The sequence below is a fragment of the Brevundimonas sp. genome (genome assembly GCF_036400995.1).
Taxonomy (GTDB): Bacteria; Pseudomonadota; Alphaproteobacteria; order Caulobacterales; family Caulobacteraceae; genus Brevundimonas.
Genome location: NZ_DASWWG010000109.1, coordinates 1 through 51,241, shown reverse-complemented (window position 1 = coordinate 51,241; position 51,241 = coordinate 1). Strand labels below are relative to the sequence as shown.

Below are 51,241 nucleotides of genomic sequence, written 5' to 3'. Positions count from 1 at the left end.
CCAGGCCGATGGCCTCGCAGGTGCCCAGCATGGTGATGCCGAGGATCATGTTGTTGCAGATCTTGGCCGCCTGCCCCGCCCCGTGGTCGCCGGCGCGGAAGGTGGCGCGGCTCATCGGCTCCAGCGCCGCCTCGATGCGGGCGAACTCCGGCTCATCGCAGCCGACCATGAAGGCCAGGGTCCCGGCGTCCGCCGCCATGGTGCCGCCCGAGACCGGCGCGTCGGCGAAGGCGTAGCCCGCCTCCTTCGCCAGACCGGCGACCTTGCGCGCGGTGTCCACGTCGATGGTCGAGCAGTCCAGCAGCAGGGCCGAGGACGGCGCGGCGCCGATGATCTGCTCCGAATAGACCTTCAGCACATGCGGCCCGGCGGGCAGCATGGTGATGATGATGTCGGCCCCCTTCACCGCTTCGGTGACGCTGGCGACCGGGGTGCAGCCCGCGGCGGCGGCGCGATCCAGCGCGGCCTGCGACAGGTCGAAGGCCAGGACGGTGTGGCCCGCCTTGGCCTGATTGGCGGCCATGCCCCCGCCCATGTTGCCCAGACCGATGAAGGCGATGGTGTTGGTCATGGCGCGTCTCCCTTTGATTTTGAGGGAGGGTTAGCGGGGGTCGGCGTCGAAGGCCAGCGCTGCTTCAGGCGGGCTTGCGGAACCGCAGCATGAACTGGCTGGTGTGGCCCCGGATCGAGGCGTCGAACACATTGGCGGTGCGCGGATCGGCCGGGTTGGCGAGGATGTCGCTCTGGCCGTCCAGCACGAAGCCCGCGGCCTCGACCTCGGCGATCAGGGTCGCCCGGTCGATCCGGTGCAGGGTGTGGGCGACCGACAGGTCCGAACCCGCGACCGCGTCGTGGTCGATGATGACGTAGTAGCCGCCCGGCGTCAGCGCCGCGAACACCGCGGCATTGACCTTGGCCGCCGTGTCCGCCGCGAAGGGGCGCAGGTGCAGATCGTGGTAGTTCTGGGCGGTGAAGACCAGATCCAGCCCGGACGGGAAGGCCGGGGCGCCGATGGCGGTGTGGACGCCGTCCACATTGGGCAGGGCGTCGGCGGCGGTCAGCGCCTCGCCGTAGGAGGCCTGGAAGCCGATGAACTCGTCCGGTTGCCAGGCCGTGACATGGCCGTCCGGACCGACCGCGGCCGCGAAGGCGCGGGTGAAATAGCCGCCGCCGATGATCATGTCGGCGACCTTCCAGCCCGGCTGCACGCCGGCGAAGGCCAGGGTCTCGGCGGTATGACGGGCGGCGTCGCGCCCGCGATCCTCATCGGTCCGCACCGGCGAGGCCAGGGCCGCCGCGTAGTCAGGGGCGGACTGGGCACAGACCGGCGCGGCGCCGGCGATCAGGGCCGCCGAAACGGCGGACAGCAGCAGACGACGCATGACAGGTCTCCTCCGGTGTTCGCCCCGTCTCAGCGGGGCTTTCTGAAGCGGTAGACGAAGCGGTCGGTGCGCCCGCGGATCGACGGGTCGAACACCGACAGGGTGTGATCGTCGCCAGGAACGCGCACGGCGGTGCTTTCGCCCTCGTAGATGAAGCCCGCGGCCTCGACCTGGCGGCGCAGATCGGCGGCCTCGATGCGATGCAGGCTGCCCGCCACCGAGATGCCAGCGCCGTCAGCGGCCTGATGGTCCAGAATCACGTACAGCCCGCCGGGCTTCAGCACCTCGAAGACGCGGCGGTTCATCGCGGCCACATCCACGCCGAACCGGGGGATGGTGAAGTCGTGGTATTCCTCGCCCATGAAGACCACGTCCAGCGGCTGGTCGAAGGTCATGGTCTCGAGTTGGCCGGTGACCCGGCTGGTGTTCGGATAGGTCGAGGCCAGGGTGTCGGCGAAGGCGTTCTCGCGGCCCGCGGTCTGGTTCGGCACGAAGGCGTAGACGTGGCCGCCCGCGCCGACCACCGGCGCGAACAGGCGGGTGAAATAGCCTTCCTCGGGGCGGATGTCGGCGATGACGTGCCCCGGCCCCAGATCCATCAGGGCCAGCATATCGGCGGGCTTGCGCAGCGGGTCGCGGGCGACCTCCTCGGGCAGGCGGCGGCTGTCGGACAGGGCGTCGGCGTAGCGGACCTCGGGCGCAACCGACGCCGCGGCGGCCGGACCGGCGTGAACCACCGTGCGTTCACTGGTGTCGCTGGCGATGATCACGCAGCCCGACAGGGCGACGGCGCAGGCGACGACGGCGGTGGTTCTCAGCATGGATGACCCCTGATTTGCGGAGGCGAAGCTACGCCTCGCCCGCCGCGATGCAAGGGCTTCCCGCGCTCAGGCCAGCGGCGTCCAGGCTTCATCGTCCGGCAGCGGCGCGAACAGGGCGTCCAGCGTCTGGTCCGTGACACCCGAGAGGTCGGCGGGCGACCATTTCGGCGCGTTGTCCTTGTCGACGATGACGGCGCGGACGCCTTCCTGGAAATCGTGGGTGCGGACCACGCGGCCGCCCAGGGCGTACTCCATCGCCATGTTGTCGGCGAAGGTCTCCAGCGTCGCGCCGGTGCGCATCTGGCGGAGCGACACCTTCAGCGACTGGGGCGACTTGGTCTTCAGCACGGCCAGCTGGGCCAGCGCCCATTCGGACCCGTCGGCCTCCAGGGCGGCGAAGATCTCCTCGACCGTATCGAAGGCGAACAGGCGGTCGATCGCTTCCAGATGTTGTTCAATCGGGGCCTCGCCGGGATCGTCCTCCAGCCCGTCGGCGACGTCGATCGGATAGGCCGGGTCGGCCGACAGGATGGCGCGGAAGGCCTCCAGCGCATCGGTCGGCAGATAGTGGGTGTGGATGCCCAGGAAGACGGTGTCCGCCGCCTTCAGCCGCGCCCCGGTCAGGGCCAGCCAGACGCCGGTCTGGCCCGGCAGGCGCGGCAGGAACCAGCCGCCGCCGACATCGGGGAACAGGCCGATGCCGGTCTCGGGCATGGCGTAGGTGGTGCGCTCGGTGGCGATGCGGACCGTGGCGGGCTCGGAGATGCCGACGCCGCCGCCCATGACGATGCCGTCTACCAGCGCCGTCACCGGCTTGGGATAGTCGAACAGCAGGTGGTTCAGCTGATACTCGGTGCGGAAGAAGGCCTTCGCTTCCGACGCGTCCCCTGCCCCGCTCTCGGCGATCATGCGGATGTCGCCGCCCGCGCAGAAGCCGCGCTCGCCCGAATGGTCGATCAGGACGGACTTCACCGCCTCATCCTCGCGCCACGCCAGCAGCGCCTCGATCATGGCGTCGCACATGGCGCGGTTCAGCGCGTGCAGGGCCTTGGGCCGGTTCAGGGTGATGATCCCGACGCCGGACGAGACGCGGGTGAGGATTTCGGCTTCGCTGGTCATGCCGGGCTGATACGGCGGCCCGGCGGGCGGGTCCAGCCTCAGGGCGCCGGAACCACCGTCATCTTGTAGGGAATGAACAGGCCCAGATCGAGCGGACCGGACTGGCGCCAGGTGACCCGGTTCTCCATGCCGGTGACCTCGACCCGATACCCGCCGCCGAAGGCGCCCGCCGCCCGCTCAGCGTCGGCCGCCATGAGAGCGAGAATGGCCGCGCGGTACTGCGGCGGATCGATGATCGACAGTTGCCAGTCGTCATCGATATCGACCTCCGAGCGCCCGGTCGTCGGCACCGCCTCGACAAAGGCCTCAAGCCGTCCCGAGGCGGAATCGAGGGAATCGGTGGCGCTGATCGGCGTCTTGACGATCAGGGTGGCGACGCTGGTGTCGCTGCGCATGCCGTCCACGCCAAGGGTCAGGGTCGAGACCATGTCCTCGGTCAGCGGGACGAGCACGCCGTCCGTTTCGATCGACAGGTCGATGTCGGCCCGGCCGGCGGCCTGACGCGCCATCGCACGCAGGGTCTGGGTCAGTTCGCTGCGGCGGCCGGCCGCCTCGCGGGTGTCGTTCACGACCCGGACCGAGGCGATCAGGTTGTCGGCGCGGCGGAACAGCTGGACGGCCGGAATGTCATCCGGGTCCCATTCGATCATGCGGGAGCCGGTGACGACCACCTCCTCCAGCGCCGTCTCCTGGGCGACGGCGGGGGTCGTGATGAGGGCGGCGGCGCAGGCGACGGCGGCGAGCATTTTCATGTGACAGTCCTCCCGTGCGGGAGGTTGGCACGGCTTCAGAACGCCGTCACCTCGGCTATTGCCGCAGCATCTCGCGCGCCGTGATCACGCGCATGATCTCGTTGGTGCCTTCGAGGATGCGGTGGACGCGCAGGTCGCGGACGATGCGCTCCAGCGGATAGTCCTTCAGATAGCCGTAGCCGCCGTGCAGCTGCAGGGCCTCATCGGCGATCTGGAAGCAGGCGTCGGTGGTGAAGCGCTTGGCCATGGCGCACCACTTGGTCTTCTCGGGGTGGCCGGTGTCGATGGCCCAGGCGCCGCGCAGGACCATCAGGCGGCAGGCGTCCAGCTGGGTGGCCATGTCGGCCAGCTTGAACTGGGTGTTCTGGAACTCGGCGAGGGCCTTGCCGAACTGCTTGCGGGTCGAGACGTAGTCCTGCGCCGTCTCCAGCGCCAGGCGGGCGCCGCCCAGCGAGCAGGCGGCGATGTTCAGGCGACCGCCGTCGAGGCCCATCATGGCGTAGCGGAAGCCGTCGCCTTCCTTACCCAGCAGGTTCTCCGCCGGGATGCGGCAGTCGTCGAAGCTGACGATGGCGGTGGGCTGGGAGTTCCAGCCCATCTTCTTCTCCTGCGCGCCGAACGACAGGCCGGGCGTGCCCAGATCGACGACGAAGGCCGAGATGCCCTTGGCGCCCGGCTCGCCGGTGCGGGCCATGACGACATAGACGTCAGAGGTCCCGGCGCCCGAGATGAAGGCCTTGGAGCCATTGAGCACATAGTGGTCGCCGTCCCGAACCGCCGTGGTGCGCATGGCGGCGGCGTCGGAGCCCGAGCCCGGCTCGGTCAGGCAGTAGCTGGCGATCTTCTCCATCGTCACCAGCGACGGCACATAGCGGGCGCGCAGATCGGCCGAGCCGAAGCTGTCGATCATCCAGGTCGCCATGTTGTGGATCGAGATGAAGGCGGCGGTGGAGACGTCGCCGCGCGACAGCTCCTCGAAGATCAGCGCCGCCTCGACGCGGCCCAGGGCCATGCCGCCGTGCTCCTCGCCGGTATAGATGCCGCAGAAGCCCATCTCGGCGGCGTGACGCATGACGTCGACCGGGAAGGTCTTGGTCTCGTCCCACTCGGCGCTGTGCGGGGCCAGCTCGGCCTCGGCGAAGGCGCGGGCGGCCTCCTGAATGGCGCGTTGGTCGTCGGTGAGGGCGAAGTCCATGGGTCACTCCCGTCAGTCTGTCAGCCTCTGGCGGGCCGGTTCGCGCCGCTTCTAGCCAAGCCCTTCCCCGTCGTCACCCTCGGGATTGGCATCGGGCGCGAGCGCGGAAAAATTGTCCATGGCCTGTTTTTTCCGGTCCGGCGCGCTAAGTCCGGCGGATGACCCAGCCCTTCCCGCCCGCCGCCTTCCCCTACGCCCGTCCGCGCCGCCTGCGTTCCAGCCCCTGGGTGCGCCGTCTGGTGGCCGAGACCACGCTGACGCCGGCTGACCTCGTCTGGCCGCTGATCGTGCACGACGGCAAGGAAGACCGGGCGCCGGTGGCCTCGATGCCGGGCGTGTCGCGCCTGAGCCCGAAGGCGGCGGCCGAGGCCGCGAAGGAGGCCCGCGATCTGGGCATCCCGCTGGTGGCCCTGTTCCCCAACGTCGACGGCGCGATCAAGGACGGCGTCGGCACGGGCGCGACCGATCCGGACGGCCTGATCCCCGACTGCATCAAGGCGATCAAGGACGCGGCGCCCGAGATCGGCGTCATGACCGACGTGGCGCTGGACTGCTACACCGACCACGGCCACGACGGCGTCGTGGAAGGGGACCGGATCGTCAATGACGCCACCCTAGAACGCCTGGCCGAGCAGGCCTTCATCCACGCCCATGCCGGGGCCGACATTGTCGCGCCGTCGGACATGATGGACGGCCGGGTCTATGCGATCCGGGAGGCGCTGGAAGCCAACGGCTTCCACGACACCCTGATCCTGTCCTACGCGGCCAAATACGCCTCGGCCTTTTACGGCCCCTATCGCGACGCCGTGGGCTCGGCGAAGCAGCTGCGCGGGGACAAGAAGACCTACCAGATGGACTACGCCAACACCGAGGAGGCCCTGCGCGAGGTGGCGATGGACATCTCGGAGGGGGCCGACGCGGTGATGGTCAAGCCGGGGATGCTGTACCTCGACGTCGTCCGGCGGGTGTCCGAGACCTTCCACCTGCCGACCTTCGCCTATCAGGTGTCCGGCGAGTACGCGATGATGCGCGCCTCCATGGCCAACGGCTGGCTGGACGAAGACCGCGCCATCCTCGAAAGCCTGCACGCGTTCAAGCGCGCGGGCGCGGCGGGCGTCCTGACCTATTTCGCCCCGCAGGCCGCGCGACTTCTGGGCGCCTGAACCTAGCGGCGCGGCCCCTCGCCGGTTCCCGCGTCGTCCAGCAGGACGGTGACGCCGCTTTCCACGCGCGTCAGGTGCAGCCGCCGCGACCACAGCGGCAGGCTGCGCGTGGCCCGCGCCCGCATCGGGATCTGCTGCCGCCACAGGACGACCTGTTCGTCGCCGTGACGCACCACGCCCTCAAGGATCACGTTGGATGCGGTCAGCGAACTGACCCGGATGTCGAACGCCAGGCTCATCGCATCGGTCTCGCGTTCGCGCAGGACCAGCGGCTCACGCACGCCGACAAAGACGGGCCCGTGATTATAGACGCCGGCCTGCCAGGCATGGCCGGTGGCCCGGAACAGGGTGTAGCCGTCCGGCTGCGGCGTGAAGCACCACACCTCGGTCGCCTGCGCGCCGACGCGGTTGGTTTCGGTCAGCGGACCGCACCAGGTCGCCGCCGGATCCCGCAACAGGGGCTCGGCCTGGGGCCGGAAATCGACCTGATGGAACACGACGCCGGCCGGAGCGGTCAGGACGCCGGAGCTGATCCGCGCTTCGAAGGGCTCCACGATTTCCGCGGTCCGCCAGCGCGCGGCGGCGCCCGACGCCGCCACGCCGCCCCGCTGGACGACGCCCGGGGTCGCGGTCAGGGACCGCACATCGATGCGGATCCCGCCGAGCGTCTCCGGCTCTGCGCGATAGCTCGGCAGGTCGCGCGCGGGTGAGGCGCGCAGGGCGGCGATCCGGGCGGCCGTGTCCGGCGAGGCCAGGAACTGTTCCTCCCAGCTCCGCTTGCGTCCCCCGTGCAGCCGGCGGAAGGCGTCGGCCTCCTCCGGCGTCAGCAACACCGGCGCATAGCCGAGGTTCGACAGACAGAACTCCGCCGCCAGATCGCGCGCCCGCTCAAGCTCGACCGCGCCCGGTACGACATTCATCAGGCCGCCGATCGTGGTCCCCTGGACCTGCGGGACCGGCGGTCGTCCGTAGGCGTGCCCGCCCCGCCCCATGGCGCTGGCCAGGTCGCCTCCTTGCGGCAGATCCGTCTGCGGGGCCCGCTGGGCGAGCGCCTCGCACCGCAGTTGATCCGCCTCGCGCTCTGCCAGAGACCCTCCGGCCCTGGCGAGGATGCTGACCGGCCGGTCGGACGCCAGCGCCGACGCCGCGGAAAGGCAGAGCAACAAACCGGCGCCGACAGCGCGCGACACGGCGGATTTCATCGGCGTCCCCCCAGACAGGCTTCAGCCGTACGAAACCGCCGCCCCCGGATCAAGGCGTCCGCAAGGCTCGACGAGGCCGGAACCGGAAACTTCATCGAAGCGTCACCGCATCCCCCTTGACGGCGAATACCCAGGTTCTTCAGAAAGGTTAACGAAGCACCGCATTCGGGGGGATGGCATGGGTTTCCTTTGGTTTGGCCGCCGCAAGAAGCCGGACGTGTCGACGGGCGGGCCTCAGCCCGAGCCTGAAGTCATCGCCGCGCAGGAAGCGGCCGCCGAGGCCGCCCATGCGCATGAGGCGGCGCATCACCCCGAGACGGTCGCCGTCGATGTGCCGCCCGAACCGGCGCACACGCCCGAGCCCGCGCCGACGCCCGCCGAGGCCCTGGCCCTGCTGAAAGCCGGTAATGCGGCCTTCCTGAGCGGCGACACCCGGCTGGGCCACGTCACGGCGCAGGACCTGGAGCCCCTTCAGGGCGGCCAGCATCCGATCGCCACCATCGTGGGCTGCGCCGACAGCCGGACGCCGCCGACCATCCTGTTCAACCAAGGCCTGGGCCGCCTGTTCATCATCCGGGTCGCGGGTAACACCGTCGACCGTCGCGGACTGGCCTCGATCGTCTATGCAGTGAAGCACCTGCAGTGTCCGCTGGTGGTCGTGATGGGCCACACCGGCTGCGGCGCCGTGGCGGCGGCGGAAGCCGTGGTCGACGGCCGGGCCGAACTGGACCCCTCGCTGGAAGAAATGATCGTGCCGATCCTGCCCGCCGTTCTGTCCGCCCGGCACATGGGCGGCCCGGATCAGGCCCGGCTGGCCGTCGAGGAGAACGCCCGCCGGGTGGTCGCCCGCCTGCTGACCGCCGACACCGCCCTGGCCGAGGCCGAGGCGACCGGCAAGATCAAGGTCGTGGCCGCCGTGAAGGACATGTCCAGCGGCCGCGTCTACTTCCTGGACGAGGATGCGCCGGAAGCGACCGCCGCGGCCGCGACGGCGGACTCGCACGGCCACGACCACGCCGACCATGGACATGATCATCACGATCACGCCCCGGCTCACGCGGCCGAGCACGCCTGAGGGCTCGCCCTATTCGGACCGGGCCAGCAGGGCGATCAGATCGTCCTTCCAGAACCGCGCCCAGGTGTGCGTCCCGTGCCCCTTGCCCTCCGGGCTGTTGGGGATCAGGCGATAGACGCCGTTGCGCAGCCGGGGCGCGAACCGCTCGGACAGGCCCAGTTCGGGCGGATTGATGAAGTCGTCGGCCGAGTTGATCCAGGTCACCGGCGCGGTGATCGCCTCAAGGTTGGCCGACGGGTCGTAATCCCAGGACGCGTTGACCTGATACCAGAGATCGTTGGCGTCCAGCGCCGGCAGGCGGCGGCTGATCTGGCCCTGCAGCCATTCGTCGGCGGCGGCGCGGGTCGGCAGTTGATCCTGCAACGGCATGGGCGCGCCGCCCGCCAGCACCAGCAGGTCCACCGCCGTGCGCAGCCCCTGCACGGGCTGGCTGGCGTAGTCCCCGCCCTGCCAGGCCGGATCGGCGCGGATCGCGTCCTGCAGCATGGCGCGCCACAGGCGGTTGCGGCCGACGATCGCGGTGGGCTGGCAGGCCAGCGGCATCAGGGCCTCGGCGAAGTCGGGATGGGCCTCGCCCCAGACGAAGGCGTGCATGCAGCCCATGGAGGTCCCGAGGATCAGGCGGAGATGATCCACCCCCAGCCCCTCGACCAGCAGACGGCGCTGGGCCTCGACCATGTCCGTGTAGCCGTACTCCGGGAAGCGGGCGCGCAGGCCGTCCGAGGGCTTCGACGAGGCGCCGTGGCCCAGGTTGTCCGGCATGATGACGTAGTAGCGGGTCACATCCAGCGGCTGGCCCGGCCCGAACAGTTCGCCGGCGAACTGGGGCGACAGGAACTGGGCGCCCGTGCCGCCGGTGCCGTGGAGCAGGAGCACGGCGTTCTCGACCCGGCCGTCGGCGCCGCGGCGCGGCGTGCCGAGGGTGCGGTAGTGGATACGCAGCTCCGGCAGCGCCTGCCCGGCGACCACGGCGTCCCGGGCGACGAAGTCCCCCTCCGCGGGCGTGAAGGTCTGCGCGGCCGCCGGAAGAGCCGCCAGCAGGACCGCGGCGGCGCATAATGCGGGAACAAGCCGTTTCATCATCGCGAACTCCGCGTCAGAGCCCCAGCCGCGCGCTCCAGCCGTCGAATGCGACTTCGACATGGTCCGGAAGAACCGCCGACAGGGCGTTGTAATCAAGGTCAATATGCAAATTTGTCAGAACGGCGCGCCTGACCTGCGCCCGCGCGATCCAGTCCAGGGTCTTGTCGACGTGGGCGTGGGTCGGATGCGCCGTCCAGCGCAGGGCGTCGACGATCCAGAGATCACAGCCGCGCACCGCCTCGATCGCCCGGTCGTCCAGATCGGACACATCGCTGGAATAGGCGACCGGACCACACCGGTAACCCACGGACCGGATCGGACCGTGCGCCTGGTCGAAGGTCACGACCGGAACCGCGCCGCCCGCGCCCGACACCGACCAGGGCGCGCCGTGCGGCGGGATGTCCAGCGGCTCGAGGATCGGCGGATATCCCTCGACCATCTCGAAAATGTAGCGGAACCGGTCAGTCAGGGCCTCGCGGGTCGCGTTGTCCATGTAGGCCGGGATGCGGCGGCGCGACCGCATGGCGAACACCCGCAGGTCGTCGATGCCGTGGGTCTGATCGGCGTGATCGTGGGTGTAGAGGACGGCGTCCACATGCCGGACCTCCGCCGCCAGCATCTGGGCGCGCAGATCGGGCGAGGTGTCGATCAGAACGCTGGTCGCGCCGTCCGCCCCATGCCGCCGGATCAGGGCCGAGCACCGGGTTCGACGGTTCCTCGGCTCGGCCGGATCGCAGGCGCCCCAGTCGCCGTCCCCCCGCGGCACGCCGCCGGACGAGCCGCTGCCGAGGATCACGACTTCCAGCTCGCCCGACAATTCAGACGCCCTCCGGCCGGGGGATGCGATCAAACAGATCGAAGAAGGCGCGGGTCGTGCGGTCCTCGGCCTCCTCGCGCGACCAGCCCCGGATCTCGGCCAGCTTGTCCAACACATGGCCGACATAGGCCGGCTCATTGCGGCGGCCCCGGTGCGGGATCGGCGCCAGATAGGGGCAGTCGGTCTCGACGATGATCCGGTCGGCGGGCATGACGGCGACGATGTCGCGCACCTCCTGCGCCGCCTTGAAGGTGGCGATGCCGGAGACCGAGAACCACGCCCCCAGTTTCGCAGCGCGTTCAGCCAGTTCCGGACCACTGGTGTAGCAGTGCATGAGAAATTTGAACGGCGCCCTCGCCTGCTCTTCCTCGAGGACGGCCGCCATGACGTCGTCGGCCTCGCGGGTGTGGACCACCAGCGGCAGGCCGGTCAGGCGCGCCGCCCCGATATGCTGGCGGAAGACCGCCGCCTGTTCCTCGCGCGGGCTGAGGTCGTAGTGGAAGTCCAGCCCGCACTCGCCGATGCCGACCACGCGCGGGCGCCCGGCCAGCTCGACCAGCCGGGCCGCGGTCAGGTCCGTGTAGTCCTTGGCCTCGTGCGGATGGACCCCGACGGTGCACCAGATGTCGTCATGGGCCATGGCCAGGCCGTGCGTCGCCTCGAAGGTCGACAGCTTGTCGGAGATCTCGACCATCAGCTGGACGCCGGCCTCGCGGGCGCGGGCGATGACCGCATCGCGGTCCTCGTCGAACTGGGGCGCGTGGAGGTTGACGTGGCTGTCGATGATCATCCGCGCGCGGCCTTCGTGCGTTGCAGGTCCGCCAGCGCCCCGGCGAGGACGTCCGCGCGATCCAGGTTGATGGCGGCCGTCCGGTCCGGCAGTTCGGACAGGCGGGTCCACAGATCGGCCCAGCGCGCGCCCGAAACCCCCTCCTCCAGCGCCCGCACCTTCACGGCGGCGATCAGCCGGTCCATCAGGGTCTCGAACCGTTCCTGCCCCTCGGCGCCGCGGAACTTGTCGGCGATGGCGAGCGCCTCGGCCCGGTCGACATGCTCGGCGTTTACCCAGTCCTGGGCGATCTGGTCGGCTTCCAGGGTCGCGCCCGAGGCCAGCGCCAGCGCCTGCCCCGGCGAGCCGCCCGCCATGCCCGCGATGCGCGCCGCCTCGGCCGACGAGACGCCGGTCCGGTTGCGGACCATCTCCTCCAGCGCGTGCTGCGGCCAGACCGGGAAGGCCAGGCGCCGACAGCGCGAGCGGATGGTGGCCAGCAGACGGCCCGGCGCGTGGGTGACGAGGAACAGCACGCCGCGCTCCGGCGGCTCCTCAAGAACCTTCAGCAAGGCATTGGCGGCGTTCAGGTTCAAGTCGTCGGCAGCGTCGATAATCGCGACGCGATACTGGGCCTGGGACGGGCTCTTGGAGAAGAACTCCGGCAGGTCGCGGGCCTGATCGACCGAGATCGACTTCTTGGTCTTGCCGCCCTCGACCAGCCGTTCCAGCACCAGCAGGTCCGGATGCGACTGGGCCGAAATCTGCCGCGAGACCGGGTCCCACGGATCGGACCCCAGCGGCCCCCGCGACGGATCGGGCGCCGCACCCAGCAGGCGGCGCGCGGCGCGATAGGCGAAGGTCGACTTGCCCGAGCCCTCGACCCCGCACAGCAGCCAGGCGTGGTGCAGGCGGCCGCGCGCCTGGGCATCGACGAAGGCGGCTTCGGCGGCGGCGTCCGGGATCAGATCGAAACGGTCCCGCGGATGCTCGCTCACAGCAGCCGCCCCTCCACGGCCGCCCAGACCCGCGCCGCCACCGCATCCTCATCGCCGACCGCGTCGATCACCACGCACCGATCCGACTTTTCCTTCGCGATTTCAAGGAAACGGCGGCGAAGTCTCTCATGGAACTCCAGCCCCTTGGATTCGAACCGGGTCTCGAACAGCCCCCGACCGAAGGCGCGCTCCAGACCCACTTCGACCGGCAGGTCGAAGATCAGGGTCAGGTCCGGCTGTGTCTCGCCCACGATGGCGGCGTCCAGGGTCTCGATGAAGGCGGCGGGCGTGCCCCCGCCGGCGCCCTGGTAGGCGCGGCTGGAATCGGCGAAGCGGTCGCAAACCACCCAGCGGCCGGCCTCCAGCGCCGGGCGGATGGTCTTTTCCAGATGGTCGCTGCGGGCGGCGAACATCAGCATGGTCTCGGTCAGGGGCGACCAGCGGCCGGCGTCGCCGTTCAGGGCGATGTTGCGGATCTCCTCCGCGCCGGTCGAGCCGCCCGGCTCCCGCGTCCGAACGACATCGACCTCACGCTCGCGCAGCCGGTCGACCAGCCGGGCGACCTGCGTGGACTTGCCGGCGCCTTCGCCGCCTTCGAACGTGATGAATCTGCCGTGGGTCACGGGGGCACAATGGCGACCCCGCCGACTGAGGCAAGGGTCAGCGGCCCGATATCAACAGGGCGTCGGCATATCCGCGTGCGACCACGGCCTGACGGGCGCTTTCCGCGGCGTTGGGATCGGCCCAGGGCCCGACCAGCACGCGATAAACCGGCGAATCACCGCGCGAGGCGACGTCGACGGTGGCCCGGTCGCCGAGACGATCCGCCACACGACGCGCGGCCCGCCGGTCGCTGAAGGCCCCCGCCTGGATCCAGTAGGCGCCGACCTCGGGCGCCGGCTCGGGCCGCGGCGCCGGGGGCGCCGGCGGGACCGCGGCGGCGTACTGCAGCGGCTGGGCCGAGCCGAGGCGCGGCGCGGGCCCGAGATAGCGCACCCTCACCTCGCCCACGCCCTGCTGCAGCATGCCCAGCTGGTCGGCGGCGCCGCGGGACAGGTCGATGATCCGGCCGTCCACGAAGGGCCCGCGATCATTGATCCGCACCACGATGCTGCGCCCGTTGGCCAGGTTGGTGACCTCCACCAGTCCGGGCAGCGGCAGGGTCTTGTGGGCGGCGGTCAGGGCGTACATGTCGAACCGCTCGCCGGTGGCGGTGGGCCGCCCGTTGAACTGGTCCCCGTACCAGGAGGCCTGGCCGGTCTCGTCATAGCCCGGCTGCTCGGCCGGCCGGTACCAGCGGCCGCGGATCTGGTAGGGCCGCATGGTGCCCGAGACGATCGGCGCCGGATCGGTGACGACCGGAATGCGCGCCCCGCCCGTCGACCGCGCCCCGGTCGCACAGGCCGCCATCAGCGGCAGCAGCGCCACGATGCATGCGCCCTTCAGAAGTCTTGCCGTCATCATCCCGATCCTTGTGGGGATCGTGATGCCACGCGGACATTTCCGCTTTGGTTAACGGGGCGTTTGAGGGTATGCGGCGTGTCCGCTCACGGGACACGGACAGGTGGCCGAGTGGTTTAAGGCAGCGGTCTTGAAAACCGCCGTAGGTGGAAGCCTACCGTGGGTTCGAATCCCACCCTGTCCGCCACACCCGTCAATTTCTTCATCAATTTCAACTATTTACTCCAAGTTTTGTCTAACCGCGAAGCCGGGGTTAGACAACGGTTGTTCTGCTTGTGTGCTCTTGCCCATGCGCTCCATGGCGCTATCGGCGAGATTCCGGCGCCCTGCTTCGCGGGTGTACCGCTCGACTTCCTTGAGGGTCTGATGGCCGGTAATGGCCATGATCTCGTGCGCAGAGCACCCAGCTTCGGCAAGTCGCCGAGCCGCAGCCTTGCGAAGACCATGAGCCGAACAGTGAGGTAACCCCGCTCGCTCGGCCGCCTTGCTGATCCAGTTGCCGAAGCCCTTTGCGGTGAATGGCTTGCCCTGTTCCGTCGTCAGCAGAACAAGATGCTCTGACGGAAAGGCCGCAAGCGAAGCCCTGAGCTGCGGATGCTGGATAATGTCGACGAGCTGCCCGGTCTTCTCCTGCCGGACGGTCACCCGTCCTCCTTGCACCTGCTGCCGCGTCATTTGTCGCACGTCGCCAGATCTCTGCGCTGTGTAGAGTAACAGGTCGAAGGCCAGTCGCTCCTTGGTCCCAAAGGGCCATCGCTTCTCGAATGCGGCGACTTCTCCCTCTGTCCAGGTGTGGAAACCCTCGGTCCTATAACGCAGCATTTTCACGCCCACCGTCGGGTCATTTCGAACCAGACCGCGCGCAAGCGCGAACCGCATGACCGCCCTGAGCACCTTCAGCATGTTGTTGGCAGCCGTCGGCGTCGCTGCCTGCTTGTCCATTTGTCCGCGGATATGTCGCGCTTCCAGCAAGGCGACTGGGTTGTCGCCATACTTGTCCCGGTAGCGGTCGAGAATCCCCCGGTAAGTTCGCTGGGTCGCTGCGCTCAGCCGTTGGAAATCAGCGGAGGCGTAGTAGGCCACGGCGAGGGCATGAATCGATCCCGGCCTTGTCCTCTGGGCATTGACCGCAACCGGGCTGGCCTTTGATGCATCGGAATACCATGACCACCAGAGTTCAGTCCCGAATGGCTCTCGCGTTTGGCTCTCGGGCGTTCCCTTCTTGCGGAACCGCCAGCGCATCTTTCCATGTCGATCGTAGTAGTAGCTGACATTGCGCGGTCGCTTGATCACGCCGCGACGTCCCACGGGTTGTGGCCTTCAGGGCCGCCATCATCGGGCAGTGCCCAAAATGCCCGATCAAGCGCATCACGGTCCCACAATTTCCGAGCATCGATCCGCTTCGGAGCAGGCATTCGTCCGTCGGACACCAACTGATCGAATTTACTGGCGCTGACGCCTATGTAGATACTCGCAAACTCTCGGCTTAGACCGCGAGGCGGCAAACTTTGAGGGAGATCCGGGCGGGAACGAGCCATCCTTACATCTCCCCGTCAGCGAGGCTTGCAATAGTCATTCCGATGGAACTCGCCAGTCCAGGCCGATCGAGCTCAGAGCCGCCTGCGCTTCAGGGTCGCCGCGTCCTGCAGAGTTCAAAGCAGCCGTAACCTCGTCGCTGGACGGTCCTTCTACGACCTTCCAGAGAGGGCAGTTTGCACGCTGGACAAGCGTAGCTCCTAGCCTTTTGCAGTCGATGACGTGAAGACAAGAGCTAGGGTCAGGTTGGGCGTCGTGCCAAAGCTCGAGGTCTGAGCCGCTCTGAAAAATCAGAAACTCAAGCTCGTCTGCCGACGAGCTGTCTGGTAGCGCAAGACAAAACCGCAGACTGGGCTGCGATGGCGGGCTACGGCCAACTTCGCCTGCGGCACGATAATCGACTGCTCCTGGATAAGTTGCTGCCCAAGCCAGAACTGCCGAAACGACCTCATCCAAAACTAGACGCTCGCTGAGATGGGGAAGTCCAAGGCTGCCCAGGATTTGACGAACAGCGATTTGCGCTACGTCGGCTGGCCTGTAGCGCGCCCATCCATCAGGCGCGAGAAGCAGGCCACGGCGACGCCAGTCGCGTTGAGCTGCAGGCCGAACGTTGGCCATCCTGTCGACATCCGAAGCGGTAAAGACTGCAGGTGCGAGGTGCCAGCCGGAAAAATAAGCGCTCATGAACGTGTTCATGGACACGTTTCTGATCGCCGTCAACAGAAACGTGTTCGTTGGCACGCTTAGCACTGAAGGCAGCCCCCTCGTCGTAGGGCCTGAACCGGCAGAGGGAGGCGAAAAAGGATAAGCTTGACCTAGATTTGACGCACAAGCCAATCGGTCGATGCGACGGCAATCTGGGACGGCGGGTCACTAGTGGTCCACCGCAAGTGTCTGTTTCTAATGACGCTTTCCTCGAAGGGCATAAAGTGGACCACTAGTGGACTACGCTCCCCCATTTTTTTGATTTGTTTTTTCAATAGCTTATCGGAACGCGGGTGTGCGTAGTGTGTGCACGTCGAACAGACGTTTCCTCCATGCTCCCATGGGAGCCGCATCGCATCTCTTTGATGCGCCCCACCGATCTCTCTTGGGGGCCAATTTCGGCCTCTAGGCGCTCGACTGAACTTGGCCATCGCGCGGTCGTTAGGGTATCGTCGGCGCGTGGAGGCTCCATTGTTCGACGCCCTGTCCCCCATCATCGTTCTTGTCTTCGTCGCCACTCTCGCTGTCGGTTCAAGCATCCTAAGGTGGCTGGAGAAAACTCCGCGTGATCGCCACAAGGCGCAGTGCCCAGAAGACCCCAATCGCTGATCTTTCGAGCGGCCTGCTGTGCTCGCTGATGGCCGCGCAGACCGGAATTCGCCCCCACTGCCAATCACAGGCCCACCAGGCCAAGACTCTCGTCATGGCCATCATGCACGAGGGGCGGGCCACGTGAGTTTGGGCAGAAATGCGCCAGGAGCGGTCATTCACTCACCGCCGGAAACCGGACCTCGTCAACACAACTAGCTGATCGTCCGCTTTCGACCCATTGCGGATGTTCGGTTGGACGGCTTCCAGGAACGCGTGGGGCTTTGTTATCAGTGGCCCTCGATCTCCCAGACGCTGCAGCGAGCAATCCAGTACTCGAGCTCCGGAATCAATTGGTTGTAGGACTGGGTCTCAAACGAATGGACGACCTGCCCTTCCAAGAATGACAGCGGCTGGTCCTTGATACGCCGTCCTCTCTCCGAGCGTGGCCAGGGGCAGTAGACGACGGTGAGTTCGAAGTGGCCCTCGGGATCGAACTCGGGGCGGAAGGCGACGTCGATGTTAAAGCGCCGGCTCTCATTGGTGGCGGTGTAGAGCGTGGAGCCTCCAATGCCCGTGAGGTCGTGCTCCATCTCCGAACAGAGGACGTTCCAGCCGACTCGCCAGCCAGAGGGGATGCGCAGCGCCGGCATGTTGAGAAAGGCCTTGGAGCCCGGGAAGCCGTCTTCGATACGGAATGTCATGCACCAGAGAATAGCTCTCGGACCGCGCCCCTCAACTGTTTCAAATCATTGCTCGTCAACGGCAAGCGTCTTCGGCGAGAGGTCAGGGCGCAGGATGTCCGTGACCCGCCGGGTCAGGGTCGCCAGCTCGAACGGCTTGGTGAGGATGTGCATACCCGGTTCCAGATCGCGATCGCTCAGCACGGCGCTCTCTGCGTAACCGGTGACAAAGAGCACCTTGAGGTCGGGGCGTTCGCTGCGGGCCGCATCGGCCAGCTGTCGCCCGTTCATCCCGCCCGGCAGGCCGACATCGGTGATCAGCAGCACCGCCCCTGGCGTGGTCCTGAGCAAGGCAAGGCCCGATCGCCCGTCTTCGGCAGCAACGAAGTCGTAGCCGGCGTCCGTCAGGGCTTCGGCCGCCAACATACGGATATCCGGTTCGTCATCGACGATTACGACCGTGCCCCGGCTTTCAGCCACCTCGTCGTGGTTCAGGGGTGGCTCGCCTCGTCTGTGTACGGGCTCCACAACACCGTGATGCCGGGGGAGATAGATGCAAACATGGGTCCCCTCACCCGGCCGCGAGCTGATACTCACCTGTCCGCTGGATTGACGCACGAAGCCGTAGATCATGGACAGGCCGAGGCCGGTGCCCTGGCCGAGCGGCTTGGTGGTGAAGAAGGGGTCGAACGCGCGAGCGATCGTCTCTTGGGACATGCCCACCCCCGTATCGGTGACGCTGATCCGCACATAGTCGCCGGGTGCACAGTCCGGTCCGAGGAGGGTTCGATCTCCGAGCGAGAGATTATCGATTCCGATCGTCAATGCGCCGCCATCGGGCATGGCGTCCCGGGCGTTGATGCACAGGTTGAGCAGCGCGTTCTCAAGCTGGTGGGGATCGACCAACACCGGCCACGGCGGGTCGATGGCGACCGTGCGGAGTTCGATGCCCGGCCCCACGGTGCGTCGTACCAGATCCTGCATGCCCTTGGTGAGAGCGAGGACGTCTGTAGCCTTTGGTTCCAAGGTCTGCCGACGCGAAAAGGCCAGCAAGCGGTGGGTAAGGGCCGTCGCGCGCTCGGTCGCGGTTCGGGCGACCTCGACGAACCGCTTCACATCCTCCATTCGGCCCTGATCCGCCCGCTTCACGACCATTTCCAGACTTCCGGCGACGGCCGTGAGGAGGTTATTGAAGTCGTGCGCGATACCGCCGGTGAGTTGCCCCACCGCCTCCATCTTCTGGGCCTGGCGCAGGGCCGCCTCGCTGGCCATCAGCTCGGCCGTCCTCTCTTCGACAGTGCGCTCCAGAGACTCGGCGAGGCGCGCGAGATGTCTCTCCGCCCTGCGCCGTTCGCGCGCCGCCAGCGTCCGCTCGCCGACATCGCGCAGGAAGGTCAGTTCATCCTCCAGCCAGATGCGGGGCATGGCGTTGTTGGCGTAGAACAAGGCGACGGTCTCACCCTGCTCCTGCAGCGGCATGTTGACGACCGCCAAGGCCGAAATGGCCTCCAGCGCGGCGGCCGTCTCCCGCGTCCGCGGATCGAGGCGAGCGTCGTCAAACACCACCGTCTCGCCCCGCTTCAAGTCCTCGATATAGCTGCCATAATCCCGGAAGTTGAGCGTGCCCGCCAAGCTCTGGATACCCGGCGCGTTCCAGTCTCTCTGGATGGTGATGGTCTCGGCGCGGCGGTCCACCATGCCGAAGCCCACGCGATCGACCTCCAGGGTCCGGCCGACGATCGTGCAGGCCGCGTGCGTCAGGTCGTCCGGATCGGCGGTGTCCCGCAGGGCGTCCGCGAGCTCCATCAGGGCGGATCGGAGCCGCTCGGCGCGGACCCGCTCGGTTATGTCGGTTGTAACTCCGGCGATGCGCAGAGGTTCGCCCGAGGCATCGTGGATCAGGAGCCCGCGGGCCTCCATCCAACGGGTCACGCCGGTCGGCGTGACGACCCGGTGGACGATATGGTAATCGGCGCCCGCGCCTATCGTCGCGTCACTCTGGGCGCGCACCGCGTCCCGATCTTCCGGATGGATGAGGCTCTGACGATCCTCGTAGGTGAAAACCTGATCCGCAGGCCAACCCATGAGCGTCTTATAGGCCTCCGACGCCACCAGAGTGCGAGTTCGCACATCGACGCTCCAGGCGCCGAGTCCGCCCGCGCGCATGGCGAGATCCAATTCCCGCTCCCGCTCGTGGTCGATGTGTAGGCGCGCCGTGAGCTCTGCGTTGAGCGCAGCATTGTCTGACTGAAGTCCTTCCAGTCGTTCCCGTTCGAGAGTGACATCGACCTGGCTGGCGAAGAAGTAGGCGAGCTTCCCGTCCGCATCGAACACCGGAGCGAGCAGCAGGCGGTTCCAGAACGGCTGCCCGTTCTTTCGGTAGTTCCGGATATCGATCTCGATGGGTTCAACCGCCTTAACCGCCTCATGGATCCGGCGGGTCGTTTCGGGATCGGTTTCCGGCCCCTGCAGGAAGCGGCAGTTCCGCCCGAGGATTTCCGAACGGGGATAGCCCGTCAGTTGGCAGAACGAGTCGTTGGCGAACACCACCGGATTGTCGTCTTGGCGAGGGTCGGTGATGATCATCGGCATCCGCGTGGCGCGCACCGCGGCGACGAAGGGGTCCGTCGAGTTGTCCAGGCCCAGGACAGCCCCGGCGATACGTTCCGCGTCCTGTTCTGCTTGAGCTGAACCCTCTGCGGACGGCGGTGTCATGGTCAAATGGCCCCTCGAACGTTACGCGTCACCTTCAAACACATCCGCAGGTTTCCGGTTCTTCGCGGCAATGCCAATGACGGCCTGGATTGATCTGGAAGCGACCGCTTCAGGGTTCGGCTGGCCAGTGCCCAGTTTCGGCCCCAGCAGCTGGGACTGTGCTAGGCCCGCTGCGCATCAGTCGTTCCGGATGGTCCCACCCCGTGCCGAAAGCCGCAGAGGGCGAGCCGCCTCCAAGATCGCGTCTCGCCGCTTCCCTTTCGGGACGCCCCTCAAGGTGTGGGCCAAGCGTACTGCATCCTCTCGTCGGACACCGTCCCAAACTTCGACGAAGCAATAGGCCGGGACCGTCCTCCCAAGGACGTCAATGTCGCCTCGATATCGCTGAGAGGGATGAGCGACGATATGGGCGTGCCAGTCACCGTTGGCGACTTGCACGGCGACCAAGTAGGCCATGACAGGGTTCTCCTGTATGTCGAGTCTAAGAGGGAGAACGTCTGCTTTCCACCCCTTTGCCTTGCCCACAGGAAGTTGGCTGCGACCTAGCTGGCCCGGTCGACGGACTTCTCCAACGGCCCTTCGCCGCTGCTTTGCCCAAATTCTGCGGTTCTACCACGCGGAGGATGTCGCTCAGGTTAGGACCTTCGGGGCTTGCGCCCGGCTCCGCTGGCCGGGCCCGGCTCGGCGCCTTCCGGAACCACACACCGACTAGTGGACCTGTGCCGGGTCCGCAGAGCGAACCCGGCCGTTCTTCCCGGAGATCGGTCCGGTCAGGCAGTCCAGCGACTTAATTCCAGCGATGCTTGAGACCGCTGATCAGGTCGTGGTCCGCCTTGATCGTCGTGTAGTCCTGCATGATCCGCTGGCGGACGGCGTCGGGAAGCTTGGAATCCTCGGTGGCGCGCTCGAAGCGCGCCTTGATGAAATCCTCGCCGCGTTCGACCTCGTCCACCACGCCCCGGTCGTCACGTCCCATGAGTTCGCCGCGCACTTCCGCGAACTTGTTGTGAAGCTTGCCCAGGAGCGACTGGTCATCCTCGGGCTCGCCACCGAAACTGCGCACCTCGGCCTGCAGGCGACGACCGAGCTCCTGACGCTTGTCGGCCCGCTCATTGAACAGGGCCTTCAGTTCCGGATCGCTCGCGCCTTCAGCCGCATGTCGGTAACCGTTCACGCTGTCCAGCGTCGTCTCGATCAGGTCGTTGAGCGTCTTGATCGAATGGTCATTTCCGGTTTGCATCGGCAAAATCCTCCGTTGTTGGGAGGGTTAAAGCCGACTTTCTCCAAAGCGTTCCCGAACGTCCCGCGTTCGGGCGCCCCTGCCTCCCCGGCCCCTCGATGGGTCGCGCCGCGAACGAAGTCCTAGCGTCCTGGAGGCCACGCAAGGCGATGTAAGATCAAGTTCCGACCCGCTTCGGAGTGGCGGAAGGGCAGGACATCTGTACGGCGGTGTCGATACCGAAGGCGTCAACGGTACCGGGAGGGCATCCTCGCCAGCGTGGCCGCCTCAAGCAATCGAAGGGACGTCTGCTCCGCGGCCTCCGCCGTAAGCCTGATCCTGACGCCTGACGGCAGTTCGATCACCACAACACCGGACCGACCATCCGCATCCAGGGGAGCCGCGAAAATCTCTTCCATCATCCGGAGAAACCTCCACACTCTTGGAAGCCACGGCGCGACAGGCGAGTTCTCAGGCTTCGCTTTTTCGACCGAGCAATCCAGCTCGGCGCACCGAACTCCGAACACCCTGATCCGGTTCCGCGCATCGCGCCGTCAGCCGCGCGCTCCGGAGCAGGTGCGCCCGCCCCCCGGAGATTCCCGGCCGCCGCCGGCGGCTGTTCCGACCTAAGCGAGCAGACTAGTCTCGCGGGATGGATGACGTCGGACTCCGCATCGGCTGGCGCTCGGCTCTTCTGGGAGCGGCCATTCTCCAGTGCCTTCTCCTCGCCGCCCCCATAGCCGGCAAGGGCCGGGCACGCCCTGCCGACCGCTATCTGGCGGGCGCCCTGATCACGATCGCGGGCTGCCTCCTGCCTTACGCCCTGGGCTTCGCCGGAGCCTTCGATGCCTGGAGAGGACTGACCTTTTTGCCGGTGGCCCTGCCTGCGGCGCTCGGCCCGTTCCTGTACCTCTACGCAAGAACACTGGCGTCGGGCCCCCGATCCGGACCGGTCCGCGTCCACTTCCTTCTGCCCGGACTGCAGTGGACCTATCTCGCCACGGCCTTCCTGCTTCCCCTGGACCTCAAATGGGCCTGGTACACGGGTGGGCATCGGATCTGGATCGCTCCGATCTTCGACCTGCTGGCGGTGATCAGCCTGACGGCCTACGCCACGGCCACCGCCGCCTGCATCGGCGCGTTCCGACGCCGCCTTGTCGAAGAACGCAGCGACGACGACCGCTTCGCCCTGACCTGGCTCAAACTCGTCCTCGCCGCCCTGTCCGCCGGCGTGGCGCTCCAGGCGGGGTTCTGGCTGTGGTCGCTCGCGTCCGGCGGCATCAACTATTTCCAGGAGACCGGTCTCTACCTCGGGCTCGGCCTTCTGGGCGTCTATCTCGGCGTCGAGGGCCGCCGGTTTTCCGCGCTTCCGCTTCTTTCGCCGGGAAGCCCGGGGACCCGGGGCGACGAGACGCCTCCCGACGCTCTGGCCTCGACCGGCTCGGCTCGCTCAGCTGTTGACTGGGCCTGCGAGGCCGCCGCCGTCGAGGCCCGTGTCCGCGCTGCGGACTGGTGGCGTGAACCCGATCTTTCGCTGTCGGGCCTCGCCCATCGTATCGGGACCAACACCGGTCGCCTGTCCCGCGTCATCAACCTCGGCCTGGGGCTGAACTTCTCGACCTTCATCAACCGCATGCGGGCCGAAGGCGTCGCCGCGGCGATCCGGGACGGCGACGGCGGCGACCTCCTCGCCCTTGCGCTCGATATGGGCTTTGCGTCCAAGGCCAGCTTCAATCGCGCCTTCCGGGCCCACTTCGGTGTGTCGCCCTCGCAGTATCGCGCAAACGTCTCAAATCCTGCTTTTCCGTCCCCCGCACCGGAAGTGAGGCGCGGACCGAGTGACGCAGTGGAAGGATCTGCCGATCTTTCCGCGAGGCCGAGATGACACCGCCGACCCGACGCCGCCTTCTGCAACTGACTTCGGGGCTCGGCCTCGCCGCCGTGGCCCCGGCGCTCGCGGCCGCAGATCGTTCCGACATCGGGGGGGACTGGAGCCCCGACATCGCTATCCTTCGGCAGGCCTGGGAGAGCCTCCATCCCGGTCTCCATCGCTACAACACACCGGAGCAGATGAGCGCTCGCCTGGATCGGCTGGCCAGGTCATGGGCGGAGCCGGGCGACTTCCGCGCCCGCCTCCTGTCCCTGACGCGGGTCACCGCCGCCGTCCGTTGCGGTCATACCTATCCAAGCCCCTACAACGCCGGGCCGGAGATCGTGCAGGCGATGTACCCGGGCCGCACCCTCGTCCCCTTTCGCTTCCGCTGGCTCGACCGGCGGATGATCGTGACGCGGGACGACACAGGGCTGAATCTCTTCCCGGTCGGCGTGGAAGTCCGGTCTATCAACGGCGTGGACACAGGCGCGCTGCTGCGGGGCCTGATCCCCCTGGCTCGGGCTGACGGCGGCAACGACGCCAAGCGGATCAGCCTGATGGAGGTCCGCGGCGACGACGGATACGAGACCTTAGACATCCACCTGCCCCTTCTGCTGCCGCTGCAGGACGAAGCCCGTTTCACCCTGGGCGACGGCCGGGTCGCCACGGCCGGCCTTCTGACCCTGGAGGAGCGACGCGCCGGGCGCGAACCGTCGGCGACCGCCGCCGGGGACGCCAACCCCTGGACGCTGGAGCGGACCGCGGACGGCGTCGCCGTCCTGACCATGCCGGGCTGGGCGCTCTACAACTCCAGCTTCGACTGGCGGACCTGGCTCGGCGGGGTGATGGACGATCTGGCCGGTGACGGCGCGCGAGGCCTGATTGTCGATTTGCGCGGCAATGAAGGCGGGTTGGACTGCGGCGACCTCGTCGTCAGCCGGCTGATCGACGCCGATCTGGCCCTGCCCGACCAGCAGCGCTGGGTTCGCTATCGCAGGGCCCCGGACGCCCTCCATCCCTATCTCGACACCTGGGATCGCAGCTTCCTGGACTGGGGCGAGCAGGCCGTGGAAAGCCGCCAGCGGCCGGGCTTCTACCGGCTCACGCGTTTCGACGACGATGGCGCGGCGTCGGTGATCCGCCCCGCCGGACGCCGCTTCCGCGGCCCGGTCGCGGTCCTGTGCGACGCGTCCAACAGTTCAGCGACCTTCGGCTTCGCCCAGCTTTGCAAGTCCCGCGGCCTGGCCCGCCTGATCGGGGAGCCGACCGGCGGCAACCGCCGGGGCATCAACGGCGGCGCCTTCTTCTTCCTGAAACTGCCCCTCTCCGGCCTGGAGGTCGACCTGCCGTTGATCGCCGGCTTCACCGAGACGCCCCAACCCGATGCGCCGATCGAACCGGACCAGACGGTGAGAACGACCGTCGACGACCTGATCCGTGGCCATGATCCGCAGAAGGCCGCCGCGCGTAACTGGATCACCGACCAGGCCGTCTGACTTCGTTCCACCGAAAGCCCCTAACCACGGAGCCGCCCCTTGTCCGGCAACACCCTGCTGCTCAACTTGCTTCTCCTCCTGACCACCTCCCCCGCCGAAGCCCAGACCGTGGCCCAGGCCGAGACCCGGGCCCTGGCCGGCGTCTGGTCGGTGGATCTGTCCGCGCGGCCGGATGAGCCGTACTTCAAGTCCATGAGGCTCGACCTTCTGCCCGACGGGCGGCTGAGCGGCAGCTTCTATGACAGCGACATCGAAGCGGGCCGCTGGACGAGCTCTCACGGGCGGCTTTGCGTGGCCTTCCGGACCACCGACGGCGTCGGTCCCTATCACACCGCCGCCTGCCTGGACGGCGACAGGGTGCTCGGCCAGACCTGGGCGGAGAACCGCGACTTCCTCTTCCTCTGGAGCGCCGATCGGCCGGCGCCCTCCGGGGCCGGCGACTGATCCGCGCCCTGCCCACCGCGCACGGCATCCGGTGACCTCCGCCGGGCGTACCAAGGTCATGCCCCTCATCCACACGATTCCGGAGCCGTCGCGGGACATCACCGTGGTCGTCGGCGTCTCCGGCGGGGTCGGCCGCGCCCTGGCGTCCGCGCTCCTTCGGCATCATCCCGACACACGCCTTGTCGGCCTGGGGCGCCGTCCGCCCGAGCCGCCGCTGGAGTCCCCGGACAGCATCTTCCTGGACATCGACATCACCCGGGAGGACGATATCGCCCGCGCGGCGGAGGCCATCGACGCGCTCGGGACGCCGACCCGGATCGTCATCGCGACCGGACTGCTGCACGCGCCGGGCCTGGCGCCCGAACGCGCGCTGCGGGACATCCGCCCGGAGGCGCTCGCCCGCCTTTTCGAGGTGAACGCCATCGGTCCAGCCCTGATCGCCAAGCACCTGGCGCCCCGAATGCCCCGAGACCGGCCGGCCCTGATCGCCGCCCTTTCGGCGCGGGTCGGCAGCCTGTCCGACAACCGCCTGGGCGGCTGGTACGGCTACCGGGCCTCCAAGGCCGCCCTGAACATGATGATCGCCACCCTCGCCGTCGAACTGCGCCGCACCCATCCGCTCGGCGTCTGCGTGGCGCTTCACCCCGGCACGGTGAGGACGCCCCTGAGCGCCCCCTTCGTCGCCGGACAGCCGGGCCGCAAGACCCTGGCGCCCGAAGAGGCGGCGCAGGCGCTGGTCGCGGTCATGGACGGGCTCGGCCCCGCCGACAGCGGCCGTTTCCTGGCGTGGGACGGCGCGCCGATCGCCTGGTGACGCCGACACGACAGAGAGTTCCGGAGCAAACGCGCGTCAGCGCGCGGCGGCCGTCCGTGTCCGGCGCCGCGCCCCTCCCGTTTGAGATTGGTTTCGGACGCGCGCCGTCGACGCGCCCGCCCGCCGGGCGCCGCGCCGGTTCAATCGACGCCCTCGTGACGGGTCCAGCGCACCAGGTCCATATCGTAACCGAGGGCGCGCGCGCGTTCCGTGATCAAGGCACGGGTCCGCGCATCCGGATCGGGCGTCCGGCTGAGCAGCCAGAGGTAGCGGCCGGACGGTTCGCCGACGATGGACCAGGCGTAGTCGTCCGCCCGGTCGAGCACCCAGTAGTCGCCGACGTAGAAGGGGCCGAAGAAGGACACCTTGAGGCGCGCGCCGCCGCTGTCCTGGACGATCCTCGCCCGTCCCTCGGAGCGGCTTTCGGGACCGTCGACGCCGCCCCTGCGGCAGGTATTGAGCACGGAGACTTCGCCGTCCTCGCGCAGGGCGTAGCGGGCGGTCACGGCCTCGCAGTTTCGCTCGAAGCCGTTCTCGTACCGAGCCAGCTCATACCAGAGGCCGGAGTATCGCTCGACGTCCACGGGTTTCGTCGGGGCCGGCACCGCCGGATTGCCGACGGGGCCGCGCTGCAGGACGGCGTACCCGCCGAGGGCGACCATCGCCGCGCCGACGATCAACAGGGTCCGGATCGGTTTTCTCATGGACGCGGCAACGCCGACACGCGCGCGGCGGTTCCGGAGACCGCCCCCGGTCCTTCACGTTCCAGACCCCAGGAGATCCTCATGCCCGCGCCCTTCATCGCGCGCTCCCGGCTCCGCCGCCGTCTCCGAGACGCTCCCGCACCGCACGCCCGGGCGGTCGGCAGCCCGGGCCAGCCTTCGTTGATGCGCGCGCGATGCGCTCACGAGGGTCAGGGCCGGCCGACAGGCGGAATGAGCCGGACATGACCGCGATGCGCACCCTCCGGCTGGTGCTGGGTGATCAGTTGTCCGCCGGCCTGGCCGGCCTGCGGGATGTCGACCCTGCAACCGACCTCATCCTGCTGGCGGAGGTCCGCGACGAGGCGACCTATGTCCGTCATCACAAGCAGAAGATCGCCCTGGTGTTCGCGGCCATGCGGACCTTTGCCCTTGAACTCGAAGCCCGTGGCCTGGATGTCCGGTACGTGCGGATCGACGATCCCGACAACAGCGGCTCCATCGTCGGCGAGTTGCAGCGCACGCTCGCCGGCGAAGCCTTCGACCGGGTGGTCGTCACCGAATGCGGCGAATGGCGCCTGGCGCAGGCCCTGCAGGCCTTCGCCGCGACCGCGCCGGTTCCGGTCACGGTCCTGGAGGACAGCCGTTTCATCTGCACCCACGGCGCGTTCCGCCGGTGGGCGGAGGACCGGCGCACCCTGCGCATGGAGGACTTCTACCGCGTCATGCGGCGCACAACCGGGTTGCTTATGAATGGGCCGGACCCGGTGGGCGGCCTGTGGAATTTCGATGCGGACAACCGCAAGCGCCCGCCGCAGGACCTGCGTCCTCCGCCCCGGGCGCGCCCGGCTCCGGACGCCGTGGCGCGCGAGGCGATCGCCGACGTCGCGCGCCTGTTCCCGGACCATTTCGGAACGCTCGAGGCCTTCGCCTGGCCGACGAGCGCGGCCCAGGCGGAGGAGGTCCTCGAGGCCTTCATCGACCACGTCCTGCCCGGGTTCGGCGACTGGCAGGACGCGATGCTCGAGGGCGAGCCGTGGATGTGGCACGCCCTGATCTCCACCTCGCTCAATCTCGGCCTGCTGGACCCGCTGGACGTCTGTCGGCGCGCCGAGGCGGCCCATGCCTCCGGACGGGCCCCGCTCAACGCGGTCGAGGGTTTCGTCCGTCAGATCCTCGGCTGGCGCGAGTTCGTGCGCGGCGTCTACTGGCTCAAGGTTCCGGAGTACCGCGCCCGCAACGCCCTGGACGCGGATCGCGCCCTGCCCTGGTTCTACTGGTCCGGGGAAACCGACATGCGCTGCGTGGCCGACGCCGTCGCCAACAGCCGCACGCACGCCTATGCCCACCATATCCAGCGGCTGATGGTCACCGGCAACCTAGCCATGATGCTGGGCGTGGCCCCCGACGCCGTCGACGACTGGTACATGACCGTCTACGCCGACGCCTTCGAGTGGGTGGAGATGCCCAACACCCGCGGCATGGCGACCTTCGCCGACGGCGGCATCGTCGGCTCCAAGCCCTATGCGGCGTCCGGCGCCTACATCAACCGGATGAGTCGCTACTGCGGCGCGTGCCGTTACGACGTGAAGTCCGGCGAAGGCGACGGGGCATGCCCGTTCAACAGGCTGTACTGGGGGTTCCTCGAACGGAATCGCGACCGGCTGTCAGGCCTGCACCGCCTGGCCATGCCGTACCGGACGCTGGACCGTTTCGGAGACGCGCGGCGTCAGAGAATTCTCGAGGAGTACGAACGCACCCGCCTGGCGCTGGGCGCGGCGTCCCCCACTACAGACGACGACTCCTGAAGCCGGCTTAACCCCGCCGCTTAAGCGGATCTTGATCCCGAACCGGCAAGGTCCCGGACATGAGCTTTCCCGTCGCCCGTCCCGATCGCCGCCTCATGGGCCGCAAACGCCGCGCGGAACCCTGTGTGGTGAGCGCCTGTGCGACCGGCGCCGCGCCGGCGCAGCTTCTTCAGCTCGACCCCCTGGGCGCACGTTTGCGGTTGCTCGACCCGACCGATCCGACCCCCACGCGCCTGCGGATCACGCTGGCCGAAGGCAGGGTGGTCTTCGGCGAAACGATCTGGCGGATGGGGGATGTCATCGGCGTGCGCCGAAGCCGCGGACCGGCCCCGGCGCCCCGTATCCCCTCGGCCGACGCCGCCGACCGGCCTGGACCCGCAGGCGCCTCGTAAGCCCCTGCGACGCCGCGCCGCGCCCCATCAGCCCCCGGGAACCGGATCAGGCTGCCGGACCTTTACGCGCACCCGACCCCGCAACCGACCGCCTCACCCCGATGACGCCGTCCCCGACCGCCGACCTCCAACGCCTGATCTATCGCAGCCGTCCCGACACGTCCCGGCTCAGGGCGGACCTTGATGCGATCCTGCCGGTCTCGATCTGGGCCAACGCGCGCCACAGGATCACCGGCGTGCTGGCCTATTCGGAGGGCACCTATGTCCAGGTGCTCGAGGGGCCCGGTCGACAGCTCGACACATTGCTGGACTGCCTGACGCGGGACACCCGGCACGTCGACATCAGGATCCTGGACCGGCGCCCGGTCGAGGACCGCCTTTTTCCCGGCTGGTCCATGGCGCGGGCGCCCCTCCCGCCCGACGCCCTGGCCGAACTGGAGCGCAACGACGGCGCCGCCTTGATCAGCCGCCTCAAGATGATGTTCGATCAGGACGAAACCCGGGTGGCCTAAGGCCGGGCACCGAGCCCGAACAGCGACGCCGGGCCAGGAAGCGCGGCGGCCGCCTAGCCTCGTCGCAGGGGCGTATACCGGCATTGGAAGGCGGGCTGGGCGGAGAGGCCCAGAGGCTTCAGGTGAATGTGCAGCCCGCGGGCCTGCACATCCGTGTCCAGGGAAAAGGCCTGTTCCGCTTCATAGATCTCGTCGCGGTGGGCGTCCTTCCACCCCGTCGCCATCGTGATCGCACGGGCCTTCGCCGCCGGCAGATCCTTCGCCACCACGAAGACATTGCGATGCTGCTCGATGAACGCGCGGCGATCGTAGCCGCCGAGGTTGACGTAGTAGAGCCGCTCCGGCCCGGCGAAGGGCTCGGAGCTGAGAAAGACTTTGTAGCCGTCCGCGGCGGTGATCTCGGCCCAGCAGTCGATGTGCAGGCTTTCCGGTGCGCCCCACCACTGCGCCCGCAGGCGGTCATGGGTGTCGGCAAGTGTTTCGGCGACCACGAAGCGCATGTCGTGGACCTCGATATTGGCCCCGGGGTGTTCCCCGCCGACGTAGATCGCGAACAGCTTCATCCGGGTCGGCCTACGCCACCGCAGCCCATGTGTCGACCTTGCCCGCCCCCGAGGACAGAAGCGCGGCCAGCCGGCGCGCCACGACCCGTCCCATGGCGTGCGAACTGGTCAGTCCCTGCGCGAAGGGATGTCGGCCCATGATAAACGGCAGGCTGAGGCAATAGAGCCGGTCCGGCTCCAGCCCCGGCGCGACGACCCGGAAGCACTCGTCGATCTCGATGCCGCGGGCCGGGCCCTCCCCGTCGGCAAAGGCGTCGCGGACGATCCCCTGCTGGAGCAGGGTCAGGAAGGGGAACTCCAAGGCGCCCAGCGGCTTCTGTCCCGTCGCATCGACAAACACCGGGAAGCGCCGGCGAACGCCCGGCCCGATCAGTTGCACGCCCGAGGTCACGCCTTCGAAATCAAGCGCATGATCCTCGCCCAGCGCGATGATCGCCAGCTTGCCGGCGTCATGCAAGGCGAGCAGACGCTCCACCGATTCATGCGGGACAGCGCCGTACGCATCGACCAGAACGGGCTTCAGGGTTCCGGAGAACCGCTCGAACGCCTGGTCGTCGAGGTACGGGGCGATCCTGGCGACGATCTCATGCAGCCGCAGCAGGGCGTCACGCCACGGCGCCGCGGACCGGGCCGCATGGCCGGCCCGCGCATCCGCCAGATTGCGACGCGCCCAGGTGAACGGGTCACAGGCGACGCGTTCGGCGAAATACGCTTCCGCGAAAGTTTCCACGGTGCTTCCCTCCGGGCAATGCGCAGCGGCGTAGCCCGGGTCCACCAGCTCCAGCTCCCCTCGAACCAAGTCGAACACATCGTCGAGCAGGGTTTGACGCCCTTCCCGTATCAGGCTGTCGACAGCGTCCGGCGTGCAGATGTCCGTCGGCGCATGCGGAAGGGGGAAGTAGAAGTCCGCTTCCGGAAGCAAGCCCTTGCGGGACATGAGGGTGACCCTGAAGGAGCCAGACCCCGGACCCGGCCGGTAGACGACGCCGTCCGGGCCGGTGACGAAGGTCCCATGACGCTGCGCCAGGGCGAAGACCGTGTCGATGGCGCTCAGGGAGGAGCCGCGCACGGCGATGTCGACCGGACCGACGACCGCCAGGGCAGACGCCGGCCAGGGGCTCCGGAAACACCCCGGTCGGGCCAGACAGGGCGAAGGCCATTGATGTCCGGTGGCCAGGACCACCTGGTCAAACAGGGCCTGCGTGACATCGCCGGGACGCGACGTCGTGCAGGTCAGGCGCATCCCGTCTGGGCGGCGGCTGATATCCGCCACGCGCTGCCCCGTCCTGACCTCGACCACATTGCCCAGGGCCTGCAGCCCGGCCACGATCGTCTCGAACTGCGCCTCGAAATAGCGTCCGAGCGCGAGACGGGGGACGAATGTCCGGTCATCAACCCGGCCAAGGTCGACCCCAAGCCCCGAAAGTTCGGGCGCGGCCTGTGTCTGCAGCCAGCTGAGAAGGGTTTGCGCGAGCGGCGGGATCTCCGCGCCGGCGATGTTGGCGAGCATGGCGGGGTCGTTCCAGTCCGCCCGATAGGGCATCCCCTGCCCCGCTGACGACCGCGCCTCGAACACCACGAAACGCCCGCCCCTCGCACCGAGACGAAGCAGTTCACTCAGGGTGTAGAGCGTGGTCGGGCCGGCCCCGATGAAGGCGATCGATCTCATCGTCCGTCAGAATGCTCGATCGGCCCCGTGCGATCCAATGTCGCCTGCCGGACTGGCTGGAGCGACGCTGACCGCGCCGACCCTCCCCACGATAACCCGTGCGCTACGACAGTGGTCAGCGCGCTTGTGCGTTCACGAAAGGCTGCCGGCGTCTTGAAACAAAGCAGCGTCAGCTTGCTCCTCCGGCGTGCCGCCGCCTGAAGGTGTCCGTTTCCGAACACAGGAACCGCCCTCCTGGACAAGCGCTAAGCGTCCAAGAGGGGCGTACGTCATGAATCTGGAACTTCAACGCGTCGCCTATCGCAGCGACGCCACCCGACCCGACTTCGCCTTGCAGCTGCTTGCGGAGATTCTTGCCGTTTCGGACCGCAACAACCGCAGGGATGGGCTGACCGGGGTGCTGGTCGTCGGCGAAGGCCGGTTCTTCCAGGTTCTTGAGGGCGCGTCTCAGGATCTCGACCGAACACTGGCCCGTATCGGCGCCGACCCGCGCCACACCGGAATCTAGGTCGTCCTGAGAGCCTCCATCCGGGAGCGGATGTTCTCCGACTGGGGCATGGCGGCGACCCGCATCACGCCGCTTCGGAAGCCGCGGATCGACGACGTCGTGGCGTCCTGCGACATCGCCCCGGAGCGCGCCATCATGTCGGCCCGCCAACTGCTTGAAGAGCAGCGCCGCCCATGAATCCGCAGTGACCGGCTTGCAGTTACGCCGGCGTCCATCCTCATACAGGCCATACCGGTCGGCCATGGGAATGACGCGCCGGCGGGCGCTGCGCCCGTTTTCGGACCGCCGAAGCCGGACCGGACGACGTCGCGTGCGATGGGTCGTGATCCGCCTCAAGAGTCGTCTAGCGGACAGGACATCTGCGCTAAGAGACTGTTCCGCTGAAAAAATACCATCGCTCACGGAACTTCGCATTTGCGAGAAGGTTGGGCGGTTCAGACGTCACGCCGCTGCGTGGGTCAGGAGCATCGCCATGAAGATCGCGCAGGTCACGCCTCTGTACGAGGCCGTTCCACCCCGCCTGTACGGAGGCACCGAACGGGTGGTCGCGCATCTGACCGACGCCCTGGTCGATCTGGGGCACGAGGTCACCCTGTTCGCCTCCGCCGAGGCCGAGACGCGCGCGCGGCTGATCCCCGTCCGCGATCAGGCGATCCGGCTGGATCCCGCTCCGCTGAAGTCCGACCTGGCCGCCCACATGAGCATGCTGGCTGAGGTGCTGAAGCGCGCCGATGACTTCGATGTCATCCATTTCCACACCGACATGATCCATTTCCCGTTCTTCGAACGGTATGTGGACAAGACGCTGACCACCCTGCACGGCCGGCTGGACCTGAAGGACCTGCCGGGTGTTTACGAGCGCTGGCCGCAGTTCGGACTGGTCTCGATCTCCGACGATCAGCGCCGCCCCCTGCCCTTCGCCGGCTGGAAGGCGACCGTGCATCACGGCATGCCGTCGGACCTCTACGCCTTCAGCCCGAAGTCGAGCGGCTACCTCGCCTTCCTCGGCCGTATCTCGCCGGAGAAGCGCCCGGACCGGGCCATCCAGATCGCGACGGCTCTGAACAAGCCGCTGAAGATCGCGGCCAAGGTCGATGCGGCGGATCAGGCCTACTGGGGCACGGTCATCCGGCCGATGGTCGAGAACAATCCGCTCGTCGAGTTCATCGGCGAGATCGGCGATCACCAGAAGTCCGCCTTCCTGGGCGGCGCCGAGGCCCTGCTCTTCCCGATCGACTGGCCCGAACCCTTCGGGCTGGTGATGATCGAGGCCATGGCCTGCGGCACGCCGGTGGTCGCCTTCCGCTGCGGCTCGACCACGGAGATCATCGAGGACGGGGAGACCGGCTTCCTGGTGGAGACGCTGGAACAGGCCGTCGCCGCCGCGAGCCGCGCCCAGCAACTGGACCGCGAGGCGATCCGCGCCCGGTTCGAGCTGCGCTTCTCGGCCACCGCCATGGCTCGCCGCTACCTGGACGTCTACGGCGATCTGCTGGCCCGCCGCCCGTTCGCCGAGGCGCCGCTGGCGGACGTCGTCACCCCGCTGCGCCCCCTGGACGAAGAACGCAGTTTCGCGGCGTCGGCCTGAACCCGCCCCCTTCGTCACGCGTTCGCATCTGCGAGACCGACGAACCGGGAGCCCTCATGGACGACGCCTATTCGGTGCAGACCACAGCGGCGGACAGCGGCGAGGTCGACGGCCTCGAGCAGCTGATGGCCCTCAAGGACGCCGACACCTTCTGCGTCGCCGATCACTGGGGCGATCTGAAGGGCGGCGCCGACGGCCTGTTCGACCATGACACCCGGCTGCTGTCCCGTTTCGTCATGACCGTGGGCGGCGCGCGCCCGTCGCGGCTGAGTTCCGGCGTCAGCCAGGACAACGTCTTCTTCATCTGCCACACCACCAACCGTCCCCTGCCGCCGATGGGCGGTCGCTCGGCCCCGGCGGGGGTGTTGCACATCGAACGGCGACGCTTCATCCGCGACCGGCGGATGTTCGAGCGAGTGCGGATGGTCAACCACGGTGTCGAGGACGTGCTGCTGCCGCTGTCGTTCGAGTTCGCCGCCGATTTCGCCGACATCTTCCAGGTCCGGGGCACGCCGCGCCTCCGGCACGGGATCGCCGCGCCGCCGACGAGCGACGGCCGCCGCGTCACCTTCAGCTACACCGGGCTGGACGATATGCAACGGGCCGCCTGCCTCGCCTTCTCGGAACCGCCTGCCCGGCTCAACGGGACCCGGGCCGACTTCATGTTCAGCCTGCCCAAGGGGCGGCGGGTCGACCTGTACATCGAGTGCGGCGGCGACCGCTGCGAACAGCCGGACGAGCCCCGCTTCCGGCTCAACGCCATCGAGGCGCGCCTGTCGATGCGGCGGCGCCGTCGTCGCGGGGCATCGCTCAGGGGACCGCGCAGCCCGCGCTTCAACGACTGGCTGGACCAGAGCCGCGCCGACGTCGCCCTGTTGACCACCGACCTGCCCACCGGCCCCTACCCCTATGCGGGCATCCCGTGGTTCTCGACCCCGTTCGGCCGCGACGGGATCATCACCGCCTGGCAGATGTTGTGGCTGGACCCGTCGCTGGCGCGCGGCGTCCTGACCTATCTGGCGAAACGGCAGGCGACCGAGGTCTCCGCCTTCCAGGACAGCGCCCCCGGCAAGATCATGCACGAGACCCGCCGCGGAGAGATGAGCGCGCTCGGCGAGGTGCCGTTCGGCCTCTATTATGGGGGGGTCGACACCACCTGCCTTTTTGTGGCGCTGGCGGGCGCCTACGCCCGACGCACCGGCGACTTCGGCCTGATCCGCGAGCTGTGGCCGAACCTGATCGCCGCGACCCGCTGGATGACCGACTACGGCGACATCCGGAAGGACGGCCTGATCAGCTATCAGCGCGGGGCCGACACCGGCCTGTCCAACCAGGGCTGGAAGGACAGCGAGGACTCCATCTTCCATGCCGACGGCCGCTTCCCGAAGGGCCCCGTCGCCCTTCTGGAGGTTCAGGGCTACGCCTTCGCCGCCTGGCGCGCGATGGCCGATCTGGCCGCCGTGATCGGTGACGACCGCCGCGACGAATGGGCCGCCCGCGCCGAGGCGACCCGGACGCTGGTCGAGGACCGTTTCTGGATGGAGGAGCAGGGCTTCTACGCCATCGCCCTGGACGGCGACGGGGAGCAATGCCAGGCCATCGGCTCGAACGCCGGCCACCTGTTGTTCACCGGCCTGCCCTCGCCCGAGCGCGCCCGGCGGGTCTCGCGGCGGATGCTTTCCGCCGAGTTCCGTTCCGGCTGGGGCGTGCGGACCCTGGCCACCGGCCAGCCGCGCTTCAATCCGATGAGCTATCACGACGGCTCGGTCTGGCCGCATGACACGGCCATGGCGGCGGCAGGCATGGCCCGGTACGGCGAACGCCGCGCGGTCGCCCTGCTGCTGAACGAGATTTACGCCGCCGCCAGCCATTTCCAGATGCGCCTGCCCGAACTCTTCTGCGGCTTCGAGCGCATGACCGGTGAACCGCCGATCGCCTATCCGGTCGCCTGCCTGCCGCAGGCCTGGGCCGCGGGTTCGGTCTTCCTGATGCTGCAGTCCGCGCTCGGAGTGAACATCGACGCCGTGGAGGGGGTGGTCGAGATCGACGATCCGGTCCTGCCGTCCGGGATCGATCGGCTGAACGTCACCGGCCTCCAGTTGGGCGACGGTAGGGTCGACCTGGCTTTCCAGCAGATGGGCGGCCGAACCGTCGTCATGCCCCTGCGCCGCCAAGGCGACGTCAAGGTGCGGACCCTGGGCTGACGCCCGGACGCGCCGACGGCGCGACGGGAGCCCCGAGGATTCCTCGACATCGCCGGGACGCCCGCACTTGGGGTCAGTCCTGGCCGCCCCCGGCGCACGATCATGCCCCACGAGGCCTGCAACGCCAGTCGGCGCCTGGCGTTGCGTCTCCGGGCATCAGCGGAGGCTCGATCATGGTTGCCCGCCCGACCTGGCAAGGCCATCTGAAGCTGTCGCTCGTCAGCTGCCCGGTGGCGCTCTACACCGCCACCACCAGCGCCAATGACGTGCGCTTTCACCTCATCAATCCCGAGACCAACAACCGCATCCGCATGGTCCCCAAATCCGCTTCCAGCGTCTCCGGCGCCTGCGGGGTCCAGATCCCGGCGTCCCACATCTGCACCGTCCCGGCGCCGTAGTTGCCCGACGGGATCGTCCCCTCGAAGCCGCCGTAGTCCAGCGGATGATTCTCCACCTCGACCGCCAGCCGCTTCACCGCCGGATCGCGCGACGGCGCCTTGGTCACCACCCAGGATTTCAGGACCCCGTCGAACTCGATGCGGAAGTCATAGTGCAGCCGTGTCGCCGCGTGCCGCTGGATCAGATACCGCAGCGGCGCGCCCTTCGCCTTCCGCCCCTTGGCCCCCTTCGGCTCCGGCGTCTCGCCGAACCGCCGCTTCTTCCGATAGGTCTCCAGCTGCCCGCGCATCCGGTCCGTCCTCAAGGGGTCGAGGCGGAGTCAACGCGAACGGCGGCGGTTGGATCAGGCGGGAGGTTCAACGCCGTGCCGCCCTGCTTTCAAGGGAACCGAGTCGTGCTGTCACGGTTGCCGCTGCGAGGGTTTCCGCAAGACACCCCCGTCAGTATCAGCCCCGGCGCGGAAAGGTTGGCCCCCGACGTGCGCCGGGGCTTTTCAGTTGCGGGCGTCCGGACGCCGGAACCGTGTTTCGAGCTCCGGAGTTCTTGCCGGGAGCGGCTCTCGCTCGCTTCCCCCGCCTTGGCGCCCCGGCTCGACAGCTCCGCCTGTCGCCGGCGCTTTTTTTTACTGCCCGGCACAGGGGGCTCGCCGGGAACGCTCGTCGCGATCGCTCCAGGCTTCGGCATCTTGTCGGCGCTCCGCGTCTAACGGCTTATGTCCACATATTCGCCTGCCCGAGGTGAATAAGCGCGCAGGTGCATCCGGCCGCCGCAATGCAGCCGCCGACAGCGCGCCGTCTTCCCCCAAGGGGTCCAGCCGCGCCCCCTGGCCCCGATCACCACCCCGATCCTGACCTCCATCTTCAGGTCGCAGGTCGCGCAGCGGGCGATCAGTGACCAACCCCGCCGCTCCATGTCGCCGATCGTCGGGCAGTACCCTCGCCAGTCTTCATTGCGCCACAGCCGAAAGCGCGGGTTATGGCCCATGGGGTCAGTACCAAAGCGCCAGCGACGCCCGATCAATCGGGCCGTATCGATCCACGCTTCGACCGGTATGCTGGATCACGGTCTGCCGCCCGCCGCAGACGCAGCGGAACCGGGTCGAGGCGCCCTCGCGGGGCCAGTTTCGACGGCCCCCGAACAGGGGGCGCGGATCCAGGACCGCGGCGTGATCACAGCCGGGACTGGCGCACCGCACGATCAGCCCGGGTCCGCCCTCAGCCGGCAGGTCCTCGCGGGCCATTCGCCTGTCGTCACTGCGCCCCATGGTCGACCTCCGCCAGCCGCGCGCCGGTCCGATCAGACACCTGCTCGATCACCTCGAACTTCCGCCGGCTGAACCAGCGCACGCGAAACCAGGCCTCCTCGCCCGCGAAGTCGGGACACTGGTCCGGCCGTCGAAAGGCCAGGGCCGGAGCCAGCTCGCCATTCCCGGTGACGATGCAGAACAGGGTGTAGCCGCCGTCCTCGAGTCGCGCCCGCGCGCGCCGGTAGTGCAGGATTCGCTCCGTCGGCATGTCAGCGCGCCGCCGTCCGCCGGGGCCGGCCCGGTTGCAAACCGCACACGCCCTGCTCGACCAGGCGCGGCCGGATCGCCTTCGCCTGCGCCGGCGGTTCAAGCAGGTCCGACCGCGCCCCGCCCACACTTTCTCCCCGCCTGCCTGCACAAGCGTCCAGCAGGGACTGCGGCCGGGCCGCGTCTGTCGTCTTCATCCTCGGCTTCCCGTTCGCGCCACGACCCCGGGGGACTGAACTCCTGACGGTCTCTCACGTCGCGCGCAACATGAATGTTCGCTTTTCGTTCCCCTCCTGTGGGGTTCCGGAGCCGCGCCCTCCCCGGAGCGGCTGTCCGCCCACCAGCGATATCAGGCCAGTGCAGCTTGCCTGTGCGTGTCGAGCATCAGGGGCCGGTCCTCATGCGCCACGGGCGGCAGGACAACAAAGCGGGCCGCCCGCGCTCCGTTTCGAAGACGCAGCTCCAGTTCCACGTCAGAGCCGGCCGCCGCCAGCTTCAGGGCCAGTTCGCGCGCCGCGTCTTCCGCCGCGCGCCCGCTCGCGAACATCATCGGGTTGTCGACGCCCTCGACATCCACCGTCCACCCTCCGTCCACGGGCGAAACGATGACCTTCAGCATGGCTCTCCCTCTCGTCTTCCAAGGACACCCCTCGTCCTTCGGCGGGTCGATTTGGGAACATCGTCGCCGCGTTCAAGAGCGGGAGCGCCCACGCGCCAAGGCCGTGCGCCCCCGCTGCTCCTTCAGCCCGGAAACCCCGCCGCGCCGCGCTGCCGGTCCCTTTCAGCGCTCCACCGGCGGGCGGGGCGCCAGTTTGCCGCCGGTACCCACCCGCCGCGCGTTCGTCCGCCGTGAAGCCCCGCGCCGAACGACCATCGCCTTCCGCGAGGCCCAAGGCAGAGGCCTGTTGCACCGATGGAGGACATCAGCCCCTTGGCGGTTTTGAAGCCGGAAGAGCGACACGGGGCCGCCCCTCAGGCGCCGGACCCTTCGCCACCGGGCGCATTGGTTCCTGAAAGGGTCACGGCCGCCCCCCTGCTGGCCGGATTGCCGGACGCGATCAGTTCGGCTAAAGTTCGAGGCGGCGGACCGGGCCCCTCTGACGTCTGATGGCAGACGTGATGTCGGACCGCATCGAGTGATCTCGGTGCGCGACGACCCCTCTCCGGTCGATCCTCAGAGGCACGCACCGCGGGTCGCTCCTTGAACAAAGGGGTGTCCTGATGGACCTTATGACTTTTTTCCTGACCGACTGGTTGGGCAAGCCGGCCTGGATGTGGCTGGCCTTCATGGGCGTGGTCCTGGCCTTGCTGGTGCTGGACCTTGGCGTGCTGCATCGCGATCAGCACGAGATCGGCGTGCGCGAAAGCCTCCTGCTGTCCAGCATGTACATCGCCATCGCGCTCGCGTTCGGCGGCTGGGTCTGGTGGGAGCTGGGCAGCCGGCCCGGCATGGAATACCTGACCGGCTTCGCGATCGAGAAGTCGCTGGCGATGGACAACGTCTTCGTCATCGCGATGATCTTCGGCTATTTCGCCATTCCAAGGGCCCTTCAGCATCGGGTGCTGTTCTGGGGCATCCTGGGCGTCATCGTGCTCCGCGCCCTGATGATTGGTGCCGGCGCGGCGCTGGTCAGCCAGTACGGCTGGGTGCTGTACATCTTCGCCGCCTTCCTGATCTTCACCGGGATCAAGATGTTCTTCGCCGGTGACGGCCACGCCGACGTCGGCGCCAACCCGCTGGTGAAGTGGATGCGCGGGCATATGCGCATCACCGCTCAGCTGCACGGCCAGAAATTCTTCGTCCGGGAGCGCCATCCGAAGAGTGGCAAAATGGCGCTCTGGGCCACCCCGATGTTCCTGGCGCTCGTGATGATCGAGATCGCGGACGTGATCTTCGCGGTGGACTCGGTGCCGGCGATCTTCGCCATCACGACCGACCCATACATCGTCTACACCTCGAACATCTTCGCCATCCTGGGGCTGAGGGCGCTGTATTTCGCGCTGGCCGCCATCATCCATCGCTTCGCCTATCTCAAGCAGGCGCTGGCGGTGCTGCTGGTGTTCATCGGCGGCAAGATCTTCGTCGCGGATCTGCTGGGCTGGGAGAAGTTCCCGGCCGAATGGTCGCTGGCCATCACCGGACTGATCCTGGCTGCCGGGGTGTTCTGGTCGCTCTGGAAGACGCGGGGTCGGCCTTCCGGAATCTCTCCGTCCTGATCGGCAGGGGCCCGCCTACAACGGCGGGCCCGCATCCTTAGCCCGAGGCGTCCAGCAAACTTGCCCCGCCGCCCGGGCTGCGCGAGGCGTCCTGCCCGGACCAGCCCCGGTGGGCCATGTCTCGACATTTGCATTCGCGTCGCGGACTGTCTGCTCGCCTTCGCGGGAGCACGGACATGCCAGGGTTCACGGATGAAGAGCGGCGCGCTGAGAGAGCGCGAAGGGACGCTGACGAAGAGCAGCGGACCACGCGGCGCCGACTCGCCGAGGCCTACCGGCCCACAGCGACTGATCCGGTTTGTGTCATATGCAATTTGCAGTTCCCGGCACACCAGAACAGCAGTCCTGACACGCCCGTCTGCGGCTCATGTTTCTAGGCCTGCGTGGATCGCCAGCCGTCGCTGGCGTCCGCTCCGGAATCGTTGGTTCGGCGCGTGCGATGATTGAAAGTCCGCTTCCGACTCATTGCGGGCATGACTTGACCGCAGCATCATCGCTCCATGGAAACGGCCAAGCAGACCTCAGCCCCGCAGCTCCTGAACGAGCGCGCCTTGGGGCTCTCGGTGCTTGGCGTCGTCCTAGCCGTTTGCAGCACTTTGCCGGAACTTCCCACTGACCCGGAGGACCGTTGCTCAGCGCTGGGCGGCGTGCCGATGCATTCGCCGCCGATGAATGCGCTAGACGGCACGGTGGCGCCGCCAGAATACGTGTCCTGTTGGCGGGATCCGCATCAAAGCGAGGCGGACGTACGTCGTGCGCGGCGAGCGTGGCATGAGAAGAACGGGGCTTGAACCGCCCCGTCGCCGGGATCGACGACCCTACCGCCTTCAAATGAGTTGATGAGCCTCACGCCGAAGGTCCGCTTACCATCCGTAGCGGACCTTCAGGTCGGATACCTAGCCGATGTCAGCACAGCGCCAAGAGCGGTCATTTCTTCGCGAGCCGAAATCGGACATTCGGAAGGTGCCCAGCTTACCTTCCGCCTCCGGCTCGCTCTAGCGCATGCCTGGCGCAGTTCGTCCGTCAACGGAGTCAGTTCGAATCCGCCGCACCGTCAAATATTTGAAGTTTTCGCGCGTCAGTTGGGGATAGCCCCAACCGCGCTCTTCCAAGAGTTGCCGCCCCGACGATATGGGGTGCATGGACTGGTCGCGCGCACGTTTACGCAAGCGATTGTGGGGAGATCGATGACGCGCTCACTACAAAGCATGTCAGACAGGGGCGATAGCAGAGGCAACAACCGCCGCTTTGTCGCGCGATGACGCATGACCAAGACACCGGGTAAGAAGCGAAAAAACGACCCTACTGAACAGCTCGGCGTAAAGGCGGTTGAGCTGGCGATCACGCGCTTTGGATGGGTGGCTCACCGTCGCCGTGCTCGAAACGGCGGACACGCCTCGGGACAGGTCAGGACGGCGCGCCAGCGGGCCAAGACAGGCTTTGCGTGGAGTAGAGAGCGGGTCGCCGCCACTCGGTCCATGGTCCGCGCCCCACCCGTTGCGGACGACCAGGCGCCGGCCAATCTATCGGCCATCACCCAGAACTGGATCGCTCCAACCCCAGCCGCGGCCGTTGGTAACGCCGCGCCCCGACGACGAGATCGCCGGCCGGGTCGAACGCTAGGGTCCCGACGCAGCGCTTGTCGAACAGGCCGGAGTGGGCGTGGCCGCTCGCGCCGGACGGATCCATTCAGCATCCAACCTGTCCGACGTCTACAGAGCGTCGTGGGTCGTGGCCGCAGGGTCTCCTGCGAACGCGCGGCCAAGGGCAGCGGCCAAGCCCGCCAGCGCCAGGGCGAGGAGGGCGCTGATCACGGATCAACGCCCGCGTCCGCAGTCGTTGCGCAGGTCCGTTGCGCCCTCAACCAGGCGATGGCGGTCGAGTACGGCCTCGGCATTCCCTTGGATCATCTCGTCCGGAACGACGCCGTCCGGCCAGGTTCGTCCCTGGGTGTCCTGCATCCATGCGGCGGTCACCACCAGGTTCACGTCGTCGGCCACCATGACGCCGCGGTTTGAACTGGCGACACCGTAGGTCTTCTGGCCGAATACATCGGTCAGCGCACGCCGACGACCATCAGTGTCGCAACCACGCGGATCGGACGCGGCACGCCCTGCAGCCAGCGCAAGCGAGACGACCTCGGCCTCGGCCCGGACGATCCCTGCGGGGTCGAGTACAGCGATATCCACGCCCCGGTCACCGGCGCGGACACCTCGATCGAGGGCGTCGAGGACTTCATCTATCGCAACATGGTCTACGCCCAGCCGGGCACCCGGGTCGCCTGACGCCGCGGGACAGTCCCGTCATTGGGCCTGTCCAGGCGTCCATCTTGGGGACTTGACCCGCGACGCGCCCATGAACGGCGCGTTGGACGGCGGTCCGACCTCCGGATCGCGCGACCGTCAGGTGTCGAAGGACCTCTGATACTCATAGATCGGTCGTTTGGCCCGACGCGACGGCAAGGGAGCCTTGCGCGGGGATCATCGGACCGCCTTCGGCCTCCGGGAATGCACGGCAGCCCCGCGCGCGCCGTGGCTCCCTTGAGCGTAGGAACGGCGCAAGCGTAGCGCTCCGTGCCTGTCGGTGTTGCGCAGTCCGGGGCCAGAGGACCCGCTCTTGGCGCCGGCCCGGGGTTTGCGGCTACAGTCACCTCAGGGACCGGGAGATCGCGGCAGGGCAGGGATGGCGGTGCAGACCAACGCGCAGAACAGAAGCGGCCGGCGTCGGCGTTGGCTTTTCGCCGACGCGGTGTTCGACGAACCGGGCTGGAAGCTGATCGTCGGCGGACAGGAGGTCGAGCTGGAGGGCAAGCCGCTCCTCGTCCTGCTGGAACTTCTGCTGCATCCGGGCGAGACCCTGACGCGGGAGGAGCTCCTCGACACGGTCTGGCCCGAGGTCCATGTGGTCGAGGCCTCGCTGACCACCGCCGTCTCCAAGCTGCGCAAGGCGCTGAACGACACCGGCGGCCGGCTGATCCAGACCGTCCCCAAGATCGGCTACAGGCTGACCTCGGCGGTCCAGATCGTTGACGCCCCGGTCCAGCCGGCCGTCCGGTTCGACTTCGCCCCCGGAGACCCCGCGCCCGGCCGACCTCAATGGCGTCTGGAACAATCGCTCGGCGACGGCGAGGCCGGCGACGTCTGGCGCGCGGTCCATGAAAAATCCGGCGAAACCCGGGTCTTCAAATTCGCTGACAGCGGCGACCGGCTCGCCGCGCTGCGCCGGGAAGCGACCCTGTACCGCGTGCTGCGCAGGGCTCTGGGCGACGCCCAACCCGCCGTGGAGCTACTGGAATGGAATTTCGATCACCGACCCTACTGGATCGAGAGCCGGGACGCGGGCGAGGATCTTCAGTCCTTCCTGTCAGGACTTGACGCCGACGCCGACACCCGGGCGCTCCGCCTCGATCTGGCCGAGAAGCTCTGTCGCGCTGTCGCCGCCGCCCACGGCGCCGGCGTCCTGCACGAGGATCTGAAACCGTCGAACATCCTGGTGTCACCCGCTCCCGACGGGCGGCCGGTCGTGCGCCTGGCCGACTTCGGCAACGGGCGGCTGCTCGACGCGGCGATCCTGGCGCGCCTCAACATCACCGGAGATCTCGACGATGACGCGGACGGTTCCAGCCGCGGTGGTACGCGCGCCTACATGGCGCCCGAACTGCTCCGGGGCGAGGCGCCGAGCGTCGGCTCGGACGTCTATGCCCTGGGCCTGATCATTCTCCAGCTGACAACCCGGGACTTCGACCAGACCTTCGCGCCCGGTTGGGAGAACCGGATCGACGATGACCTTTTGCGCGCCGATATCGCCGAGGCCAGCGCCAGCGATCCGGCCCAGCGCCTGCGCGACGCCGGGTCGCTGGCGGACAGGCTGGCGACGCTACCGGACCGACGCTCGGCCGAGGCCGAGCGTGTCGAGGCGGCCGCCAGGCTGCAGACGCTGGAGGCTCGCGAAAGCGCGCGGCGGGCGCGGCGTCCGGCGGTGATCGCCGCCGTCTGCGCCGTCGCGGGCGGGCTGGTTCTGGCCGTGGGCGGCGGCGCCTTGGCCTTGCAGCAACGCGACGAAGCGCGTCGAGCCCTGGCGCTCAGCGAGGCCAGCTACGCCTTCCTGGCGGACGACGTTCTGGGCAGTCCCGATCCGACTCGCGCCGCCCAGGCCGAAGAGCCCCTGGTCGAGGCCATCGTCCGGGCCAGCGGCGTCATCGACCAACGCTTCGCCGGCCAGCCGCTGATCGCGGCGCGCCTGCACGCCTCGCTGGCCCGCGCCTTCGACCAGCGATCAGACTACCCCCGCGCCTTCAACTTCTACAGTTCGGCCGACGGCCAGTACCGCCGGGCCGGGCAGGCGCACAGCGACGACGCCATCATCAACCGCCTGCAATGGGCGACGGCGGAAGCACTGTCCACGCGCGAAGGCAGCCTGGACAGCGCCGAGCGCCGGGTCGGGGCCGAGGACGCCCGGATCGAGGCGACCGGTCCGGACAACGAGCTGAGATTCTGGCGCGACGCCGCCCTCGGCCACATCGCCCTGGCGAAGAGCGACGGTCCCGAGGCCCTGGCGCGCTTCGCCGCCGCCCATCACTGGGCGGAGGCCCACCCGACCCGTTTCACCCCCGTCCAGAGGATAAACATCGCCCAGCGGCACGCCTTCATGCTGTTGCGAATGGGCGAAGCCGCCGAGGCCGAGCCGATCTTCCGGCGGCTCGTGGGCGAGATGGCCGAGATCCAGGGTCCGGACCACCCCGACACGCTTCTGCTGCGCCTGAACCTGGCCCAAACCCAAATGCTGATGCACCGCTACGAGGCCGCGGTGGACGCCTTCAATGCGCTTCTGCCCGCCATGGAGCGGCGACTGGGGCGCGATCACCGGCACACGCTTCTGCTGCTGGCCGCGCGGCAGCAATCGCTGGGATCCCTCGGCCTGTACGCCGAGGCCGCGGCGGACGGGGACCGGCTATGGCGGGCCGCCGAGGCCAAGGACGGGGCGGGGTCCTTCACCGCCGTGGCCGGCCGCACCGACACGGGCGTCAACTATTGCCGGGCCGGTGCCACCACCAAAGGACTCGCGCTGATCCGCGCCGCCCATGCCGCCGTGAGGGTGTCAGGGACCGGCGCGCCCGCGCTGGAGAACGGCGTGCGCGCCGCCCTGGCGGACTGTCTGATCATCGCCGGCCGATACCGGGAAGCCGCGCCGCTCCTGACGGATATCGATCGCACCGCGGTCGCCCAGCTGGTCGGCGATCCGAACTGGGGGGCGGGACTGGACCTGCTGCTGGCCGAGATCGCTTGGGCGCAGGGACGCCGCGACGACGCCCGGGCCTTGCTAGCGCGCGCGGAGCCCGGCCTGACGGACAATCGGGATCGCTTCACCCTGCAGCGGCAGGAACGGCTGAAGGCCGCCCTGCGGGGCTGAGCCACGCTTCAGCTTTTCTTTAGATCGGCTTTGGGACCCCGCGCGCGCCGGCGGCCCATCCTCCAGCGCATCCGGACCGCCATCGGGGCGGCCGGGCTCATGGAGGGCTAGCGCATGCGGGGTCGAGTTCTGGGCGTGGACGCCGACGGATCGGGCGTCATTGTGAATGAGGCGGGCAGCCGCTTCCGGTTCGGTCCGGCGGACTGGCGCGGCGAGCGCCGACCGTCCGCCGGCGCGGCGGTGGATTTCGACGCGGCTGAAGACGGCGCGCGGGACATCTATCCCGCCATCTCCGCCATGGGCGGTCTGGGCGCCGCGGTCGATCTGGACGCCCTGAAGACGAGCGGCGCCGCCAACCGCCTTCAATCCCTTGCGCGCCAGCATGCGGCCGTCCCGGCGGCGGCGGCCGCCGTGGTGCTCGTCGCCTTCCTGCTGCCGGCGCTCACGGCGCCCGAGCTCACCACCACGCTGGTGAACATCGACAAGGTGCCCAAGCTCATGGCCTCCGCCGGCGCCCTGATGGGCCAGGAAGGCGGGCTGGGTCTGGCCGGGTCCCTGCTGTGGCTTCGTTTCGCGGCGCCGCTAACGGCCATCGGCGTGATCTTCCTGATCCTGACCGGGCGCCCGGCGGGCCCGTCGCCGATCATCGCCGGAGCGGCCGCCCTGTTCGCGGGGGCCCTGCCCTTCCTCCTTAAGGGCGCGATCATCGACAAGGTCAAATCCTCCGGCTTCGGCTCGGCCATGAGCGGCTCGCTCGACGCCCTTCTGGAGGTCGGCCCCGGGGCCTGGCTTTGCCTGATCGCCGGCGCCGCCCTCATCGCCGCAGGGATGGGCGTGCTGAAGAATCCGCTCGCCGCCCGAAGTGCGGGCTGACCCGATCCAATGGAGCGCGGCCTCAAGGCCCGCTCCGGACGTCCCCCACACCGCCGGGGCCCGGCGCGCGACACCCTGCGCCCCCGCTGTTCCACGAAGGATGAAAGCCATGCGTTTGAACGCCTCAATCTCGATCGCGGCCCTGCTGGCCGCAAGTCTCGCCGGCTGCGGCTCGGGCGACGGCTCCGCTCCGGAAGGCGGCGGTCTCGCCGCCGCCGAGCCCGGCTCCGCCGCGGCCGTGGCCCAGACCGCACGCGGCCGGGTGCGATGCCCGGCCCGCATCGCCACCCCTGCGGCGCCCGCCGGATCTCCGACCGTCGACGTCATCGGTCTGCGGCCGGGCCTCACCTATGACGAGGCCGCCAACATCGTCCTTTGCGACAATCCGTTGATGGTCGTGACCGAGGAAAAATATCGCGGCTTCGATGTCGACAGCGGCGGGGAAAGCTGGCGCAAGGGGTTCACCGGCGCCTTCGCCCAGGCCGAGTCCACCCTCACGCCCGAGGAGCAGATGCAGGACAGCCTGCGCCGGGCCAGCGCTCGCAGCGCCGGCGCGCGTGAGCCCGACGCGGTCAATCCCGGCCAGTCGCGCGTCTATGTCTCTACCGTCGGCCTGCCGGGGCAGGAGCGGGTGATTTCCGCGTCCAGACGCGAGCGATACGACGAGGCCGCCAGGCCGACGATGGCCAATGTCGTCGCCGCCCTGACCGGCAAGTACGGCGCGCCGACCGCGGACGACGACCAAGGCGGCCGCAGGGTCCTAAAATGGGCCTATGACCCCGCCGGGCGACGGATCCTGGAGACCTCGCCCTATTTCTTCAGCTGTTCGGCGCCGGCCAATCCGGATTCCGGAAGCAACCTGTCCCCGAACTGCGGCGTGGTCGTGCAGGCGGAACTGGTCGCCTCGGGTGAAAACCCGGCGCTGGCCGACAGCCTCTCGGTCGGGGTCATCGATCAGGCCGGCGGCTATCGGCTGCTGACCGAGGTCGAACAGGCCTGGGCCAACCGGGACCAGGCGCGCCGGGACGCCGAAGTCGCGCGCGCCGCCTCCCAGGGCGCCGAGCCCAAACTCTAGGGGAGAACTGAACCATGAACACTCGCATCACCCTGATCGCCGGCCTGGCCCTCATCCTGTCCGCTTGTGACCGGCCCGCCGGAAACGGCGACGGGCCGGACCCGGCCTCGCCCAAAGACGCGGTTCCCGCCGCCGGCGCGCCCTCGGCCCTGCCCCAGGCCGCCGCGCAGCCCCCTTCACCCGCCCTGGCGGGCCGCACCGGAGAGCTGGTCAATCCGGACGAACAGACGATGGTCTTTCTCTACTATGACCTCGCCGGGCTGACGCCGCCGATCGAGACCTGGATCGGCCAGGACAGCCAGGTCCGGTATGGCTCTGCCGACGAGAAGCCCGCGCGCCGCGAGGAACTCCGCGCGGCCTACGCCGCGGCCCAGGCGAACGTGCGCGGCATCGGACGCCTGCGGCTGACCGTGAATTCCAATCTGAGCGACTATGACCCGGCCTACGGGGAGTTCATCGTCCAGGCTTTGGCTCCGGGATCCACCTACACCTTCCGGGGCTTTTCCCGGACCGTGACCCTGCGGCTGGCCAACGGCCAGCAGGCCCAGCGCTGGGCCGTGCCGGCCGCCGAGGCGCAACGGATCAAGGATCGCGTTCCCTATCTCCAGGGCGCCCAGATCGATGTGGTCCTGCAGATCACCGGCGTCCAGCCCGCCACGGACGGGGGGTCCTTGACGGCCAATGTCCTGTCCTATGAGGTTCGCGACCGGTCCGCGGGCGTCATCGGCCGCGTGCAGGTCGCGCCCTGACGAGGGCGGTCGGCGACGGGGGCGGGCGCGAGGCCCGGCCCCGTGGCGATCGCCGCGTCTTCGCGCCGGCGCGCCGCCTGGGGCGGTCAGGGCTGACGACAGCGCGAGCGACGACAATCGGAGTTTCGGATGCAGGCAGACCCCGTTTCCCCTCTCGATCCCCGCCGCCGCGCGGGCGACACCGTCGGCGCGCTCGCCCGCGACGCGCTGGAACTCGCCGCGGACTTTCTGGTGTCGGTCCGCACCGATGATGCGGACCGCCGCCGGCGGACGCGCGACGAAGCCCGGGTTTGCCGCGCGGTCGCCGGGGCCGTTGCGCGCGCCCCCCTGGGCGACGCCTACCGCGTGCTGAAGCCGGACGACCTGGACGGCCGCTTCTTCACGCGCACCGAGCGCGTGGTGACCAACGCCGAGGTGGCGCTCTACCTGCTGGATCACGCCGCCGGCCTGATGCAGGCGCTTCCCGCCGCCGACGGTACGCTCGCCAATCAGCTTCGGGCGCAGGCCCGCGCGCTTCAGCAGGTAGAGCGGCTTCTTCGCGTCGCGCCGAACGCGACGCTGGGCGCGCGCCTGGACGAACTGCTTCCCCTGTTGCGCCGCCTTGAGCGGCCGACGGACGGCGAACGCCCCTTCCCGCCTCTGCTGATCGACGGCGTCACGGCCGATCCGGTCTTCCACGCCGCCGCCCAGGACGCCTACCGCATCGTCGTCGGCCGCGAACTCGAAGACCTTCCCGCGATGGCCGCGGCGGTCTGGTCCGGAAAACTGGCCCTGGCCTGGCTGAAGATGCGCGACACGGGCCAGCCTTTGACGGGCGACGAGGCGGCCCGCATCCGCCAGGCCCTGGACCAGCCCCGGGGACCATGGAGCCGCGCGCCCTTGCTTGCCGGGGACTGGCGCGATCTGGACCCGGACACCGGGGCGAGCGTGCTGCGGCTCATCGGCGTGCACCACCGCGTCGGCGCCAACCGCACGCCCCTGCCGCTCGCCGCCTTCTGCGACCGCGTCCGCTCCCGGCCCCTGGTCTGTTTCGACGGCGCGATGCTCATCGAGACCCAAGGGCGTCTGACCGGCGGCGTGACCGGGATCGCCGCCTTCGTCGTGACCGGAGACCAGGTCGTGGCCGTCGACGGCGGCTCCACCTGGATTCACGACCTGAACGATCTCGCCGGCTCTCATCTACGGACCCCCGAAGCCCGGATGGACTACGTCCGGCTTTTCATGAACTCTGTTCGCCATGAGGGGGAGCTGTTCCAGCCGCTGGAAGCCGTCGAGGCGCTGGCGCACCGCAGTGTGCGGCCGCAGACCCTGGGTGATCTCCTGGGGTCCTACGCCAGACCGATCACGCCGGCCGGCTTTGACGAGGAGGGGCGCTGGTTGTTCGCGCTGACCGTCTGCTATCGTCAGGCCCTTTTCGAGGCCAAGCTGGCCCTGACGCCGAACGGGCTCCTGGAAATGGTCGGCGACGACCTTCTGCTCGAAGACCTCCCCGTGCGATCCGAACGCATGGAAGGCCTGTTTGTCACCGCGGATCTGGAGACGCCCGCGCCATGCCCCTAATTCCTGTCGAGAATGAACTGAGGCTCCCGGACCAGGTCGAGGACGAGGGCCTGATCGTCGGCTGGTCGCTGGAGCGCGAACACCGCCGCCGGCCGATCGGCTTCACCTTCGGCCAGGCGGCGACCGACCTGGGCGTCGACACCCTCGCCCCGATCCTGATGGAACGGGAAGGGCACCTGATGACCATCGCGCCGACCGGAGCCGGCAAGGGCACCGGATGCATCGTGCCCGCGCTGCTGCGGTTCGACGGCCCGGTCATCGTCATCGACCCCAAGGGCGAGAACGCCCTGATGACCGCGCGCCGGCGCCGCGAGCTCGGGCAGGCGGTCGCGATCATCGACCCCATGGGCGTCACCGGCCTGGACGCGGCGTCCCTCAACCCGCTCGACGTCCTCGATCCGGACAGCCCGACCTTCGTCGACGACGCCATGGCCATCGTGTCGGCCCTGTCCGCTCCAAATGTCGCCGCGGACGTCAGCGACGGCGGGTACTGGCGTGAACGCGGCTCGACCTTCGTTCTGGGCGTCCTGCTGCATGTGATGAGCGATCTGCCGCCGGCCCAACGACACCTCGAGACCGTCCGCATGCTGGTCAACCAGGCCGTCGGCGAGGTCGGCGCCTACAGCGCCGCGGTCGAACGCCCGCAAGGCGAGAGCGCCCTGGCCGGCACGGTCCTCCACGCGCTGGAAGCGTCCCGCAACGCCGAGGCCCGCGACATCGGCCGCATGCTGCGCATCGGCGCCGTCTCGACCTTGGGCGGCATCCTGTCCTTCTCGCAGAACATCGTCGATGTCGTCCGGTCCGGCATGATCGCCCCGGCGATCCGCACGACCAGTTTCGACCTTGGCGCGGTGCAGCGCGGTGAACCGCTGTCCATCTATCTGGTTCTGCCGCCCCATATGCTGGAAAGCCATGGCCGGCTGTTGCGCCTCTGGGTCCATGTGCTGATGACCCAGATCTCCGGCCGCAGCGGCCGTCCGCAGAAATCCACCCTGTTCATCCTGGACGAGGCCGCCCAGCTGGGGGCCTTCGACGACCTGCGTCGAGCGATCACCCTGCTGCGCGGCTATGGGCTTCAGACGTGGAGCTTCTGGCAGGACCCGAGCCAGTTGATGACCCTCTATCCGCGCGACTGGCAGACGATGGTCAACAACTGCCGCGCCATCCAGTGCTTCGGCGCCAATACCATGCTCGCCGCCGAAGCCATGGCGCGCCTCGTCGGCTTCGGTTCACCCGAGCACCTGCTCGACCTGGAAGATGATGAAATCCTGTTGCAGCTGTCCGGCGACCTGCCCGTCATCGCCCGCCTGCCCAATTACCGCGCCGACCCGGTGTTCTCCCGCCTGTTCGACGCCAATCCCTTCCACGATCCGGCGCGGCCGGTTCAGAAGCGGGTGCGCCGGGTGTTCGAAAGGGCGCCGGCGGCCCGGCCAGCGGCGCATCCGGTCGAGACGCCGGCCGAGGTGCTGGCGACCCTCAAGGCGAAGGCGAACCCGTGAAGGCAGGCGTCTGGCGTACCCTGGCCGGCGGCCTGACCTGCGTCAGTCTCACGGTGATCGGCCAAGCCCTGTCGCAGGACGGCGCGGCCGGT

The 51,241-nt window shown here is 68.5% G+C and carries 44 protein-coding genes, 1 tRNA gene and 1 pseudogene; 22 read left to right on the top strand and 24 right to left on the bottom strand.

What is annotated here, in order from left to right:
* The 6 genes from VGE03_RS15120 to VGE03_RS15095 form a co-directional block, all read right to left on the bottom strand.
* The coding region (locus VGE03_RS15120; protein ID WP_331047302.1) for an NAD(P)-binding domain-containing protein at positions 1-571 on the bottom strand (571 nt) is incomplete at its 3' end.
* A 64-nt stretch (positions 572-635) separates the two neighbouring features.
* The gene (locus tag VGE03_RS15115; RefSeq protein WP_331047301.1) at positions 636-1,382 is read right to left on the bottom strand and encodes a methyltransferase; all 747 of its coding nucleotides are present in this window, start codon (positions 1,380-1,382) and stop codon (positions 636-638) included.
* 29 nt (positions 1,383-1,411) lie between these two features.
* Positions 1,412-2,203 carry a hypothetical protein gene (locus VGE03_RS15110; protein WP_331047300.1) on the bottom strand — a complete coding sequence of 264 codons (792 nt, stop codon included), beginning with the start codon at positions 2,201-2,203 and terminating at the stop codon, positions 1,412-1,414.
* 66 nt (positions 2,204-2,269) lie between these two features.
* Positions 2,270-3,322 (bottom strand): enoyl-CoA hydratase/isomerase family protein, encoded by a 1,053-nt coding sequence (locus tag VGE03_RS15105; protein WP_331047299.1) that lies wholly within the window; start codon positions 3,320-3,322, stop codon positions 2,270-2,272.
* Positions 3,323-3,360: 38 nt separating this feature from the next.
* Positions 3,361-4,074: a hypothetical protein gene (locus tag VGE03_RS15100; RefSeq protein WP_331047298.1), complete on the bottom strand. Its 714-nt coding sequence runs from the start codon at positions 4,072-4,074 to the stop codon at positions 3,361-3,363.
* Between the two features lie 55 nt (positions 4,075-4,129).
* Positions 4,130-5,269, bottom strand: coding sequence for an acyl-CoA dehydrogenase family protein (locus VGE03_RS15095; protein ID WP_331047297.1), 1,140 nt, complete (start codon positions 5,267-5,269; stop codon positions 4,130-4,132).
* Between the two features lie 158 nt (positions 5,270-5,427).
* Between VGE03_RS15095 and hemB the strand changes: the two genes are divergently transcribed.
* Entirely contained in the window at positions 5,428-6,432 is a 1,005-nt protein-coding gene (gene hemB, locus VGE03_RS15090) for a porphobilinogen synthase (RefSeq protein ID WP_331047296.1), read from the top strand.
* Positions 6,433-6,434: 2 nt separating this feature from the next.
* Here hemB and VGE03_RS15085 read toward each other — a convergent pair whose 3' ends face one another.
* Positions 6,435-7,634, bottom strand: coding sequence for a hypothetical protein (locus VGE03_RS15085; protein ID WP_331047295.1), 1,200 nt, complete (start codon positions 7,632-7,634; stop codon positions 6,435-6,437).
* 178 nt (positions 7,635-7,812) lie between these two features.
* On the opposite strand from VGE03_RS15085, the gene VGE03_RS15080 reads away from it, so the two are divergent.
* On the top strand, positions 7,813-8,709 hold the full coding sequence (locus VGE03_RS15080; RefSeq protein ID WP_331047294.1) for a carbonic anhydrase: 897 nt from the start codon (positions 7,813-7,815) through the stop codon (positions 8,707-8,709).
* 9 nt (positions 8,710-8,718) lie between these two features.
* Here VGE03_RS15080 and VGE03_RS15075 read toward each other — a convergent pair whose 3' ends face one another.
* The 6 genes from VGE03_RS15075 to VGE03_RS15050 are packed head-to-tail and all read right to left on the bottom strand — an operon-like array spanning position 8,719 to position 13,837.
* The gene (locus VGE03_RS15075) at positions 8,719-9,789 is read right to left on the bottom strand and encodes an alpha/beta fold hydrolase (protein ID WP_331047293.1); all 1,071 of its coding nucleotides are present in this window, start codon (positions 9,787-9,789) and stop codon (positions 8,719-8,721) included.
* Between the two features lie 16 nt (positions 9,790-9,805).
* A complete protein-coding gene (locus tag VGE03_RS15070) occupies positions 9,806-10,609 on the bottom strand; it encodes an MBL fold metallo-hydrolase (protein WP_331047292.1) in 804 nt (267 codons plus the stop codon).
* 1 nt (position 10,610) lies between these two features.
* On the bottom strand, positions 10,611-11,399 hold the full coding sequence (locus VGE03_RS15065; protein WP_331047291.1) for a TatD family hydrolase: 789 nt from the start codon (positions 11,397-11,399) through the stop codon (positions 10,611-10,613).
* The gene (locus tag VGE03_RS15060) at positions 11,396-12,376 is read right to left on the bottom strand and encodes a DNA polymerase III subunit delta' (protein WP_331047290.1); all 981 of its coding nucleotides are present in this window, start codon (positions 12,374-12,376) and stop codon (positions 11,396-11,398) included. Before VGE03_RS15060 ends, VGE03_RS15065 begins: the two co-directional genes overlap by 4 nt.
* Positions 12,373-12,999, bottom strand: a complete 627-nt coding sequence (tmk, locus tag VGE03_RS15055) for a dTMP kinase (protein ID WP_331047289.1) — start codon at positions 12,997-12,999, stop codon at positions 12,373-12,375. Before tmk ends, VGE03_RS15060 begins: the two co-directional genes overlap by 4 nt.
* 37 nt (positions 13,000-13,036) lie before the next feature.
* Positions 13,037-13,837 (bottom strand): septal ring lytic transglycosylase RlpA family protein, encoded by an 801-nt coding sequence (locus tag VGE03_RS15050; RefSeq protein WP_331047288.1) that lies wholly within the window; start codon positions 13,835-13,837, stop codon positions 13,037-13,039.
* Positions 13,838-13,934: 97 nt separating this feature from the next.
* Between VGE03_RS15050 and VGE03_RS15045 the strand changes: the two genes are divergently transcribed.
* Positions 13,935-14,024 (top strand) — tRNA-Ser (locus VGE03_RS15045).
* Positions 14,025-14,056: 32 nt separating this feature from the next.
* Here the strand turns inward: VGE03_RS15045 and VGE03_RS15040 are convergent.
* The 4 genes from VGE03_RS15040 to VGE03_RS15025 all read right to left on the bottom strand — a co-directional run bounded on the left by VGE03_RS15040 (position 14,057) and on the right by VGE03_RS15025 (position 21,304).
* Entirely contained in the window at positions 14,057-15,130 is a 1,074-nt protein-coding gene (locus tag VGE03_RS15040; RefSeq protein ID WP_331047287.1) for a tyrosine-type recombinase/integrase, read from the bottom strand.
* 1,826 nt (positions 15,131-16,956) lie between these two features.
* Complete coding sequence (locus VGE03_RS15035; protein WP_331047286.1) at positions 16,957-17,370, bottom strand: hypothetical protein; 414 nt, start codon at positions 17,368-17,370, stop codon at positions 16,957-16,959.
* 45 nt (positions 17,371-17,415) lie between these two features.
* The gene (locus VGE03_RS15030) at positions 17,416-20,064 is read right to left on the bottom strand and encodes a PAS domain-containing protein (RefSeq protein WP_331047303.1); all 2,649 of its coding nucleotides are present in this window, start codon (positions 20,062-20,064) and stop codon (positions 17,416-17,418) included.
* A 787-nt stretch (positions 20,065-20,851) separates the two neighbouring features.
* Positions 20,852-21,304, bottom strand: coding sequence for a PA2169 family four-helix-bundle protein (locus tag VGE03_RS15025; protein WP_331047285.1), 453 nt, complete (start codon positions 21,302-21,304; stop codon positions 20,852-20,854).
* 631 nt (positions 21,305-21,935) lie between these two features.
* Between VGE03_RS15025 and VGE03_RS15020 the strand changes: the two genes are divergently transcribed.
* From VGE03_RS15020 to VGE03_RS15005, 4 genes are all read left to right on the top strand, one after another.
* Positions 21,936-23,168, top strand: a complete 1,233-nt coding sequence (locus tag VGE03_RS15020) for a helix-turn-helix domain-containing protein (RefSeq protein WP_331047284.1) — start codon at positions 21,936-21,938, stop codon at positions 23,166-23,168.
* Between the two features lie 185 nt (positions 23,169-23,353).
* Positions 23,354-24,652, top strand: a complete 1,299-nt coding sequence (locus VGE03_RS15015) for a S41 family peptidase (protein WP_331047283.1) — start codon at positions 23,354-23,356, stop codon at positions 24,650-24,652.
* 39 nt (positions 24,653-24,691) lie between these two features.
* Positions 24,692-25,096 carry a hypothetical protein gene (locus VGE03_RS15010; RefSeq protein ID WP_331047282.1) on the top strand — a complete coding sequence of 135 codons (405 nt, stop codon included), beginning with the start codon at positions 24,692-24,694 and terminating at the stop codon, positions 25,094-25,096.
* Between the two features lie 58 nt (positions 25,097-25,154).
* Complete coding sequence (locus tag VGE03_RS15005; protein ID WP_331047281.1) at positions 25,155-25,910, top strand: SDR family NAD(P)-dependent oxidoreductase; 756 nt, start codon at positions 25,155-25,157, stop codon at positions 25,908-25,910.
* A gap of 140 nt (positions 25,911-26,050) precedes the next feature.
* Here VGE03_RS15005 and VGE03_RS15000 read toward each other — a convergent pair whose 3' ends face one another.
* Complete coding sequence (locus VGE03_RS15000) at positions 26,051-26,614, bottom strand: lipocalin family protein (protein WP_331047280.1); 564 nt, start codon at positions 26,612-26,614, stop codon at positions 26,051-26,053.
* A 251-nt stretch (positions 26,615-26,865) separates the two neighbouring features.
* Here VGE03_RS15000 and VGE03_RS14995 point away from each other — a divergent pair, with 251 nt between their 5' ends.
* From VGE03_RS14995 to VGE03_RS14985, 3 genes are all read left to right on the top strand, one after another.
* Entirely contained in the window at positions 26,866-28,419 is a 1,554-nt protein-coding gene (locus VGE03_RS14995) for a cryptochrome/photolyase family protein (RefSeq protein ID WP_414644972.1), read from the top strand.
* Positions 28,420-28,478: 59 nt separating this feature from the next.
* Entirely contained in the window at positions 28,479-28,811 is a 333-nt protein-coding gene (locus VGE03_RS14990) for a hypothetical protein (RefSeq protein WP_331047278.1), read from the top strand.
* A gap of 101 nt (positions 28,812-28,912) precedes the next feature.
* Positions 28,913-29,323, top strand: coding sequence for a BLUF domain-containing protein (locus tag VGE03_RS14985; protein WP_331047277.1), 411 nt, complete (start codon positions 28,913-28,915; stop codon positions 29,321-29,323).
* Positions 29,324-29,376: 53 nt separating this feature from the next.
* On the opposite strand, the gene VGE03_RS14980 is transcribed toward VGE03_RS14985, so the two are convergent.
* A complete protein-coding gene (locus tag VGE03_RS14980; protein WP_331047276.1) occupies positions 29,377-29,886 on the bottom strand; it encodes a DUF1543 domain-containing protein in 510 nt (169 codons plus the stop codon).
* 10 nt (positions 29,887-29,896) lie between these two features.
* A complete protein-coding gene (locus tag VGE03_RS14975) occupies positions 29,897-31,555 on the bottom strand; it encodes an FAD/NAD(P)-binding protein (protein WP_331047275.1) in 1,659 nt (552 codons plus the stop codon).
* 271 nt (positions 31,556-31,826) lie between these two features.
* Here VGE03_RS14975 and VGE03_RS14970 point away from each other — a divergent pair, with 271 nt between their 5' ends.
* The 5 genes and pseudogenes from VGE03_RS14970 to VGE03_RS14950 all read left to right on the top strand — a co-directional run.
* A complete protein-coding gene (locus VGE03_RS14970; RefSeq protein WP_331047274.1) occupies positions 31,827-32,063 on the top strand; it encodes a BLUF domain-containing protein in 237 nt (78 codons plus the stop codon).
* Between the two features lie 30 nt (positions 32,064-32,093).
* On the top strand, positions 32,094-32,240 hold the full coding sequence (locus VGE03_RS14965) for a hypothetical protein (RefSeq protein ID WP_331047273.1): 147 nt from the start codon (positions 32,094-32,096) through the stop codon (positions 32,238-32,240).
* 295 nt (positions 32,241-32,535) lie between these two features.
* The gene (locus VGE03_RS14960; protein ID WP_331047272.1) at positions 32,536-33,651 is read left to right on the top strand and encodes a glycosyltransferase family 4 protein; all 1,116 of its coding nucleotides are present in this window, start codon (positions 32,536-32,538) and stop codon (positions 33,649-33,651) included.
* A gap of 56 nt (positions 33,652-33,707) precedes the next feature.
* The gene (locus tag VGE03_RS14955) at positions 33,708-35,855 is read left to right on the top strand and encodes an amylo-alpha-1,6-glucosidase (protein WP_331047271.1); all 2,148 of its coding nucleotides are present in this window, start codon (positions 33,708-33,710) and stop codon (positions 35,853-35,855) included.
* A 173-nt stretch (positions 35,856-36,028) separates the two neighbouring features.
* Positions 36,029-36,172 (top strand): annotated as a pseudogene (locus tag VGE03_RS14950) (Ku protein); the annotation flags it as partial.
* Here the strand turns inward: VGE03_RS14950 and VGE03_RS14945 are convergent.
* The 3 genes from VGE03_RS14945 to VGE03_RS14935 form a co-directional block, all read right to left on the bottom strand.
* Positions 36,130-36,543 carry a DNA polymerase ligase N-terminal domain-containing protein gene (locus VGE03_RS14945; RefSeq protein WP_414644969.1) on the bottom strand — a complete coding sequence of 138 codons (414 nt, stop codon included), beginning with the start codon at positions 36,541-36,543 and terminating at the stop codon, positions 36,130-36,132. The pseudogene VGE03_RS14950 and the gene VGE03_RS14945 sit on opposite strands and share 43 nt — an antisense overlap.
* A gap of 961 nt (positions 36,544-37,504) precedes the next feature.
* The gene (locus VGE03_RS14940; protein WP_331047270.1) at positions 37,505-37,768 is read right to left on the bottom strand and encodes a hypothetical protein; all 264 of its coding nucleotides are present in this window, start codon (positions 37,766-37,768) and stop codon (positions 37,505-37,507) included.
* 348 nt (positions 37,769-38,116) lie between these two features.
* A complete protein-coding gene (locus tag VGE03_RS14935; RefSeq protein ID WP_331047269.1) occupies positions 38,117-38,386 on the bottom strand; it encodes a hypothetical protein in 270 nt (89 codons plus the stop codon).
* 611 nt (positions 38,387-38,997) lie between these two features.
* Here VGE03_RS14935 and VGE03_RS14930 point away from each other — a divergent pair.
* Positions 38,998-39,984, top strand: a complete 987-nt coding sequence (locus VGE03_RS14930) for a TerC family protein (protein ID WP_331047268.1) — start codon at positions 38,998-39,000, stop codon at positions 39,982-39,984.
* A gap of 1,817 nt (positions 39,985-41,801) precedes the next feature.
* Here the strand turns inward: VGE03_RS14930 and VGE03_RS14925 are convergent.
* On the bottom strand, positions 41,802-42,173 hold the full coding sequence (locus tag VGE03_RS14925) for a hypothetical protein (RefSeq protein WP_331047267.1): 372 nt from the start codon (positions 42,171-42,173) through the stop codon (positions 41,802-41,804).
* 559 nt (positions 42,174-42,732) lie between these two features.
* On the opposite strand from VGE03_RS14925, the gene VGE03_RS14920 reads away from it, so the two are divergent.
* The 6 genes from VGE03_RS14920 to VGE03_RS14895 all read left to right on the top strand — a co-directional run bounded on the left by VGE03_RS14920 (position 42,733) and on the right by VGE03_RS14895 (position 51,149).
* Positions 42,733-45,393, top strand: a complete 2,661-nt coding sequence (locus tag VGE03_RS14920) for a protein kinase domain-containing protein (protein ID WP_331047266.1) — start codon at positions 42,733-42,735, stop codon at positions 45,391-45,393.
* 114 nt (positions 45,394-45,507) lie between these two features.
* Complete coding sequence (locus VGE03_RS14915; protein WP_331047265.1) at positions 45,508-46,266, top strand: hypothetical protein; 759 nt, start codon at positions 45,508-45,510, stop codon at positions 46,264-46,266.
* Between the two features lie 109 nt (positions 46,267-46,375).
* Entirely contained in the window at positions 46,376-47,341 is a 966-nt protein-coding gene (locus tag VGE03_RS14910; RefSeq protein ID WP_331047264.1) for a hypothetical protein, read from the top strand.
* A 14-nt stretch (positions 47,342-47,355) separates the two neighbouring features.
* Entirely contained in the window at positions 47,356-48,090 is a 735-nt protein-coding gene (locus VGE03_RS14905) for a hypothetical protein (RefSeq protein WP_331047263.1), read from the top strand.
* Between the two features lie 129 nt (positions 48,091-48,219).
* Positions 48,220-49,650: a hypothetical protein gene (locus VGE03_RS14900; protein WP_331047262.1), complete on the top strand. Its 1,431-nt coding sequence runs from the start codon at positions 48,220-48,222 to the stop codon at positions 49,648-49,650.
* Positions 49,641-51,149 (top strand): type IV secretory system conjugative DNA transfer family protein, encoded by a 1,509-nt coding sequence (locus VGE03_RS14895; RefSeq protein WP_331047261.1) that lies wholly within the window; start codon positions 49,641-49,643, stop codon positions 51,147-51,149. Before VGE03_RS14900 ends, VGE03_RS14895 begins: the two co-directional genes overlap by 10 nt.
* Positions 51,150-51,241: the final 92 nt, after the last annotated feature.

What these genes read in the sequence shown, in the direction of transcription:
- VGE03_RS14995 (WP_414644972.1), top strand. Translation starts at nt 26,866, where the DNA reads ATGCGCACCCTCCGGCTGGTGCTGGGTGATCAGTTGTCCGCCGGCCTG.
- VGE03_RS15000 (WP_331047280.1), bottom strand. Translation starts at nt 26,614, where the DNA reads ATGAGAAAACCGATCCGGACCCTGTTGATCGTCGGCGCGGCGATGGTC.
- VGE03_RS14970 (WP_331047274.1), top strand. Translation starts at nt 31,827, where the DNA reads ATGAATCTGGAACTTCAACGCGTCGCCTATCGCAGCGACGCCACCCGA.
- VGE03_RS15015 (WP_331047283.1), top strand. Translation starts at nt 23,354, where the DNA reads ATGAGCGCTCGCCTGGATCGGCTGGCCAGGTCATGGGCGGAGCCGGGC.
- VGE03_RS14955 (WP_331047271.1), top strand. Translation starts at nt 33,708, where the DNA reads ATGGACGACGCCTATTCGGTGCAGACCACAGCGGCGGACAGCGGCGAG.
- VGE03_RS14980 (WP_331047276.1), bottom strand. Translation starts at nt 29,886, where the DNA reads ATGAAGCTGTTCGCGATCTACGTCGGCGGGGAACACCCCGGGGCCAAT.
- VGE03_RS14945 (WP_414644969.1), bottom strand. Translation starts at nt 36,543, where the DNA reads ATGCGCGGGCAGCTGGAGACCTATCGGAAGAAGCGGCGGTTCGGCGAG.
- VGE03_RS14900 (WP_331047262.1), top strand. Translation starts at nt 48,220, where the DNA reads ATGCAGGCAGACCCCGTTTCCCCTCTCGATCCCCGCCGCCGCGCGGGC.
- VGE03_RS15110 (WP_331047300.1), bottom strand. Translation starts at nt 2,203, where the DNA reads ATGCTGAGAACCACCGCCGTCGTCGCCTGCGCCGTCGCCCTGTCGGGC.
- VGE03_RS15095 (WP_331047297.1), bottom strand. Translation starts at nt 5,269, where the DNA reads ATGGACTTCGCCCTCACCGACGACCAACGCGCCATTCAGGAGGCCGCC.
- VGE03_RS14930 (WP_331047268.1), top strand. Translation starts at nt 38,998, where the DNA reads ATGACTTTTTTCCTGACCGACTGGTTGGGCAAGCCGGCCTGGATGTGG.
- VGE03_RS15025 (WP_331047285.1), bottom strand. Translation starts at nt 21,304, where the DNA reads ATGCAAACCGGAAATGACCATTCGATCAAGACGCTCAACGACCTGATC.
- VGE03_RS14985 (WP_331047277.1), top strand. Translation starts at nt 28,913, where the DNA reads ATGACGCCGTCCCCGACCGCCGACCTCCAACGCCTGATCTATCGCAGC.
- VGE03_RS14910 (WP_331047264.1), top strand. Translation starts at nt 46,376, where the DNA reads ATGCGTTTGAACGCCTCAATCTCGATCGCGGCCCTGCTGGCCGCAAGT.
- VGE03_RS15100 (WP_331047298.1), bottom strand. Translation starts at nt 4,074, where the DNA reads ATGAAAATGCTCGCCGCCGTCGCCTGCGCCGCCGCCCTCATCACGACC.
- VGE03_RS14940 (WP_331047270.1), bottom strand. Translation starts at nt 37,768, where the DNA reads ATGCCGACGGAGCGAATCCTGCACTACCGGCGCGCGCGGGCGCGACTC.
- VGE03_RS15030 (WP_331047303.1), bottom strand. Translation starts at nt 20,064, where the DNA reads ATGACACCGCCGTCCGCAGAGGGTTCAGCTCAAGCAGAACAGGACGCG.
- VGE03_RS15035 (WP_331047286.1), bottom strand. Translation starts at nt 17,370, where the DNA reads ATGACATTCCGTATCGAAGACGGCTTCCCGGGCTCCAAGGCCTTTCTC.
- VGE03_RS14990 (WP_331047278.1), top strand. Translation starts at nt 28,479, where the DNA reads ATGAGCTTTCCCGTCGCCCGTCCCGATCGCCGCCTCATGGGCCGCAAA.
- VGE03_RS15065 (WP_331047291.1), bottom strand. Translation starts at nt 11,399, where the DNA reads ATGATCATCGACAGCCACGTCAACCTCCACGCGCCCCAGTTCGACGAG.
- hemB (WP_331047296.1), top strand. Translation starts at nt 5,428, where the DNA reads ATGACCCAGCCCTTCCCGCCCGCCGCCTTCCCCTACGCCCGTCCGCGC.
- VGE03_RS14965 (WP_331047273.1), top strand. Translation starts at nt 32,094, where the DNA reads ATGTTCTCCGACTGGGGCATGGCGGCGACCCGCATCACGCCGCTTCGG.
- VGE03_RS15105 (WP_331047299.1), bottom strand. Translation starts at nt 3,322, where the DNA reads ATGACCAGCGAAGCCGAAATCCTCACCCGCGTCTCGTCCGGCGTCGGG.
- VGE03_RS15020 (WP_331047284.1), top strand. Translation starts at nt 21,936, where the DNA reads ATGGATGACGTCGGACTCCGCATCGGCTGGCGCTCGGCTCTTCTGGGA.
- VGE03_RS14935 (WP_331047269.1), bottom strand. Translation starts at nt 38,386, where the DNA reads ATGCTGAAGGTCATCGTTTCGCCCGTGGACGGAGGGTGGACGGTGGAT.
- VGE03_RS14915 (WP_331047265.1), top strand. Translation starts at nt 45,508, where the DNA reads ATGCGGGGTCGAGTTCTGGGCGTGGACGCCGACGGATCGGGCGTCATT.
- VGE03_RS14905 (WP_331047263.1), top strand. Translation starts at nt 47,356, where the DNA reads ATGAACACTCGCATCACCCTGATCGCCGGCCTGGCCCTCATCCTGTCC.
- VGE03_RS15050 (WP_331047288.1), bottom strand. Translation starts at nt 13,837, where the DNA reads ATGACGGCAAGACTTCTGAAGGGCGCATGCATCGTGGCGCTGCTGCCG.
- VGE03_RS14975 (WP_331047275.1), bottom strand. Translation starts at nt 31,555, where the DNA reads ATGAGATCGATCGCCTTCATCGGGGCCGGCCCGACCACGCTCTACACC.
- VGE03_RS15005 (WP_331047281.1), top strand. Translation starts at nt 25,155, where the DNA reads ATGCCCCTCATCCACACGATTCCGGAGCCGTCGCGGGACATCACCGTG.
- VGE03_RS15115 (WP_331047301.1), bottom strand. Translation starts at nt 1,382, where the DNA reads ATGCGTCGTCTGCTGCTGTCCGCCGTTTCGGCGGCCCTGATCGCCGGC.
- VGE03_RS15085 (WP_331047295.1), bottom strand. Translation starts at nt 7,634, where the DNA reads ATGAAATCCGCCGTGTCGCGCGCTGTCGGCGCCGGTTTGTTGCTCTGC.
- VGE03_RS15075 (WP_331047293.1), bottom strand. Translation starts at nt 9,789, where the DNA reads ATGAAACGGCTTGTTCCCGCATTATGCGCCGCCGCGGTCCTGCTGGCG.
- VGE03_RS14960 (WP_331047272.1), top strand. Translation starts at nt 32,536, where the DNA reads ATGAAGATCGCGCAGGTCACGCCTCTGTACGAGGCCGTTCCACCCCGC.
- VGE03_RS14895 (WP_331047261.1), top strand. Translation starts at nt 49,641, where the DNA reads ATGCCCCTAATTCCTGTCGAGAATGAACTGAGGCTCCCGGACCAGGTC.
- VGE03_RS15080 (WP_331047294.1), top strand. Translation starts at nt 7,813, where the DNA reads ATGGGTTTCCTTTGGTTTGGCCGCCGCAAGAAGCCGGACGTGTCGACG.